The sequence below is a fragment of the Streptomyces sp. NPDC003284 genome (genome assembly GCF_053589675.1).
The window spans coordinates 1-55,985 of sequence record NZ_JBSFSI010000019.1 but is presented as its reverse complement, the minus strand read 5'-3'; the positions used below and the strand labels follow the sequence as shown (position 1 = coordinate 55,985).

The following is a 55,985-nucleotide window of genomic DNA, read 5'->3' as shown; positions in this document are numbered from 1 at the left end:
GCCAGCATGTTGTAGTCCATCGAGAGGACCTCGAACTTCCGGCCGGGGAACGGGACCTGCTGGAGCGGGAGGTCCCAGATGCCGAGCCGCTTGACCGGCCACACCTGGCGGCCGCCCGGCGAGGAGGCGTCGTAGCGCCAGCCGAGGTCCTTGGCGGTGGGCAGCAGGTGGTCCTGGCCGAGCAGGCAGGGGGTGCGGCCGCCGACCAGTTCCTTGTCGTAGTCGAAGGGCAGGGAGGGCAGGTCGGTCCAGCCGGTGTTGGTCCGCCACTGCTTCACGAACGCCTTGGCCTGGTCGATCTCGCTGCGCCACTGCTTGGGCGTCCAGTTGCCCACGGTGCCGTGGCCGGAGCAGAAGTGGCCGTTGAAGTGGGTGCCTATCTCGTGGCCCTCCAGCCAGGCACGGCGCACGTTGGTGAGCGTGGCCTTGATGTGCTCGTCGGTGAGGTAGCCGATGTCGGAGGCGCCGCGCGCGTTGTTCGGCGGGTCGTACATGCGCTTCTTGGACTCCGGGAGCAGATAGAGCCCGGAGAGGAAGAAGGTCATGCCCGCCTGGTGCTGCTTGGCGAGGTCGAGGAAGCGGGGGAAGAGGCCGTTGCCGACCTCACCGGCGCCGTCCCAGGAGAAGACGACGAACTGCGGCGGGGTCTGGCCCGGCTCCAGCGGGACCGGCTTGGCGGGCTGGTGCGGCTGCTTGCCGGTGAACGACGTGGAGCCGTCGCCGATCGGCCGGGCGGGCGGCGGCGTGTCCTTGCCCTGCGAACCCGCACCGGAACCGGAACCGCCGGCGTCGTCCGAGCTGTCCGAAGACGTGAGGCCGCCGCAGCCCGCGAGTCCTACGGCAGCCGCGGTGCCCGCGCCGACGCCGAGTATTCCCCTCCGGGAGAAGGTGCGCATGAGTCCCTCGATCCGTCACGTCCGCTGAATGGTGGTCACTCATTCAGAGGGCGTGACGGCCGCGAGGGTTGCGTGACGCGGTATGAATTTCACAACAAACGTAGCGAAATTGTCCGCATGTGACCGATGACTTACGGCCTACTTACGCTCTGTGTACTACGGGGGACCGCAGTTGATCGAGATCGGAGCGGAGTGCCGCACCATGGGCGATATGTCCCGCTAGGCGCATTACGCCCCGAAGGCCTTCCCCTGGCCCTTCACCGGCCGGGCGCCCGCCAGCAGATGCGCCGGCACCAGATCACGGGCCGGCTCGCTGTAGCCGACGGAGACGATCCGGTCGCCCTGGTACGTGAACGTCGTCAGCGAGGCCAGCGTGCACTGCCGCTTGCGCGGGTCGTGCCACAGCCGCCGCCGCTCCACGTAGGACCGCACGATCCAGATCGGCAACTGGTGGCTGACGACGACGGCCTCGTGCCCGCGCGCCCGGTCCTTCGCCGCGTTCAGCGCGCCCATCATGCGCACCACCTGGTCGATGTACGGCTCGCCCCAGGACGGCCGGAACGGGTTGACCACGTGCTTCCAGTTCGCCGGGCGGCGCAGCGCGCCGTCGCCGACGCCGAACGTCTTGCCCTGGAAGACGTTCTCCGCCTCGATCAGCCGCTCGTCGGTGGCGAGGTCGAGCCCGTGCGCCTTGGCGATCGGCGTGGCCGTCTCCTGCGCCCGCTCCAGGGGCGAGGCGACGACGTACGTCACATCGCGCGGGGCCAGGTGCTCGGCGACCCGCTCGGCCATCTGCCGCCCCAGCTCGGACAGGTGGTAGCCCGGCAGCCGCCCGTAGAGCACACCCGTCGGGTTCTCCACCTCGCCGTGCCGCATGAGGTGGACGACGGTGACATCGCCGCCCCCACCGCTCCCGGCGGCCTGGGCGCTCTCGGCGATCTCGGCGATCTCGGTGTTCCGCTGCTCGCTCATGCCGTGGCCTCCGCCGCCGCGCGGGCCGCCGCCGGAAGGGCGTCGGCGATCCGCTGGAGCGCCTGCTCGTCGTGGGCGGTGGACACGAACCACGACTCGAAGGACGAGGGCGGCAGATAGACGCCGTGCGCCAGCATCGCGTGGAAGAAGGCGGTGAAGCGGTACGACTCCTGCGCCCTGGCGTCGTCGTAGTCGCGCACCGGCCGGTCGGTGAAGAACACCGAGAACATGTTGGAGGCGTTCTGGAGGGTGTGCGCGACGCCCTCCTTGGTGAGCGCCTCGGAGACCATGGCCTGGATCTGCTGCGAGACGGCGTTCACCTTGGCGTAGGCCGCGTCGTCGAGCAGCCGCAGCTGGGCGAGGCCCGCGGCGGTGGCGACCGGGTTCCCGGAGAGCGTGCCGGCCTGGTAGACGGGACCGGCGGGGGCGAGGTGCGCCATCACGTCGGCGCGGCCGCCGAAGGCCGCGGCCGGGAAGCCGCCGCCCATCACCTTGCCGAAGGTCATCAGGTCGGGCTCGACGCCGTCGACGCCGTACCAGCCGGCCCGGCTGGTGCGGAAGCCGGTCATGACCTCGTCGGAGATGTAGAGCGCGCCGCTGTCCCGGCACAGGTCCCTGAGGCCCTGGTTGAACCCGGGCAGCGGCGGCACGACGCCCATGTTGCCGGGCGAGGCCTCGGTGATCACACAGGCGATCTCGTCCGGGTGCGCGGCGAAGGCGGCGCGCACCGCGTCGAGGTCGTTGTACGGCAGCACGATGGTGTCGCCCGCCTGGGCGCCGGTGACGCCGGGCGTGTCCGGCAGCGCGAAGGTGGCGACGCCCGAGCCGGCCGCGGCCAGCAGCGAGTCGACGTGCCCGTGGTAGCAGCCGGCGAACTTGACGACCTTGGCGCGCCGGGTGAAGCCGCGAGCCAGCCGGATCGCGGACATGGTGGCCTCGGTGCCGCTGGAGACCAGCCGGACCTGCTCCAGCGGCGCGATGCGCGCCACCATCTCCTCCGCGAGGGCGACCTCGCCCTCACCGGGCGTACCGAACGAGGTGCCGCGCGCGACCGCGTCCTGCACGGCCGCGATCACCTCGGGGTGGCTGTGCCCGAGGATCATCGGCCCCCAGGAGCACACCAGGTCGACGTACTCCCGGCCGTCGGCGTCCGTCAGGTACGGCCCGCTGCCGGACACCATGAACCGGGGCGTACCGCCCACGGCGCGGAAGGCGCGTACCGGCGAGTTCACGCCGCCGGGCGTGACGGTCGCCGCCCGGTCGAACAGCGCCTGCGAGGCGGGGGCTTCGTATGGGTATGGCAGTTCGCTCATGACCTGCGACTTCTCCGATTTCTCGGTTCTCCCGGCGCTGGGTCGGTCCCTCGGGCTGCCGGCCGTCCGGCGTCCGGGCTTCCGGCGCTCGGGCGGACGGCCGCGGTCCGATCAGCGGTCCGGCGGGCGTGTCCTGTCCGGCCACCGGCCCGGTGACCTGTTCGCCGACCTGTTCGGTGACCACTCCGGTGACCTGTTCAGGGTAGGCCAGGGGGCGCGGGGGGATCCCGTATCGGTATCGGTGGCCGTGGCCGTGGCCGAAGAAGCGGCTCAGGCCCGGCCCATCTGAGAAACTGGCCTCCTCGTACGTATGCACAGAGACAGGGACGGATGCGTGCGGGCGGACGGACAGGAGGAAGAGTCGTGGCAGGGTCGTGCCGACGGCCACGAAGATCCCGCGGCGAGATGGTTCGGCGTACGTTTCGGCGTGCGGCCGTGGGGGAGGTCACTGACACGATGATCGGGTTGCGCGGCGGGGGCCACGCGTCCTAGAAAAGCAGTCGGGTGGAGATATGCATCGCGGTGGCGGACTGGGCGAGGGGACTGACGACCTGGGTCCTCGGCGTGCCCGGCGGGGAAGGCACCGGCGCGAAGCGGAGGAGACCGCCGAAGCACGTCAGGCGCAGGGCGCGCCCGGCGAATCCGAGCGCTCCGACCGGCGGACCGACGACCGGGCGGGACGCCGGGCCGATCGCCTCCGGGCGGGGAGCAGGAATGGTGGTCGGGTGGGGGTGACGTACAAGTACTTCGGCGCCCCCGACGGCGCGACCGCGGCCCGGGTCCCGATCTCCATGCGCCCCGAGGAACTGGGCGGCGACGAGCTGGGCATGAACGGCATGTTCACCAAGATCAAGCCGGAGACCATGGCCGCGATGGTCCTCACCGGCATCGAGGGCGTCCCCCTGCACCGGGTCCCGCCCCTCGAACTGGTCGTCCTCCACCCCGACTACGCCGTCGTCAGACTCCCCATGACCGTCGTCGACCCCCTCCGCGACATCGGCGAGGAAGCGGTCGGCGCCGCCGCCTTCATCTGGTCCACGGTCCCGGACCGCGGCGGCCCGCGCGACGCGTTCAACGTGTACCAACTGCTGCACGAGTGGCAGGACTTCAGCCACCGGCTGCATGAGGCGGGGCATCAGGCGTATTGCCTGGTGTGGCCCTGATCCGCGCTGACGCCTTCCCGCTGACACCGGCACCCAGCAGCTCCAGCGCTTCCCCCCAGCGATAGCGGCCCGCCCCGCCGCCGGCCTTCGGCCTGCTGGACGGGGTACACGCATCCGGCGGCCAGGCGGTTTCGGTGGGGGCGGCGGGCAGGCCGGCGTCACAGGGCCAGGGTGATCGCCGCCCCCGCTCCTCCGAGTCCCGCCGCCAGGGCTGCTTCGGGCCAGCCGCCTGTGGACCAGGGGAAGGCGCGGTCGGCGGCGAGGCGGCCGGGGCCGGTGGCGGCGACGGTCAGGGCCACGACGGCGATGGCGATGTTGTATTCGATGCCGCCGTCGGTGTCCCAGAAGCCGTGGGCGCCGGTGACCGTGACCATGGCGTTGATCATGACGCCGATCAGTGCGGCGGCGGCGAGCGGGGTGAGGAGGCCGAGGGCCAGGCCGAGGCCGCCGAGGAGTTCGGAGAGGCCGCCGATCACGGCGTAGACGCGGCCGGGGCGGTAGCCGATCGCCTCGAAGCCGCGGCCGGTCGCCGCCAGGCCGCCGCCGCCGAAGAGGCCGAACAGCTTCTGGGAGCCGTGCCCGGCCATCAGCAGGCCGAAGGTCAGCCGCAGGAGCAGCAGACCCCAGTCGGCGGCCCATGAGCGGGGCCGGGCGGAGGCGATGCGGCGGGGGGTCGTCGGCTCCGTGGCGGACGACGAGCGGTTCAGGATGCGCTTCGCGGACATGGGAAGCTCCGGAGGGGCAGGGCAGGAAAGGGGTCGTCCTCCACGTTTCCGGACGGGCGGACATCGCGCATGTCGGGGCGGGCTCGGCGGGCGCTCGGCGGGCCTGCCGTCGTCGGCCGTGTACAGGATGGAACGGACCGTGTGATCATGACGGGTGCGGCCGCCGACCACGGCCGTTGCCGGGGGATGCCGTCCGTGGGCGGCACGAGGACGCATCGGGGGGTGCGCAGTGACACGGACGGCCTCGGTCGTCGCGCTCGTCGTGGCGCTCGCGGGTATCGCCGGGAGCGTCTTCGTCGGCGCCTCCGGACTGGACACGGTGATGGGCTGCGGCCCCGCCGACCACACCTACCCGGACCAGACCGCACGGGACTGGGTGACGCAGGCCGACCATGTCGTGGTGGCCGCGCCGGTCGCCGAGGAGGACACCGGACGGCGGGACTACAAGAGCGGCCCGGTCGGCTACGAGACCGACCGCAAGGTGACCTTCCGCACCGATCGCCGCCTGTGGTCCGCCGCCCGGCCCCGGCACGCGCTGGGCGGCGACTTCGCGCTGGTCGCTCCCGGCTGGCGGGTGCTGCGGGCGGGCGGCGCCCGGATCAAGCGCACCACCGGGGACGCGCCCCGCCTGGAGACCGGCCACACCTACCTCCTGGCCCTGCGCTGGTCGGAGGGCGCCTGGGTGGTGCTCGGCGAGGGGGCCTCCGTGCCGTTCGACGGGCACACGGCCGGGTCGGGCGAGTGGTGCGGGCGGGTCCTGGACAAGGATGACGTCGCCCGCGGCGAACTCTTCTCCCGCTCCGACGACCACAGCCTGGAGAAGGCCCTGCTCGGGAAGGACGAGCAGGCCGTCGTCCGCGCTCTCACCCGCGCCGCCCGCAAGAAGTGACGGAGAGTGACAATGCCTCCGGTTTTCCTCCGCGCCCGGCACTACGTACTGTAGGGTCCCGCTCGCCCTTCTCCATCGTCCACGGGGGATCCATGCAGGAAGCGCGTTGTCCGGCGCCCGGTGCTCCACCGCCCGGCGCGGAGCGGGACGGCGGGCTCGCGCCCACGGTCGCCGCCCTGGTCGTGAGCCTCACCGTCGCCGCCGTCGGGGTGTACGAGCTGAGCGGCTTCGGGCTGCACAGCCTCGACCACCGGCCCCATCTGTTCAGCGACGGCTTCGCCACGGCCGGGGTGATCGTCGCCACGGTGGCGGCCGGGGCGGCGGTCGGCAACCTGGCCTGGATCCTGACGGCACCCCGACGGCGCGCCGCCCTCACCCTCAGTGATCACTCTGATGAGAGTGGCGGCCGCGGTGCCAGGGACGACGAAGGGGACAGCGGCGACCGCAGTGACCGCAGTGACGGTGTCGGTCCGGGCTCCGCGGGTACCCCGCATGCTCCCTGCGTCTCCGCCGCGGTTCATCCTCCCGGCCCCGGCGAGTAAGCACACACCCGTCCCCTCCTTACCTTCTCCCGGAACACTGGGGCCAAGGCCCCTCAGCCACCGCCCCCGACCACCACCGCCAGCCACCCCAGCCACCGCCAGTCCCCGTCCGTCCCCATCGGCCCCCATCCGGCCCGTCCCCGAGGTGACCCGTCACCCATGCCCGCTCGGCAGTCCGTCCTCATCCCCCCGCAGCGCACCCCGCGTACGTCCGCGCGCCCCTCCCCCGGCCCCCGGCTGCGGGCGGGCGCCGCCGCGGCGACCGTCTGGTACCTGCGGGTGCTCGCGCTGCTCAACATCGTCGCGGTGCTCTCGCTGCCGTTCCGCGAGGAGGTGCACGAGCACAACGCCGGTGAGTTCTTCACCCCGTACCTGGCCACCGCGGGCCTCGTCTCGGCCGCCCTCGCGCTCTTCCTGGCCATGGTGATGCGGCGCCGCAAACGCGCGGCCTGGGTCTTCAACCTGCTGCTCGCCGGACCCCTGTTCGCGCTCTACGTGCTCGCGCTCACCCAGGAGCGCTTCCGCGAACACCCCTTCAACTGGCTCTCGGCGGCCCTGACCGGCCTCTTCGTGATCGCGCTGCTGGTCGGCCGCACCGAGTTCAACGCCATCGGCGACCGCTCCAACCCCCGGCTCGCCCTGGCCGTCGGAGCCGTCGGCATCCTGGTCAGCGGCGGCCTCGGCACCTGGCTGGTCGACGCCACCAACAAGGTGTCCGGCGCGCCCCTCACCGACAAGGTCGCCTACACCCTGCTGCGCAGCGTCAGCGTCGGCCCGCTCGCCGACCGCGTCCCCGCCGTGGAGTCGCCCCGCTGGGTGGACATCCTCATCAACGTGCTGATGGCGGGGACCTTCCTGCTGGTGCTGTACGTCTGCTTCCGCTCGCCGCGCGGCCTGGCGCTGCTCGGCGCCGAGGACGAGACCCGGCTGCGCGAACTGCTGGACCGGCACGGCGAACGCGACTCCCTCGGCTACTTCGCCCTCCGCCGCGACAAGGCCGCGATCTTCTCCCCCACCGGCAAGGCCGCCGTGGCCTACCGCGTCGTCGGCGGGGTCAGCCTCGCCTCCGGGGACCCGATCGGCGACCCGGAGGCCTGGCCCGGCGCCATCGACGCCTGGCTGACCGAGGCCCAGCGGCACGCCTGGACACCCGCCGTCATGGGCGCGAGCGAGGAGGCCGGGACGATCTACGCCCGGCACGGCCTCGACGCCCTCGAACTGGGCGACGAGGCCATCGTCGACGTCGCCGACTTCAGCCTCGACGGACGCGCCATGCGGGGCGTGCGGCAGGCGCACAAGCGGGTCCAGCGGGCCGGCTACACCGTCACCCTCCGCCGCCACGAGGACATCCCGGACGACGAGATGGCCCTGCTCGTGGAGCGCGCCGACCACTGGCGCGACGGCGCCACCGAGCGCGGCTTCTCCATGGCGCTGGGCCGCCTCGGCGACCCGGGCGACGGCCGCTGCGTGATGCTGGAGTGCCGGGACGCGGACGACGAGCCGCGCGCGCTGCTCAGCTTCGTGCCCTGGGGCGAGCACGGCCTCTCCCTCGACCTGATGCGCCGCGACCGCGAGGGCGAGAACGGCCTGATGGAGTTCATGGTCGTCGAACTGCTGCTGCGCGCCGGGGAGATCGGCGTACGGCGGGTCTCGCTGAACTTCGCGATGTTCCGCTCGGTCTTCGAGCGCGGGGCGCGGCTCGGGGCCGGTCCGGTGCTGCGGCTGTGGCGTTCGGTGCTCACCTTCTTCTCCCGCTGGTGGCAGATCGAGTCGCTGTACCGCGCCAACGCCAAGTACCGGCCGGTGTGGGAGCCGCGGTTCCTGCTGTTCGCCAAGAGCGCCGACATCCCGCGCATCGGCCTGGCCAGCGCCCGCGCCGAGGGCTTCCTCACCCCGCCCGCGCTGCCGTCCTTCGTCCGCCGCGGCCGACGCCACGGCGCACCCGGCGCACCCGGCACACCCGGCACACCGGAGGCGTCCTCCGCGCGGGCCGCCGACCAGGACCAGTCCTAGCGCTCTGGCCGGGGGAGTGACCTCCGGAGGTCACTCCCCCGCCTCCCGCTCCGCCCCCACCGTGAACCCGATCACCGCGCCCCCGCCCTCGCGCCGGTAGGCGAAGGGCGCGCCGCCGTGGGCGAGGGCGACCTCGCGCACGATGGACAGGCCGAGGCCCGAGCCGGGCAGGGAGCGGGCGTCGGCGGCCCGGTAGAAGCGGTCGAAGACGCGGAGCAGATCGGCCTCCGCGACCCCGGGGCCGCGGTCGAGGACCTCGACGCGCACGGTGCCCGGCCGGGCGGGTCCGAGCACCGCGATCTCGATGGGCGCCGTGCCGCCGCGGTCGAACTTGGTGGCGTTCTCCACGAGGTTGGACAGGGCCCGCTGGAGCATGCCCGGCCGTCCATGGGCCGTCGTGTCGCCGCTCGCCCGGATCACGATGTCGCGGCCGGTGCGGCGGCGGGCGAGGCCCGCCACGTCCTCGGCGATGTCGGCGAGGTCCACCCGCTGCGGCGGTTCGCTGTCGGACTGGCCCGCCGCGAGGTCCACCAGCTCGTTGACGAGGTCGGTCAGTTCGCGGGCCTCCTGGGTGAGGTCGGCGACCAGGTCCTCGCGGGTGGCGGGCGGCAGTTCGTCGATACGCCGCAGCAGCGAGATGTTGGTGCGCAGCGAGGTGAGCGGGGTGCGCAGTTCGTGGCCCGCGTCCTGGACCAGGCGCCGCTGGTCCTCCTCGGACTGGGCGAGACGGCCGAGCATGCGGTCGAAGGCGCGGCCCAGGCGCCCGACCTCGTCGTAACCGGTGACCGGGACCTGGACGCCGAGCCGCCGGGTGCGGGCGACGTCCTCGGCGGCGGCGGTGAGGACGACCAGGCGGCGGGTGATGCGGCGGGCCAGCCACCAGCCGAACAGACCGGCCGCGATGACCACGATCGCCATCAGCACCAGGGTGCGCTGCTGGAGCGCGCGCAGCAGGTCCTCGGTGTCGCTGAACTCCTGGGCGATCTGGACGGCGCCGCGGCCGTCGCCGAGCGCGACGGTGGCGATCCGGTACACGTCGTCGGCGACGGGCACGTCCTGGTACTCGATGGTCTTGCCCGCCACGGCGTCACCGGCCACCTCCCGGTCGTCGACGGTGACGGGCAGCGGCGGGCTGCCGCGGTCGACGACCTGACCCCCGGCGCCGAGCACCTGCACGTCGGTACGGCTGGGCCGGACGACCTCGTGGCCGGGGCGGGAGGAGGAGAAGTCCTCCGGGGTGCGGTCGTAGCGCCGCACCTCGTCCTGGACGTCCTGCACGACCTGGGTGAACACCGACTGCTGGTCCACCCGGACCAGCCGGGCGGCGGAGTTGTACGACAGGATGCCCACGAGGACGGTGACGGCGGCGGTCACCACGGCGAACGACACCGCGAACGTGGTCCGCAGCGACCAGAGCCGCGGTCGTGGCCGGGGCCGGGGCCGGTCCGTCAGCCGCGCGAGGCGGCCCACTCAGTCCTCCCGCAGCACGTAACCGACGCCGCGGACGGTGTGGATGAGCTGCGGCGCGCCCGGCGCGTCCAGCTTGCGGCGCAGATAGCCGACGTAGACGGCGAGGTTCTTGGAGCCGGGGCCGAAGTCGTAGCCCCAGATCCGGTCGTAGATGGTGGAGTGGTCCAGGACGATGCCGGCGTTGCGGACGAGGAGTTCGAGGAGTTCGAACTCGGTTCGGGTCAGCTCCAGTTCGCGGGTGCCTCGCCAGACGCGGCGGGCCTGGAGGTCCATCCGGATCCCGGCCGCCTCGACCTGCCGCTCGGGCAGGTGCGCCGCCCTGGCCGGGGCCGGGCCCGCGGCGGCGGCCGGTGCGGCGGGGGCGGGCGGGGCGGGGGCAGGCTCGGCGGCGGGCGGGGTGGTGCGGCGCAGCAGGGCGCGCAGCCGGGCGAAGACCTCTTCGACGTCGAAGGGCTTGACGACGTAGTCGTCGGCGCCCGCGTCCAGGCCCGCGATCCGGTCGGCGGTCTCCACCAGGGCGGTGAGCATGAGGATCGGGGTGCGGTCGCCCTCGGCGCGCAGCACCCGGCAGACCTGGAGCCCGTCGATGCCGGGCATCATCACGTCCAGCACGAGGACGTCCGGCGGGGTCCGGTGGGCCTGGGCGAGCGCCTCGACGCCGTCGGCGACCGCCGTCACCGCGTAGCCCTCCAGGGTCAGGGCCCGCTCCAGGGCGTGGCGGATGGCGCGGTCGTCTTCGGCGAGCAGCACAGTCTGGGGCACGCGACCAGTCTGCCAAGGCGGTGGCGGTACGAATGGGGCGAGCGGGCCGGTGATCACCCTTTTTACCCGGCTCTCACCGTCCCGGGCGCAACCGGCGGTACGGGCCCGCCGTCCTCGCGCCGCTCAGCCCCGCAGCCGGGCGAGCTGCTCCTCGAACGGCACCACGGCCAGACCGCCGTCCGCCGCCCCGCCCTGCTGCCCGGGAACGGCCGGCGGCCCGGATACGGCCTGCTCCCCGGGTACGGCCTGCTCCCCGGATACGGTCCGCCCCGCCGAGTCCGCGCCACCACCCACCGGTGCGGCCGGTGCCGCCGGTGCGGCCAGCGCCACCGGTGCCACCGGTGCCGCCAGCGCCGCGAGTTCCCCCGCCGCCCGCTCGATCCGCTCGGGCAGCCCCTCGGCGCCCCAGTCCTCGGAGGCGGCGTAGACGCCGGTGGGGACGACCACGGCCCGCAGGTGCGCGAAGAGGGGCCGCAGCGCGTGGTCGAGGACCATCGAGTGGCGGGCGGTGCCGCCGGTGGCCGCGATCAGCACCGGCTTGCCGGTCAGGGCGTCCTTCTCGCGCGCGCCGAGCACGTCGAAGAAGGACTTGAACAGTCCGCTGTAGGACGCGGAGAAGACGGGCGTGACGGCGATCAGCGCGTCCGCCTCCGTCACCGCGTCCAGCGCGGCGGCCAGCTCCGGGCCGGGGAAGCCGCTGGTCAGGTTGTGCGCGATGGCCACGGCGAGGTCGCGCACCTCGATCACCTGGACCCGGGCGTCCGTGCGGTCGGCGGTCGCGGCGGCCAGCCGGTCGGCGAGCAGCCGGGTGGAGGACGGGACGCTCAGCCCCGCCGAGACGACGACGAGCTTCATACGGTCACCTCCGGGGTGTCCTTCGCGGCGAGCAGCGAGGTGTGGGTGGGCGCGTCCGGCACACCGGCCGGGCGGTCCGCGGCGAACTCCTCGCGCAGCACCGGCACGACCTCCTCGCCGAGCATGTCGAGCTGTTCGAGGACGGTCTTGAGCGGCAGCCCCGCGTGGTCCATCAGGAACAGCTGGCGCTGGTAGTCGCCCGCGTACGAGCGGAACGCCAGCGTCTTCTCGATGACCTGCTGCGGGGAGCCCACGGTCAGCGGCGTCTGGTCGGTGAAGTCCTCCAGGGAGGGGCCGTGGCCGTAGACGGGGGCGTTGTCGAAGTAGGGGCGGAACTCGCGCACCGCGTCCTGGGAGTTCTTCCGCATGAACACCTGGCCGCCCAGGCCCACGATCGCCTGCTCGGGGGTGCCGTGCCCGTAGTGGGCGTAGCGCGAGCGGTACAGCTCGATCATGCGCTTGGTGTGGTCGGCGGGCCAGAAGATGTTGTTGTGGAAGAAGCCGTCGCCGTAGTACGCGGCCTGCTCGGCGATCTCCGGGGAGCGGATGGAGCCGTGCCAGACGAACGGCGGTACGCCGTCCAGCGGGCGCGGGGTGGCGGTGAAGCCCTGGAGCGGGCTGCGGAACTTCCCCTCCCAGTCCACGACGTCCTCGCGCCACAGCCGGTGCAGCAGGGCGTAGTTCTCGATGGCGAGGTTGATGCCCTGGCGGATGTCCTGCCCGAACCAGGGGTAGACCGGGCCGGTGTTGCCGCGGCCCATCATCAGGTCGACCCGGCCGTCCGCGAGGTGCTGGAGCATCGCGAAGTCCTCGGCGATCTTCACCGGGTCGTTGGTGGTGATCAGGGTCGTCGAGGTGGACAGGACGAGGCGCTCGGTGCGCGCGGCGATGTAGCCGAGCATGGTGGTCGGCGACGACGGCACGAACGGCGGGTTGTGGTGCTCGCCGGTCGCGAAGACGTCCAGGCCGACCTCCTCGGCCTTCAGCGCGATGGCGACCATGGCCTTGATGCGCTCGCGCTCGGTCGGCGTCCGGCCGGTGGTGGGGTCCGGCGTGACGTCGCCGACGCTGAAGATCCCGAACTGCATGGTCGCTCACCCTCCAGGTTGTTGACCGTTCAACTATACCTGGTGAACGGTCCCCCACCCGGAGGTATTCCGCACCCGCGCCGCACCCCTCCCTTCACGGCCCTCGACCCCACGGCCCCTCGACCCCTCGGCGGCTCGGCGGCTCGGCGGCTCAGGCCGCCCCGGTCCCGGCCGCCAGCGCCTCCCCCTCCGGCCCGCGCCCCCGCTCCTCCCCGCCCCCGGCGTCATCCCCGTCCCCGTCCCCTTCCTGGTCCCCGTCCCCGTCCTTCGTCCGCCACGGCAGCAGCACCGGCGTCACGAACAGCAGCAGCCCGGCCAGACCGATCGCGGCACGCGTCCCGGTGAACACCGCCAGCAGTCCCCACAGCGCGGTCACCGCCGCCGTGGTCAGCTTGCCGCTCGCCGACCAGGCCGCGAGCGTGCGGGCCACCCGGTCCGACGGGGTCAGCTCCAGCCGGTAGGCGCTGTACACCGGGTTGAACACCCCGCACAGGGTGATCAGCACCGCCTCGACCACCATCACCACCGCCAGTCCCGGCACCCCGGGCCGTACGAACACCAGGCCCACCGGCCAGCACACCCTGAGCGCCCCCGTGGCGAGCAGCACCCGGCGCCGCCCGTACCGCCTCACCAGCGGGCCCGCCAGCCGCGAGCCGAGCAGCCCGCCCAGACAGGGCACGGCGAAGGCGAGGCCGTACTGCCACGGCGCGAACCCCAGCGGGCCCAGCATCAGCACCGCCAGCAGCGGCGCCGCCGCCATGATCAGCGCGTTGGTCAGCAGCGTGTTGAGGAACAGCGGCCGCAGCACCGGATGCGTCAGCACGAACCGCCAGCCGTCGAGCAGGTCGGCCGCCCGCAGCCGCCCCGGCGCGCGCCCCTCCGCGCCTTCCGCGCCCTCCGTGCGCACGGGACGCGGACGCGGGGCCGCCTCCGTACCGCCGATCGCGCGCACCCCCAGCGCCGAGAGCAGATAGCTCGCCGCGTCGGCCACCACCGTCACCACCGGCCCGAACACCCCGACCAGGAACCCCCCGGCCGGCGGCCCCAGCACCGACGCCGTCCACATCGTCGACTCGAACCGGCTGCTCGCCGCCAGCAGGTCCGTCTTCGGCACCAGCGCCTTCAGATACGCCCCGCTCGCCGCGCCGAACGCGATGTCCGCCGCCGCGACCAGCACCGACACCACCAGCAGCTGGACGAACCCGAGCACGCCGCACGCGTAGGCGACCGGCACGGTCAGCAGCGCCGCGCAGCGCGCCAGATCGGTGGCGATCATCACCGGCCGCTTGCGCCGGAACTCCACCCACGGCCCGAACGGCACCGCCAGCACCGCGCCCACCGCCGGACCGGCCGCCGCCAGCACCGACACCTCGGCCGGCCCGGCGTGCAGCACCAGCACCGCGATCAGCGCGAACGCGTCGAACGCCAGCCACGTACCGAACGTGCTCGCCGCGTACGCCGCCCACAGCCACCCGAACCGCCGCCCCAGCCCCGGCCGCCGCCACCCCCGCGGCCCCCGCTGTCGCTCCCGTCGCTCCCGGTCACGCCCCACGCGCACTCTCCTCCCGCCGCCGACCGGCCGCCCATCCAAGCCCCCGCCCGTCCCGCCCGGCAAACAACCGCCGGGGCACTGCGGCCACAACCGGCGGTTGTGGCACCACGGTGGCAGTAGGGTCGGCCGACGTGGACCCGGACCTGGACCTCACCGCCGTACGCACCTTCGTCGCCGTCGCCGACGCGGGCCGCTTCCAGGACGCCGCCACCGATCTGGCCGTCACCCAGCAGGCCGTCTCCAAGCGGGTGGCCGCCCTGGAGAAGGCCCTCGGCACCCGGCTGTTCACCCGCACCGCGCGCGGCGCCCGGCTCACCGTCGACGGCCAGGCGTTCCTGCCGCACGCCCGCGAACTCCTGCGCGCCGCCGAACGCGCCGCCGCCTCCGTACGCCCCGGCCGGCGCGCGCTGCGCGTGGACGTCATCGGCCGCAAGCTCGCCCCCTCCGGGCTGCTGCGCGACTTCCTGCGCGCCCACCCGGACACCGCGCTCGACGTGGTCACCCTCTACGACGCCGACGCGGCGATGGCCGCGCTTCGCGCCGGGACCGTGGACGCCTCGTTCCGCGCCGTCCTCCAGCCCGGCCGGAACCTGCCCGACGACATCGCGGCCGTCCCCGTCCTGGACGAGCCCCTGCACCTGCTCACCGGCCCGGCCCACCCCTTCGCCGACGCCCGCGCCGTCCGCCCCGCCGACCTCGCCGGGCACCCGATCTGGATGCCCGAGCTGGGCAGCGGCACCGAGTGGGCCGCCTACTACACCGACCTCGCCGCCGCCTTCGGCCTCACCATCGACGTGATCGGACCCCACTTCGGCACCGAGCCGCTGCCCGACGTCCTGGCCGAGTCCCCCACCCTGACCACCTTCGTCGGCGAACTCACCCGCGTGCTCTGGCCCGCCGACTACGACCTGCGCCGCATCCCGCTGCGCCACCCGGTCCCGGCGTACCCGCACTGCCTCCTGCACCACCGCGACAACCCGCACCCCGCCCTCGCCGCCCTGCGCGACCACCTCCTGCGCGCCGCCCGCACCCGGCGCACCCCCGGCGAGATCTGGACCCCGCCCTGGGCCCGCCGCACCACCCCGGCCACCCCGGCCACCCCCTGACGGACCCGCCGCACCACCCGGCCGCCCTGCCTCTGCCCCTGACCGGCCCGGCCGCCCCGCGAAGCCCCCCGCGACCGCCGTGAAAAGCTGCCCCCATGCCGCTGATCCTCCGCTCCGCCGCCCTCTTCGTCGTCGCCGCGCTCTTCGAGATCGGCGGCGCCTGGCTGGTCTGGCAGGGCGTGCGCGAACACCGCGGCTGGCTCTGGGCGGCCGGCGGTGTGCTCGCGCTCGGCGCGTACGGCTTCGTCGCCACCTTCCAGCCCGACGCGCACTTCGGCCGCATCCTCGCCGCCTACGGCGGGATCTTCGTGGCCGGATCCATCCTGTGGGGCGTCGTCGCGGACGGCTACCGCCCCGACCGCTGGGACCTCGCGGGCGCCGCGGTCTGCCTGGCCGGAATGGCGCTGATCATGTGGGCCCCGAGGAACGGCGGCTGAGGTTCGCCTACGCTGGGCTGAGCCGAGCGCACGAACCGAGGAGCAGCCCATGGCCACCGCCGCACCGTCCGCCGCCTCCCGCATCGCCGTGGTCACCGGTGCGAGCAGCGGTATCGGCGCCGCCACGGCCCGGCAGCTCGCCGCCGCGGGCCACCGCGTGGTGCTGACCGCCCGCCGCAAGGACCGCATCGAGGCGCTGGCCGAGGAGATCACCGCGGCCGGCCACTCCGCCACCGCCTACCAGCTCGACGTCACCGACCGGGCCGCCGTCGACGAGTTCGCGAGCGCCTTCCGCACCATCGGCGTCCTGGTGAACAACGCGGGCGGCGCGCTCGGCGCCGACCCGGTCGCCACCGGCGACCCCGCCCAGTGGCGCGCGATGTACGAGACCAACGTCATCGGCACCCTCAACATCACCCAGGCCCTGCTGCCCAAGCTCGCCGCGAGCGGCGACGGCACGGTGGTCGTCGTCTCCTCCACGGCCGGCCTCGGCACCTACGAGGGCGGCGCCGGGTACGTCGCCGCCAAGCACGGCGAGCACGTCCTCGCCGAGACGCTGCGCCTGGAGATCGTCGGCGAGCCGGTCCGGGTCGTCGAGGTCGCGCCGGGCATGGTCCGCACCGAGGAGTTCGCGCTGACCCGCTTCGGCGGCGACACCGAGAAGGCCGCCAAGGTCTACGAGGGCGTCGCCGAGCCGCTGACCGCCGACGACGTCGCGGACACCATCACCTGGGCGGTGACCCGCCCCAGCCATGTCAACATCGACCTCCTGGTCGTGCGCCCGCGCGCCCAGGCGTCGAACACCAAGGTGCACCGGGAGCGGTGATGACGATGACGACGCCCCAGAACGCCTCCGGTCCGGACACCCCCGGACCGGGCCCCGCCCCCCAGGGCCTGCCCGCCCGGGAGCGGACCGCCGCCGAGCAGCGGCGTCTGGCGGAGGAGAAGAAGCGCGAGCGCTACGTCTGGTACTACCTCGGCTACTTCCTCTTCGGCATCCACGTGGTGGCGTTCGTCATGATCTACGCGGTCCGCCACGCCAAGTGAGGCCCCGCGCGGCCGTGTCGACCCCGCCGTAGGGTGACCGACCGTGGACAGACACATACGCTTCGACGCCCTGCGCAACGTCCGTGACCTCGGCGGGTACACCACCGAGGACGGCCTGCGGGTCCGCCCGCGCCTGCTCTACCGCGCCGACGGCCTCGGCAAGCTGGACCGCGCCGCCCCGGACTGGGACCGCTTCCTCGCCCTGGGGATCGGCACCGTGATCGACCTGCGCCACGGCTGGGAGGTCGAACGCCAGGGCCGGGTACCGGAGCACCCCTCCTTCACGTACCACAACCTCAGCATCGAGCACCGCCCCTACGACCAGCCCGCGCTGGGCCCCGAGGTGGACCCGGGCCCGTATCTGGCCGAGCGCTACCTGGAGGTGGCCGAGGACGGCGCCAAGGAGATCCGCGCCGCCCTGGAGCTGATCCGCGACGCGGCCGTCTCCGGCACCCCGCTGGTCTTCCACTGCGCCTCCGGCAAGGACCGCACGGGCGAACTGGCCGCGCTGGTGCTGACCCTGCTCGGCGTCCCCGAGCCCACCGTCGTCGAGGACTTCTCCCTCACCGAGCTGGCCACCCCGATGCTGCTGGCCGACTGGCGGGCCCGCAACGGCGGACGCACCCCGCGCTGGCCCGGCTACGGCCGCGCCCCCGCCGCGGTGATGCGCCTGTTCCTGGCCGCCCTGAGGCAGAAGTACGGCTCCGTCCAGGCGTACGTCACCGACGCCCTCGAACTCGACGCGTCCGCGCTCGCCGCCACCCTGCGCGCCCACCTCCTGGAGCCCGCCCCCGCCGCCCGGCCGCCGCTGGCCTTCCGCCGCGCCGTCCCCGCCGACGCGCCGCTGCTGGTCCGGCTGCGCGACAGCGCCGCCCTGTGGCAGCTGGCCCGCGGCATCGACCAGTGGAAGCCGGGCGAGAAGGACGAGGCCCACTTCCGCACCCGGATGCGGGAGGGCGAGGTCTGGCTCGCGTACGCGGGCGAGCACCTGGCCGGCGCCTGGGAACTGTGGTGGGACGACCCCGACGCCTGGGGCCCCCGCCCCGCCGACGCCGGTTACATCCACCGCCTGATGACCGCCCCGCACACCGCCCCGCCCGGCACCGGCCGCCGCCTCCTCGCCGAGGCCGAGTCCCGCATCACCGCCACCGGCCGCCCCTACGCCCGCCTCGACTGCCTCACCACCAACCCCCGTCTGCGCACCTACTACGAGACGGCCGGCTACACAGCCACCGGCGAACACCCCACCAAACCGAACACCACCGGCACCCCGTACGCGGTGACCCTGCTGGAGAAGCGGCTCATATAACCCACCAGGGCGGACCCCCGGCCCTGCTCAGCCCTTCACGCAGACCACCTGCTTGAGCCGCGCCACCACCTCGACGAGGTCCCGCTGCTGGTCGATGACCTGCTCGATGGGCTTGTAGGCACCCGGGATCTCGTCGACCACACCGGAGTCCTTGCGGCACTCCACGCCCCGCGTCTGCTCCTCCAGGTCCTTCGTGGAGAAGCGGCGCTTGGCGGCGTTGCGGCTCATCCGCCGCCCGGCGCCGTGCGAGGCGGAGTTGAAGGACTTCTCGTTGCCGAGGCCCTTCACGATGTACGAGCCGGTGCCCATCGAGCCGGGGATGATGCCGTAGTCGCCGGAGCCCGCGCGGATCGCGCCCTTGCGGGTGACCAGCAGGTCCATGCCGTCGTAGCGTTCCTCCGCCACGTAGTTGTGGTGGCAGGAGATCTCCTGCTCGAAGACCGGCTTCGCCTTCTTGAACTCCTTGCGGACGACGTCCTTCAGCAGCGCCATCATGAGCGTGCGGTTGTGCTTGGCGTACTCCTGCGCCCAGAACAGGTCGTTGCGGTAGGCGGCCATCTGCGGGGTGTCCGCGACGAACACCGCCAGGTCGCGGTCGACCAAGCCCTGGTTGTGCGGGAGCTTCTGCGCGATGCCGATGTGGTGCTCGGCCAGTTCCTTGCCGATGTTCCGCGAACCGGAGTGAAGCATCAGCCAGACAGAACCGGTCGTATCTGTGCAAACCTCCACAAAATGATTGCCGCTTCCGAGCGTTCCCATCTGCTTCGTCGCCCGTTCCTGACGGAATCTGACCGCTTCGGCCACGCCGTCGAACCGTCCCCAGAAGCGGCCCCAGCCCGCCGTGGCCAGGCCGTGGAAGGCGTGCGGGCCGACGGGGTCGTCGTGCATGCCGCGGCCGACCGGGATGGCCTGTTCGATCTTGGAGCGCAGGCGGGAGAGGTCGCCGGGCAGGTCGTTGGCGGTGAGGGACGTCTTCACCGCGGACATGCCGCAGCCGATGTCCACGCCGACCGCCGCCGGGCAGACCGCGCCGCGCATGGCGATGACGGAGCCGACGGTCGCGCCCTTGCCGTAGTGCACGTCGGGCATGACGGCCAGGCCCTTGATCCAGGGCAGGGTGGCGACGTTCTGGAGCTGGCGCAGCGCCACGTCCTCGACCGAGGCGGGGTCGGTCCACAGACGTATGGGTACCTTCGCGCCCGGTATTTCCACGTACGACATAGCGTCCTCATTCCCCCGGTATACGTACAGAAGTCTCAGAAGTGGCGAATCGCAATACCGGCGCCAAGGTCGACGAAACAGGACATCGGACCGGCGTCCACGGCAGTGCGTGCGATACACATTGTCTCCAGGAGACGCCCCCGCCCGGCAAGCGATTAACCACCGGGCGGCCCGGGTGACCGACCCCCGTCGAGAGGAGCCTGACCGTGCTGCGGAAGGCGTACGTATCCGGCGCCGCCGCGTTGTTCGCGGCGCTGTTGCTGGCCGGCTGCTCCGGCGGCTCGTCGGACGGCGGCCGGGCGGACAACGCCAACCCGGACGGTCCGGGACCCGCGACGGCGGCGGCCCAGCCGGGCAGGTACCGCACGCTCCCGGAGGCCTGCCGCGCGGTCGGCCACAGCACCCTCGACACGCTGCTGCCCGGCATCCAGCAGCTCACCGACCCGGAGCAGCGCGAGAAGGCGTACGACGGCGAGGCCACGCTCACCTACGACACGGACCGCAAGGTCGGCTGCCGCTGGAAGGTGGACTCCGCCGAGGCCACCGACCATCTGCACATCGACTTCGAGCGGGTCGTCTCCTACGACAACGCGGTGAGCGACGACAGCCAGGCCGAGGCGGTCTTCGCCACCCGGCAGAGCGCCGCGGACCTGCCCGCCCCGCTCACCCCGTCCGGCGGCTCGCCGTCGCAGTCCGGGTCCTCCGCGTCGCAGTCCGCCTCCCGGTCCCCCTCGCCGTCCGGCGGCACTACCGGCGGGGCGCCCTCCTCCCACGCCACCGGCGGCCCCTCCGCACCTTCGTCCACGGCCTCCGCCCCGGTGACCGACCCCGCCGAGATCCAGCCCCGCACCCTCGACGACCTCGGCGACGAGGCGTTCCTCGACGACGCGCTCAGCAGCTCCGGTTCGACGGTCAAACAGCGGACGGTGACTGTGGTGTTCCGCACGTCGAACGTGATCGTGACCATCGAGTACGAGGAGCAGCCGGCCGGTGTCGGCGCGGTCCCGGACAGCAAGGAAATGCAGGACAGGGCCCGGAATCTGGCGGCGCAGCTCGCGGATTCGCTGGGCGGCTGACGTCCGCGGCACGGCACTTGGCGCGGTGCCGGGATGCGCGGGAAGACGGACCACACCGCTGACCGATTGCGTACGGTGGCCCCCGGACCTGATCAGACCGTGATCCGAAACGCAGGGAACCACGAGCGTCATGAGTGAAGGAACCATGCAGCGAGCAGCTCAGCGAGAACAGCGTGACCGGCGTGACCAGCGGGAGGGGCGTGCCGCGGGGGCACCGCGGCTGCGCCGTGCCGTCGTGTGCGCGACCGCGCTGCCGGTGCTGCTGCTGACGGCGGCCGCCTGTTCGTCCTCCTCGGACTCCGGTTCGGACGACGCGTCCGGCACGGCGAAGGCGTCGGCCTCGGGCGGCGCGTCGGCGTCGGCGTCGGCGAGCCCGTCGCCGACCGTGCGGGCCGCGGTCTACGGGAAGCTGCCGGACGCGTGCAAGGTGCTCGCGAAGAAGACGCTGGGCGATCTGGTGCCCAAGGGCGAGAAGTCCGCGAAGGCGGGGGCCTCCAGCGATGTGGCCACGCGGGCGAGCTGCTCGTGGAACGGGCTGACGAACAACGGCGTGAAGGGCTCCCAGTACCGCTGGCTGAACGTCTCGCTGCTGCGTTTCGAGTCGGACACGGCGCGCGGTTCGGGCGAGGCGCAGGCGCGCGAGTACTACGGCAAGCAGGTGCGGGACGCGCAGAACGTGGCGGACGCGCAGAAGACGAAGTCGGAGCCGGTGTCCGGGGCGGGCGACGAGGCGACGGCGGTGCGCTACGACCTGAAGAAGAAGGAAGGCGCCTTCAAGCAGCAGACGGTCGTGGCCCGGGTGGAGAACGTGGTGGTCACGCTCGACTACAACGGCGCCGGTCTGGCCGGTGACAAGGCGCCGGACGCGGACGACCTGACGAAGGACGCGGTGCGGGCCGCCAAGGAGGCGGTGGCCTCGGTGAAGTCGGCGAACGGCGCCGGTGGCGGGGGTTCCGCGGACGGTTCGGGCGCGCCCTCGGCCTCCGGTGAGGCATCGGGGAAGGAGTCCGGGAAGGCGTCCGCCCCGGCCTCCGGTTCCGCCTCGGAGTCGGCGACGACGTCGCCCTCGGAGTCGGCGTCGAAGTCCGCCCGGTAACCGTCCGCGCGCGGCCGGGCGGAGCGGACCGCCGGATCCGGCCATCCGTTCCCCGCACGGATGTGCCACTCTGTTGCGCGCAACAGGAGGCAAGGGGAGGGGAGTACGAGTGGCCGCGCCATTGCAGCTGACTCGGATGCACCGGGTACTGATCGGCGTGGTCGTGGCCGGCGCCGTGATCATCGCCGGTATCGGTTTCGCGGGTTCGTACGCGGCCGTGCGCGAGCTGGCCATCAAGAAGGGCTTCGGGGACTTCAGTTATGTGTTCCCGATAGGCATCGACGCGGGCATCTGTGTGCTGCTCGCCCTGGATCTGCTGCTGACATGGATCCGGATTCCCTTCCCGCTGCTGCGTCAGACGGCGTGGGTGCTGACGGCGGCGACGATCGCGTTCAACGGCGCGGCGGCGTGGCCGGATCCGCTGGGTGTCGGGATGCACGCGGTGATCCCGGTGCTGTTCGTGGTGGCGGTGGAGGCGGCGCGGCACGCCGTGGGCCGGATCGCGGACATCACGGCCGACAAGCACATGGAGGGGGTCCGCCTCACCCGCTGGCTGCTGTCGCCGCTGCCGACGTTCCTGCTGTGGCGCCGGATGAAGCTGTGGGAGCTGCGCTCCTACGAGCAGGTGATCAAGCTGGAGCAGGAGCGGCTGGTCTACCAGGCGCGGCTGCGTTCGCGCTTCGGCCGGGCCTGGCGCCGCAAGGCTCCGGTGGAGTCGCTGATGCCGCTGCGGCTCGCCCGCTACGGCGTGCCGCTGGCGGAGACGGCCCCGGCGGGTCTGGCGGCGGCGGGCATCGAGCCCGCGCTGCTGCCGCCGGTGCCCGCGGCGCAGACGGCGGTGGCCGCCGAGGCGCAGCGGGCGGCGGTGCCGGGCGGCGGGCAGCCGCGCGCGCTGGTGGCCGAGCGCGGCCCGGAGCCGGAGCAGCAGGCGTATGTGCCGGACCCGGCGGAGAGCCCGTGGTTCCAGGCGCCGCGGCAGGTCGACTACCACGGCGGGTACGACCCGACGTACGAGCCGGAGCCGTCGTACGGCCCGGAGCCGCCGTACGACGAGTGGTACGAGGAGCAGCACCCCGACCAGCCGGACCAGCAGGCGCCCCGACAGTCCGCACCCCAGCAGCCCGCTCCCCGGCAGTCCGCACCTCAGCAGCCGTCCCCCGAGGACACGGGCGGCTTCCCCGTCCCCGCGGGCCCCAACCGCACCCGTGAGCTGGGCGACGGCGGCGCCGCGCCGGAGCAGGCGCCGGACGAGGAGGGCCTGTACCAGGTGTTCCGGTACTCGATCGAGGGCGAGGGCATGCCGACGCCCGGCACCTTCGCCGCGAACGTCGAGGCGGCGTACGGGGTGCGCCTCCAGTCCCGCGAGCTGAACCAGTACATGGACCGCTTCACGGCCCGTCTCAACGACGAGCTGATGGAGGAGCACATCGCGTAGCCGCGCACGCGCCGGACGAGCGGACAACGGGAAGGGGGCCCTCCAGGCGGAGGGCCCCCTTCCCGTGCGTTCCCTTACGGCGTCCCGCGGAGCGCCTACGCGCCGAGCAGCGTCCGCACCCGCTCCTGGCCCACCGCCAGCAGCAGCGTGGGCAGGCGCGGGCCGGTGTCGCGGCCGACGAGCAGGTGGTAGAGGAGCGCGAAGAACGTCCGCTGGGCGGTCTTGATCTCCGGCGGCAGCTCCTTGGGCGTGGCGTCGGCGGAGAACCCGGCCTGGACCTTGGGCACGCCGTAGACCAGGTGGGTGAGGCCGTCCAGCGACCAGTGCTCGGCGAGGCCGTCCAGCAGGAGCCGCACGGACTGCCGGGACGGCTCGTCCAGCGACTTCAGCAGGTCGGTGTCGGGCTCGGCGCGGACGATGGTGCGCTGGTCGGCGGGGACGTGGGTGTTGATCCACGCCTCGGCCTTGTCGTAGCGCGGGCGGGCCTCGTCCAGCGAGGACAGCGGGTCGGACGGGTCCAGCTCGCTGAGGATGCGCAGCGCCTGGTCCTGGTGGCCGGCGGTGATGTCGGCGACCGAGGCGAGGGTGCGGTACGGCAGCGGGCGGGCCGTCCTCGGCAGCTCGCCGGAGGCGGTGCCGACCGCGCGGCTGTACGCGGCGACGTCACCGGGCAGCGCGGAGCCGTCGGCGACCTTGCCCGCCAGCTTGTCCCACTCGTCGTACAGCCGCTGGATCTCCTGGTCGAAGGCGATCTTGAAGGACTGGTTGGGGCGGCGGCGGGCGTACAGCCAGCGCAGCAGCTGCGGCTCCATGATCTGGAGCGCGTCGCCGGGCGTGGGCACACCGCCCTTGGACGAGGACATCTTGGCCATGCCGGAGATGCCGACGAAGGCGTACATCGGGCCGATGGGCTGCTTGCCGTCGAAGATGCCGACGATCTGCCCGCCGACCTGGAAGGACGAGCCGGGCGAGGAGTGGTCGACGCCGGACGGCTCGAAGATCACGCCCTCGTACGCCCAGCGCATCGGCCAGTCGACCTTCCAGACCAGCTTGCCGCGGTTGAACTCGCTGAGCCGGACGGTCTCCGAGAAGGCGCACGCCGTGCAGGTGTACGTCAGCTCGGTGGAGTCGTCGTCGTAGGCGGTGACGGTGGTGAGGTCCTTCTCGCAGTTGCCGCAGTACGGCTTGTACGGGAAGTATCCGGCGGAGCCGGAGCTGCCGTCGTCCTCGGCGGCGGCGCCCGAGCCCTCGGCGGCCTCCAGCTCGGCCTCGTCGGCCGGCTTCTGCTGCTTCTTGCCGCCGGTCTTCGGCCTGGTGCGGTACTGGGCGAGGATCGCGTCGATGTCGGCGCGGTGCCGCATGGCGTGCAGGACCTGCTCGCGGTAGACCCCGGAGGTGTACTGCGCGGTCTGGCTGATCCCGTCGAACTCCACGCCCAGCTCGGCGAGCGAGGCGACCATGGCGGCCCTGAAGTGCTCGGCCCAGTTCGGGTGGGCGGAGCCCGCGGGCGCGGGGACGGAGGTCAGCGGCTTGCCGATGTGCTCGGCCCACGACTCGTCGACGCCGGGGACGCCCGCCGGGACCTTGCGGTAGCGGTCGTAGTCGTCCCAGGAGATCAGGTGCCGGACCTGGTGGCCGCGGCGGCGGATCTCGTCGGCGACCAGGTGCGGGGTCATGACCTCGCGCAGGTTGCCCAGGTGGATGGGGCCGGACGGGGACAGGCCGGAGGCGACGACCACGGGTTTGCCAGGGGCCCGGCGCTCCGACTCCTCGATGACCTCATCCGCGAAACGGGAGACCCAGTCGGTGGTCTCGGTGCTCTGAGCCACGATCGGCACGTCCTCTTTCCTGAAGTTTCCTGGAGTTTCCGGAAGCTCTCCGTGGGCCGCCCACGCGGTCGCACGGCTGACCGTCCCATTCTCCCAGGCCGGGCGGCATCCACGAAAACGCCTTTCCACGGCGTTGGACGGAGGGACGCGCCCCGGGGTTGACCGGGCGGACGGAAAATTCGGTTTACCCCCCGTGGGATACTGAGCGGGACTCATTATCCCCAGACGAGAACGGCACCCATTCCTATGGCCTCGGTCACGTCCCTCACCGCCTCCGTCCACCAGCGTCTCGCGAACGCGCTCTCGGCCGCCCTGCCGGAGGCCGCCGCCGCGGACCCGCTGCTGCGACGAAGCGACCGGGCCGACTTCCAGGCCAACGGGATCCTGGCGCTGGCCAAGAAGGCCAAGGCGAACCCGCGCGAGCTGGCGGCGCAGGTCGTGGAGCGGGTGGTCACCGGTGACGTGATCGGGGACATCGAGGTCTCCGGCCCCGGCTTCCTCAACATCACGGTCACCGACAAGGCGATCATCGAGAACCTGTCCGCGCGGGTCACCGACCCGGCGGCCCGGCTCGGCGTGCCGCACGCCGACCACCCGGGCACCACGGTCATCGACTACGCCCAGCCGAACGTCGCCAAGGAGATGCACGTCGGCCATCTGCGCTCGGCGGTCATCGGCGACGCGGTCGTCCAGCTCCTGGAGTTCACCGGGGAGACCGTGGTGCGCCGCCACCACATCGGTGACTGGGGCACCCAGTTCGGCATGCTCATCCAGTATCTGGACGAGCACCCGCACGAGCTGGACCACCGGGCCGGAGAGGTGAGCGGCGAGGAGGCGATGTCCAACCTCGACCGCCTCTACAAGGCCGCGCGCAGGAAGTTCGACTCCGACGAGGAGTTCAAGACGCGCGCCCGGCGCCGGGTGGTCGACCTCCAGGCCGGTGACCCGCACACGCTCGCCATGTGGCAGAAGTTCGTCGACGAGTCGAAGATCTACTTCTTCTCCGTCTTCGAGAAGCTGGACATGGAGATCCGGGACGCGGACATCGTCGGCGAGTCCGGGTACAACGACATGCTGGCCGAGACCTGCCGCCTCCTGGAGGAGTCGGGCGTCGCGGTCCGCTCCGAGGGCGCGCTGTGCGTCTTCTTCGACGACATCCTGGGCCCCGACGGCAACAAGGTCCCGCTGATCGTCCAGAAGTCGGACGGCGGCTACGGCTACGCGGCCACCGACCTGTCCGCGATCCGCGACCGCGTCTTCAGCCTGAAGGCCGACACCCTGCTGTACGTGGTGGACGCACGGCAGTCCCTGCACTTCAAGATGGTCTTCGAGACCGCGCGCCGGGCGGGCTGGCTGGGCGCGGACGTCAAGGCCCGGCAGCTCGCCTTCGGCACGGTCCTCGGCAAGGACGGCAAGCCGTTCAAGACCCGTGAGGGCGAGACGGTGCGCCTGGTCGACCTGCTGGACGAGGCGATCGACCGCGCCTCGGCGGTCGTGCGCGAGAAGGCGCGGGACCTGTCCGAGCAGGAGATCGCCGAGCGCGGTGCCCAGGTGGGCATCGGCGCGGTGAAGTACGCGGACCTGTCGACCTCGGCGAGCCGGGACTACAAGTTCGACCTGGACCAGATGGTCTCGCTCAACGGCGACACGTCGGTCTACCTCCAGTACGCGTACGCCCGGACCCAGTCCATCCAGCGCAAGGCGGGCGAGGTCCGTCCGGTGGCCCACCCCGAGCTGGAGCTGTCCCCGGCCGAGCGGGCGCTCGGGCTGCACGCGGACCAGTTCGCGGAGACGGTCGCGGAGGCCGCCGCCGAGTACGCCCCGCACAAGCTCACGGCGTACCTCTACCAGCTCGCGTCCCTGTTCACCACGTTCTACGACAAGTGCCCGGTCCTGAAGGCCGAGACGCCGGAGCAGGTGGAGAACCGCCTCTTCCTGACCGACGCCACCGGCCGCACGCTCCGGCAGGGCATGGCCCTGCTGGGCATCCAGGCGCCCGAACGGCTCTGAGTCACCGAGCGAACTCGGCCCACACCACCTTGCCCGGGTTCCGCTCCCCCACGCCCCACTTGTCACTGAGGGCGGACACGAGCAGCAGCCCGCGTCCGCCCTCGGCCGCGTCCGGGGGCCCCTCCGGGATGCGCGGCACCCCGTCACCGCTGTCGTGCACCTCGACGCGTACGACGGCGCCGTCGTAGCGCACCCGCAGGAGAAAGCCACGGCCCGGCGGTACGCCGTGCAGCAGCGCGTTGGTGGCCAGCTCGCTGGTGCACAGGGCCACGTCCTCGGCCCGCGTCCACTCGGCCAGCCCCCAGAACCGCAGCGCCCACTCGGCCAGCCGCCGGGCGGCCGGCACGGACCGGCGGTCACGACGGTAGAACTGGTCGCGCTGGTAGGGGAGTTCGGTTGACTGAATCACGGGACGAATGTCGCGCAGAGTCACTACGCTGGATCAGTGAGTGAACCCGTACGCGTAATCTGTACGGGTCGGCAAGGGTCACCACGAGCGGGGCGTGGGGAGTTGGACCGGCATGAGCACCAAGAAGCAGCCACGGAAGAAGAACTTCTCGACGCTGAAGATGCTGGGCGCGCAGGTGCAGGCCGCGAGGAAAGCGGCCGGTTTCACGCAGCGCGTGCTGGCGGAACGGCTGATGGTGGACGAGGAGACCGTCGCCTCGATCGAGCAGGGCAGACGACCGCTGATGCCGGATGTCGCGGAGGCGATGGACGTACTCCTCGACACCAAGGGGATGCTGGCGGCCGGGGTGGACAAGCTGCCGGAGATCGACCAGTTCCCGATGTACGCCGAGCAGTACATGGTCCATGAGCGGGAAGCGGTCTCGCTCTCCTGGTACGACAACGCGGTACTGCCCGGTCTGCTCCAGACGGAGCCGTACGCTCGTGCCGTACTGTGCGAGCGGGTGCCCGCGTACGACGAGGACGAACTGGCGACGAAGGTCGCGGGACGCATCGGCCGCCAGGAGATCCTCCAGCGCAAGTGTCCGCCGACGATGAGCTTCGTCATCTGGGAGCCGGTGCTGCACCTCCGCGTGGGAGGGGACCGCGTCCGCCGCGAGCAACTGCGCCGCCTGCGCGAGTACGCCGAACGGCCGGGTATGTCCTTGCAGTTCCTGCCCATGCGAACATCCGGGCACGCGGGAATGGCAGGCCCCTTCATCCTCTTGGAGACACCGGACCATCACCACCTGGCCTACACCGAAGGCCAACGCGGTAGCCAGTGGGTTGCCGCCCCCGACGAGGTGTCCATCCTGGCGCGCAAGTATGCGATGCTGCGGTCACAGGCCATGACTCCCGGGGAGTCGAAGGGTCTGCTCGACCGTCTGCTAGGAGATCAATGAGCGCCTCACTTGAGTGGTTCAAATCGAGCTACAGCAGCGACGAGGGCGGCGCGTGCCTTGAAGCCGCCTACACCTGGCGGAAGTCCAGCCACAGCGGCAGCGAAGGCGGGCAGTGCCTCGAAGTCGCCGCCTGCCCCCACACCATCCACATCCGTGACTCGAAGAACACGGACGACGCGCCCACCCTCCGTGTCTCACCGGCGACTTGGGAAGCGTTCACCGACTCGGTCAGGTGAGGGGATTGTCAGTGGCTGCGCTTACAGTCACTGGCATGGCGACTCTTCCGAATCCGCTGCCCAAGCTCGCCGCCGATCCGAGCGGGCGTTCTCTCGGGCTGCAACTGCCGCCCGGGAGCCTGATCGACGCGACGGACGACGGTCCGTGGCGCGAACCGCTGATGTGGTGCGCCGGGCGCGCCGTGGCGCCCGGCAACTGGGCGGCGCTGGGCGGGCCCGCCGCCCGGGTGGGCCTGCTGCCGGTGCTGCTGGATCTGAACGGCGGTCAGGGCGGCCCGGAGGACTGGGAGCTGATGCCCGGCGAGACGTCGTATCCGGGTGACCATGACGCCGAGGACGTGCTCGCGGAGTGCTGGCCGGAGTGGGCGGTGGAGCGGGCGGGCGAGTGGCCGGGGCTGGCCGAGCCGCTGTCGCTGACGGCGGCGCCGGACGTCCGGGCGGCGGAGCTGGCGGACGCGCTCGCGGAGGGGCGGCCCTGGCTGAAGGACCCGCATCTGGCGCTGGTGCCCGCGCGGCGCAGCGCGGACATACCGGCGGCGATCGGCTGGAGCGGCCCGGTGAACCACGAGGAGGACGTGGCCCGGCTGTGCGCGGTGCTCCGCTCGTGGGAGGACCGCTTCGGCATACGGGTCGTGGCGCTGGGCTTCGACCACCTCACCGTGTCCGTGGCCGCGCCGCCCGCCACCCCCGCCGAGGCGGAGGCGGTGGCGGCGGAGCACTTCGCGTTCTGCCCGGACAGCGTGGAGGAGGGGCTCGACGCGTACGCGCGGACGCTGACGGGCGGCCGGTCCTGGCACTTCTGGTGGGACTGAGCGCGACGGCGGCGCGGGCTACGGCTTGACGCCGAGTGCCGCGTACACGTTGATGTCGGCGTCGGTGACGTCACCGATGGCGCGGTAGCGGACCTTCTCGATGTCGTCGAGGGTGTCGAGGTAGGCCGCGTCGGGCTGTTCGGGGACGGGCGCGGCGTGGTCGGGGCGCCAGTGGTGGACGGGGACCACACCGGGCGCGGCCGTCTCCAGGCCGTTGTCCGTGAGGAAGCGGGCGACGTCCGCGCGGGAGCGCAGCACGAAGGTGAAGCCGCGCGCGGTGTAGGCGCGCTGCACCGCGCGGACGTTCTCCGGGTTGAGGTCGTCGGTGAGGTGGCTGAGGACCAGCCGGCTCCCGGCGGGCAGCGCGTCCAGCAGCTCGCGGACGATCGGGTACGCCTCCTCGTCCGCGACGAAGTGCAGGATCGCGACCAGGCAGAGGGCGATCGGCCGGCCGAAGTCGAGGGTCCGCGCGGCCTGTTCGAGGATGTGGGCGGGGTCGCGGAGGTCGGCGTCGATGTAGTCGGTGCGGCCCTCGGGCCCGGAGGTGAGCAGCGCGCGGGCGTGCGCGAGGACGACGGGGTCGTTGTCGACGTACACCACCCGTGCGCCGGGGTCGGTCCGCTGGGCGATCTGGTGGACGTTCTCGGCGGTCGGCAGGCCGGTGCCGATGTCGAGGAACTGGCGGATGCCGTCCTCGGCGGCGAGCGTGGTCACGGCCCGGCGCAGGAAGTCGCGGTTGTGCCGGACGTCGAGGTAGCCGCGCGGGTTGGCGGCGAGTCCGGCGGCGGCCGCGGCGAGATCGGCCGGGTAGTGGTCCTTGCCGCCCAGGAAGACGTCGTAGACGCGCGCCGGATGGGCCCTGGTGGTGTCGATCCGGCCCCGGATCTCGGCGGGGTCCTGGCTGAGGGCGTCACCGGGCACGTCGTTCCTCCTGGGATGCGAAGGGAGTGCGGAAAGGGGGCGGTGGTCAGGGCTTGCGGGCGATGGCCGCGTGGATGCTGGGGTCGCCCGCCGAGGGATCGTTGATGTCGGCGTACTTGATCCGGTCGATCAGCTCCAGGGACTCCAGGTACTCCGGGTCCGGCACGCGCAGCACGGGCGCCGCGCCGTCCGGCCGCCAGTGGTGCACGGGGACGATGCCCGGTGCGGCGGGGGTCAGCCCGTTGTCGTCGAAGAACCGCTCGACCTGCTCGCGGGTGCGCAGCACGAAGGTCATCCCGCTCTTCTTCAGGGAGCCGACCACCTTGGAGGTGCCCGCCGGGTTGAGGTCCTCGGCCAGATGGCTCAGGACCAGCCAGCTCCCCGGGGGCAGCGCCGCCAGCAGGTCGCGGACCAGGGCGTAGGCCGCCTCGTCCTCGATGAAGTGCAGCACCGCGAGCAGCACCAGCGCCACGGGCCGGCCGAGGTCGAGCGTGCGGGCGGCCTCTTCGAGGATCCGCGCCGGGTCGCGCAGATCGGCGTCGACGTAGTCGGTGCGGCCCTCGGGCCCGGAGGTGAGCAGCGCGCGGGCGTGGGTCAGCACGATCGGGTCGTTGTCGACGTAGACGACCCGGGTCTCGGGGGCCAGGCGCTGGGCGATCTGGTGGACGTTCTCGGCGGTCGGCAGGCCGGTGCCGATGTCCAGGAACTGGCGCACGCCCTCGTCCCGTACGAGCGTGGTGACCGCGCGGCGCAGGAAGTCCCGGTTGTACCGGGCGGTGAGGAAGCCCCGGGGGTGCTGGGCGATGGCCCGCGCCGCCGCCTCCCGGTCGACCGGGTAGTGGTCCTTGCCGCCCAGCAGGACGTCGTAGACCCGCGCCGGATGCGGCTTGGTCGAGTCGATCCGGCTCCGCAGTTCGGCGGAGTCGGGGCTGAGGGCATCACCGGGCATGGCGCGTCTCCCTGGAAAAGTCGTCCGATCGCGAACAACCTAGCCGCCCACGGCACTTGGCCGCGCCCGGGGCCCGGTGCACTCAGCTCCCCAGTTCCCGTTCCCAGCCGTGGCCGCCCAGCGGGCTGACGTAGCGCGGACGGCCCTGCGCCCCGCTGGTGCGGAACGGCTTGCCGTGGTCGTCGACGCGGACGGTGCCGTGCCGGTCGCCGCTGGACCAGTCCAGCTCCAGGTACCAGCTCACGTCGTGCCCGGCGGTGTGCCCGTTGACGTAGAACACCTCGGGGTCGGACTCGCTGACCTTGTACGGGAAGTTCCGCTGCCCGGCGATGGGCTGGGCGGGCGGGTTGCCCAGGTCGAGCGAGACGTCGAAGGACTTGGTGTCCACCCCGCCGCCGCAGCCGTTGCCCATCGCGTACGAGTTCCACGTCAGCGGCGCGTCACTGCGCACCACCCGCACGTGCAGCCCCTGGAGCACGACCGTCTCGGCGCCGCTGCCCTGCACGGTGAGCACGACCATCTGGCGGTCGGCGGCGACCGCGCCCAGCGGCGCGCCCCAGCCGACCACGTCCTGGAGTCCGGGCGGCGGCGGCACGTTCTTCGGGCTGCGGTCCACCAGGAAGCTCTGCTCGCAGGGCACGTCCCAGTAGTACGGGGTGACGCCGACCGTGATCGGCACGGCGTCCGGGCGGCCGTTCGTGAGGGGCGCGGTGGAGCGCGGGGCGGCCGGGGTGTGCCCGGGGGCCGGGGAGGACGGCGGGGCGGAGGCGGAGCGCGAGGGCGAGAGGGAGGGGGACGCGCTGTCCTCCGGGTCCGCCGGGGGCGTGGCGCCGGGGCCGCCGCCGGTGGCGGAGACCGCCGCGGCGGCGCCTTCGGCGGTGCCGGACGGATGGGAGCGGCCGCCCGGCACCAGGTGCACCACGAGCGCGGTCGCGGCGGCCACCGCCACGATCCCGGCGCCCGCGAGCAGGGCGGTGGGGCGGCGGCGGGTGCGCGGTCCGCCCGGGTCCTCGGAGCCGGGACCGGGGCCGTGACCGAGAAGCGCGGGGGCGGGGGCGGGGTCCGGCGCGGCCGGTGATCCGGTCCCGGCGGAACGGCCGGCCGGTGCCGTCCCGTCCGCCGCGTCCTCCGCCGTCGCCCCGGCCGCCGGGCCCGCCCCCTTCGTCCCGCGCAGCGCGTCCGCGCGGACCCAGCGGCGGTGCAGTTCGAGGAGTTCGTCCGGGGTGGCCCGGCAGAGGCGGGCCAGCCGCTCGACGGGCGCGTAGTCGGTCGGTACGACGTCACCGCTGACGTACCGGTGCACGGTCGACGCGCTCATGTGCAGGCGCTTGCCGAGGGCCCCGTAACTGAGTCCGGACCGCTCCTTCAGCTCCCGCAGCAGCCCGGCGAAATCGTCCCCGGTCACCCTCCAGCCCCCTCCTCGCATCCCCGGACGGCGTCCCAGACGGTTGCCGTTCCCGCAGGTCAGACCCGCTTTTGGCATTCCAGCATCCCGGTTGTCCCGGCAGCTGTGGCCGCCGGGACGGATCCTCCCACAAGCTGTGGATCAGCCGAACACGGCGCTCCCGGCCCACCGCCTCACGGCGACCGGTCGAGCGCCGCTCGCCCCAGCCCGTTTCTCACTCGTACCGAGGAGTTCCCATGTCCGCTCGCATCCGCCGTATCCGCCGCACCCGCCGCACCCGGCTGTTCACCGCCGCCGCGATCGCCGCCGCGGCCCTGTCCCTGACGGCCTGCCAGAGCGGCGGCGACGACAACGGCGCGGGCGCCGCGTCCTCCGCCGCCCCCGCGGGATCCGTGCGGAACGAGCAGCCGTCCGGCGCCGCCTCCGGCGACACGAAGGCCCCGGACGAGACCGGGACGGGGACGGGGACGGGCTCCGGTTCAGGCTCGGGCTCGAACTCCGGTTCGGGTTCCGTCGCCGGGAAGGGCTCCTCCGTGGGCGGCGGCACCGCCAAGGGCGGCGGCAGCGGCAGCGGTTCCGGCGCGGGCTCGCGGGACACCGGCGGCTCCGACGCGTCCTCCGGGAAGCTCGCGAAGTGCGGGGCCAAGAGCCTGCGCTTCAAGGCCGCCACGGTCTCCCGGCCCATCAACCACCTGCTGATCACCGCGACGAACACGGGTTCGAAGACCTGCATGCTGCCCATGTACCCGGCGGCCCGCTTCGGCGAGGCGCAGTCGGTGCCGCCGGTGGCCGAGGAGACCAAGCCGCAGGCGGTGACCACGCTGGAGCCGGGCCAGTCCGGCTACGCGGGCGTGCTGCTGTCCGGCGACGGCGGCCACGGGCACACCGTGAACACCCTGACGATCCCCTTCGACGACGGCTCCATCGGCACGGTCGCGCTGCCCGGCAGGAGCGTCTACGTCGACGACAAGCTGACGGTGACGTACTGGGAGAGCACCGTGGAACCGGCCGTGGACTTCTGATCCACGTCCCGTACCGCATCCCAGAGGGACGCCGTCTGCGCAGGTCACAGGGGGTTGTGACGTTCCGGCGTCCCGCATCGGCGGCCGGTTGTGGCGCGGGGTGGTGCCCACGGATCAAGCTGGGCAGCACCCGCCGCCGACCACGGCCTCCGTCTCACAAGAACCGCTCGTGCCCGCCCTCAGGGGGATCTTCCATGCCCGCACGCCCCACCCGCGCACGCCCCGCCCGCGTCCGGCTGCTCGCCGCGACGGTGCTCGTGCTCGCCGCCTTGGCCGCCCTGACGGGCTGCGACGACGGTGAGGGCGTACGCGACGAGGGGCCGTCCACGGACTCGGCGTCGCTGGGGCGGCCGTGTGCGACGGCCGCCGTCCAGCCCGGTCCTCAGCGCAGCTTCTGCGCGACCTCGACGGCCCAGTAGGTGAGGATGTTCCGCGCCCCGGCCCGCTTGATGCCGGTCAGCGTCTCCAGGATGGCCCGCTCCCGGTCCACCCAGCCCTTCTCGGCCGCGGCCTCGATCATCGCGTACTCACCGGAGATCTGGTACGCGGCCACCGGCACGTCCACCGCGTCCGCGACCTTGGCCAGGACGTCGAGGTAGGGACCGGCCGGCTTGACCATGACCATGTCGGCGCCCTCCTCCAGGTCGAGGGCCAGTTCGCGCAGCGACTCGCGCAGGTTCGCCGGGTCCTGCTGGTAGGTCTTGCGGTCCCCCTGGAGCGAGGAGCCGACCGCCTCGCGGAAGGGACCGTAGAAGGCGGAGGAGTACTTCGCGGTGTAGGCGAGGACGGCGACGTCCTCCCGGCCGATCTGGTCGAGCGCGTCGCGGATGACGCCGATCTGCCCGTCCATCATCCCGCTGGGGCCCACGACATGGGCGCCCGCGTCGGCCTGGACCTGGGCCATCTCGGCGTACCGCTCCAGCGTCGCGTCGTTGTCGACGCGGCCCTCGGCGTCCAGGACACCGCAGTGGCCGTGGTCGGTGAACTCGTCCAGGCACAGGTCGGACATGACGAGCAGGTCGTCGCCGACCTCGGCCCGCACATCGCGCAGCGCCATCTGGAGGATCCCGTCCGGGTCGGTGCCCGCCGTACCGGCGGCGTCCTTCCTGGCCTCCTCCGGCACGCCGAAGAGCATGATCCCGGAGATCCCGGCGGCGACCGCCTCGGCGGCGGCCTTCTTCAGGCTGTCGCGGGTGTGCTGCACGACCCCGGGCATCGCCGTGATCGGCACCGGCTCGGCGACACCCTCGCGCACGAAGGCGGGCAGGATCAGATCGGCCGGGTGCAGCCGGGTCTCGGCGACCATGCGCCGCATGGCGGGAGTGGTGCGCAGCCGACGAGGTCGCGTACCGGGAAAGGATCCGTACGTCGTCATGTCCCCTACGCTACGCCCGCCCCGGACACCCTCTTGCCGACGAGATGTCGACCCCGGCACTCCCACGGACGACACCCCGTCAGGGGCCGCCCGGGGCCCGGCCGCGCAGTCCGCACGGGACGGCCGACCGCCCGCGCGAGCCGACGGCAGCTCCCGGCCGCGGCACCCCGGGATCTCCCGTACGGACTCCGGGTACGGGCCCGGACACCGCTCGGAGGACAGCGCGACCACCGGCCTGCACACGGCCTCCGCCCCTCCCCGATCCGACACGGATCCGGCCCGGGACCGTCCCGCGCGGGACGGCCGCCTGCCGGGGCAAGCCGGTCGGACCTGCGGCCGATCGGCCGACCTGCGCGGGGACGGACGAGCCGCCGGGGCGGGCCGGGCGACCGTGGGGCCACCAGCGGCCCGGGTGTCGGCCTCACCGGCCCGCACGCGACCCCGGCCCGGGGCGCCCGACCGGGACCGCCCTGCCGTCCCACGCGGGGCGATCACCCGTCCACGCGCGGGACGGCAGCCGTCCGTACGGGGCGCGATCAGTCGCCCGCGTGCGCCGCGCCAGCGCCTCGCGTACCGGGCCCGGGGCCAGGGCCCGCAGCAGTACGGCCGCCCCGAGCAGGTACCCGGCGGGGTCACCCGGATCCGGGCCGGATGCCGCCCTCGGCGAACCCCGCGGCGGACGGCGGGACCACCGGCCCGCACGCGACCCCGGCCCGGGGTGGCCGACCGGGACCGCCCCGCGCCGACCCGCGCGGGGCGGTCCCGTACGGCCCCTCGGCGGGCACTGATCCGGGGCGGTCAGTCGTCCGACTGGGCGGCCAACAGCTCGCGGGTGCGGTGGGCCAGCGCCTCGCGTACGGCGGCCGGGTCCAGGACGCGCAGGGGTACGGCCAGTCCGAGCAGGTATCCGGCGAGGCCGTCCGGGTCCGGGCCGCCGATCTCGACGACGGTGGCGCCGGGGCCGTCCGGGCGGTGGGTGCCGACGCTCGCCGGGACCAGCCGCAGCGCCTGCTCCAGGGGCAGCGGGAGGCGGACGGTCGCGGTCAGCGGGTAGGGGCCGTTGGCGGTGGAGCGGGAGACGAGCTGGGCCGGGTCGGGCGGGTCGGTCAGCTCCACCGGCTGCCCGGTCGGCTGGACGCGCTCGACCCGGTCGGCGCGGAAGGTGCGCCACTCGTCCCGGTCCACGTCCCGGGCGACGAAGTACCAGCGGCGGCCGGTGTGCACGAGCCGGTGCGGATCGACGTCCCGGACGGTGGACCGCCCCTTGCCGTCCCGGTACGCCAGCCGGGCGCGCTCGGCCCGGCGGCACGCGGCGGCCAGCTCCAGCAGCATCCCGGAGGTGATCTGCGGCTCGGCGGTGCGCGGGGTGTGCACGAAGGCCGCGTCCATCTCCTCCAGCCGCTCCGCGATCCGGCGCGGCAGCACCTGGCGCAGCTTCAGCAGCGCCGACAGCGCGGCCTGGTCGCCGCCGAGCGCCCCGCTCAGCGCGGCCTCGCGCAGGCCCACGGCCACGGCGAGGGCCTCCTCGTCGTCCAGGATCAGCGGCGGCACCCGGGACCCGGCCCGCAGCCGGTAGCCGCCCCAGGGACCCGGTTCGGACTCGACGGCGTACCCGATCTCCCGCAGCCGGGCGATGTCGCGGCGCACCGTGCGCTCGGTGACCCCGGTGCGCTCGGCCAGCTCGGCGCAGGTCCACGACGGCCGGGCGGCCAGCACGGAGACCAGCCGCAGCAGCCGGGCGGACGCACTGATCACGCCGGAAGTCTTCCACAGCCGCCGCACGGCCGGACGGACGACCAGGACCGGAACTGTCCTGGTCCCGTCCTACGGTCCTCGTATGAGCACTGAGCACACCGAGAACCCCGAGAACACTGAGAACTCCGCATCCGCACCCGCGTTCCGCTACGCCGCCGTCACCTTCGACTGCGCCGACCCCGCCGAACTGGCCCGCTTCTACAGCGAGATGCTCGGCCTTCCCGTCACCTTCTCCACCGAGGACTTCTTCTTCCTCTCCCGCGAGGGCGCCCCCGGCCTCGGTTTCCACCGCCTCGCCGGCTACCGCCGCCCCACCTGGCCGGACGGCGATCAGGGCAAGCAGGCCCACCTCGAAGTGGGCGTCGACGACCTGGACGCGGCCGAGGCCCATCTGCTGGCGCGGGGCGCGGAGAAGCCCGGCCACCAGCCCTCCCCCGGCCGCTGGCGGGTCCTGCTGGACCCGGCGGGCCATCCGTTCTGCATCACGACCCTGGTCTGAGGCACCGGCCTGCGCGCCCCCTCGTGCGAAGGAGCCGGTCCCGCTCCCCCCGGGCGGGACCGGCTCCGGTTCACGCCCGGTCACGGGGTCAGGGGGTCACGACCCACTTCTGGTTGGCCGCGCCGTTGCAGTCCCAGATGCCCAGCTGGGTGCCGTTGGCGGTGTTGAAGCCCAGGTCGTCGAGGCACTTGCCGGAGTTCTCGTTCCGCAGGGAGCCGTCGTTCTGGAGCACCCACTTCTCGCTCTGGCTGTCCGCGATGCAGTCGTAGATCTCCACCTTGGTGCCGTTGGCGGTACCGGCCCAGACGACGTTCAGGCACTTGCCCAGCGCCCGGACCGTGTGGTCGTCGCCGATGGTCCACCACTGCGCGTTCGTGCCGTTGCAGTCGTAGATCTGGACCGGGGTGGCGACCGTGGTCTTGCCGCCCTTCACGTCCACGCACTTGCCGCCGTAGCCGACCAGGCGGCCCTGCTTGCCCGAGACGCCCACGACCACCGCGTCCAGCAGCTTGCCCACGTAGGAGCGCGGCAGCGAGCAGACGGCCGTCGAGGTGCCGTTGCCGGTGACCAGGCTGCCGTACACCTTGTAGTCGACCGGCGTCCCGCCGTCGACGTAGAAGCAGCCGGCCTCCGCCCGCCACACCGTGCTCGGTGCCACCCCGCTGCACGACACGGCACCGACCGGGCCGTTGCGCTGGGCCGAACAGCTCCCCGGGCTCGCGGCCTGTGCGGTGCCGGGGAGGACGACCACGGCGGTCAGCACTCCCAGCAGAGCCGTTCCCGAAGCCGACACGGTACGTCTGACGCTACGTCTCACAGTCATGCGCCTCTCTGTTCGTTCACGTCTGGTCACGTCTGTTCACGAAAGCGGTGCAAGTGCGTTTTTGGAGCATCGGAAGCCTGATGGGGCCAGAGAGGAATGTCAACTGACATGGACGATTATCGGACTTCATTCATCTCAGTTGATGCCCTGCCGGAACGGAACCGGACACGAAAACGGCGGAGCGCCCCCCGCACGGGGGGCGCTCCGCCGTAGCGCTCAGCGCGTACGTCCGCTCAGGCAGGACGCCCGCTCAGGTCGTCGACCGGCGCCTGCGCGCACCCGGCCGCCGCTCGCTCGGCCGGGTCACCGGGTCACCGGCCTCCAGGGCCGCGGCCCGGCGCTTGAGGCCGAAATCGGCCAGCGCCTCGGCCAGCCTGAGGACGGACGGCTCGGGAGCCATCACGTCCACGCGCAGACCGTGCTCCTCGGCGGTCTTGGCCGTGGCCGGGCCGATGCAGGCGATCACCGTCACGTTGTGCGGCTTGCCCGCGATGCCGACCAGGTTGCGGACCGTGGAGGACGAGGTGAAGAGCACCGCGTCGAAACCGCCGCCCTTGATCGCCTCCCGCGTCTCCGCCGGGGGCGGCGAGGCGCGCACGGTGCGGTAGGCGGTGACGTCGTCGACCTCCCAGCCCAGCTCGATCAGCCCGGCGACCAGGGTCTCCGTGGCGATGTCGGCGCGCGGCAGGAAGACGCGGTCGATCGGGTCGAACACCGGGTCGTAGGGCGGCCAGTCCTCCAGGAGACCGGCGGCCGACTGCTCGCCGCTGGGCACCAGGTCCGGCTTCACACCGAAGGCGATCAGCGCCCTGGCGGTCTGCTCGCCCACCGCCGCGACCTTGATGCCCGCGAAGGCGCGGGCGTCCAGGCCGTACTCCTCGAACTTCTCGCGGACCGCCTTGACCGCGTTGACCGAGGTGAACGCGATCCACTCGTAGCGGCCGGTCACCAGGCCCTTGACCGCGCGCTCCATCTGCTGCGGGGTGCGCGGGGGCTCCACGGCGATGGTCGGCACCTCGTGCGGCACCGCGCCGTAGGAGCGCAACTGGTCGGAGAGCGAAGCGGCCTGCTCCTTGGTGCGCGGCACCAGGACCTTCCAGCCGAACAGCGGCTTGGACTCGAACCACGACAGCTGGTCGCGCCGCGCCGCCGCGGCACTGCGCTCGCCGACCACGGCTATCACCGGCCGGCCGCCGTCCGGGGACGGCAGCACCTTGGCCTGCTTCAGGGTCTGCGCGACCGTGCCGAGCGTGGCGGTCCAGGTGCGCTGGCGGGTGGTCGTGCCGCCGACGGTCACCGTCATCGGGGTGTCCGGCTTGCGGCCGGCCGTGACGAGTTCCCCGGCCGTGGCCGCCACCGAGTCCAGCGTGGTGGACACGACGACCGTGCCGTCCGAGGCGCCGACCTCCGTCCAGCAGCGGTCGGAGGCGGTACGGGCGTCGACGAACCGCACGTCGGTGCCCTCGGCGTCGCGCAGCGGCACACCGGCGTACGCGGGCACGCCGACGGCGCTCGCGATACCGGGGACGACCTCGAAGGGCACGCCCGCGGCGGCGCAGGCGAGCATCTCGGCGGCGGCGTCCGTGTCGAGCCCGGGATCCCCGGACACCGCACGGACGACCCGCCTGCCGCCCCGCGCGGCCTCCATGACAAGATGTGCGGCATCCCGCACCGCGGGGGCCCCGACGGCCGCTGACGTACCGTCAACGACCTTCAGCTGCGGCGTGCCCGTGCCCTGGACGGCGTCCGACGAGGGACCGGCGTCCGTGTGCACGACCGACACGCCCTGGCGGGCATGCGTGCGTACGACGTCGAGCACCTCGTGCTCGGCGACCAGGACGTCCGCGCTCGCCAGCGCCTCCACGGCGCGCAGAGTGAGCAGTCCCGGATCTCCGGGTCCGGCACCGAGGAAGGTGACGTGCCCGTGTTCCGGACCGGCGGGAAGGGTGGTGGGGCTCAATGTGCTCGCTCCCCCATCAGACCGGCCGCGCCCTGGGCGAGCATGTCGGTGGCGAGTTCGCGACCGAACGCCATCGCAGCGTCGTGCGTCGGGGGCACGGGACCGGTGGTGGACAGCTGCACCTGCGCGCTGCCGTCGGTCGTGCCGACGACGGCCCGCAGGCGCATTTCCTTGACAGTCTGCCCGTCGGCCAGGATGTCGGCCAAAGCACCCACCGGGGCGCTGCAGCCGGCCTCCAGGGCGGCGAGCAGTGAGCGCTCGGCCGTCACGGCGGCCCGCGTGAGCGGGTCGTCGAGTCCGGCGAGCGCGGCGGTCAGTTCCGCGTCGTCCGCGGAGCATTCGACCGCCAGTGCCCCCTGGCCGGGGGCGGGCAGAACGGTGTCGACCGACAGGAAGTCGGTCACCTCGTCGGCGCGGCCGATCCGGTTGAGTCCGGCCGCGGCCAGGACCACCGCGTCCAGACCGCCGTCGCGGACGAACCCGATGCGGGTGTCGACGTTGCCGCGGATCGCGACGGTCTCGATGTCCAGGCCGTGGGCGCGGGCGTACGCGTTGAGCTGGGCCATCCGGCGCGGCGCGCCGGTGCCTATGCGGGCGCCGCGCGGCAGGTCGGTGAACTTCAGCGCGTCCCGTGCGACCAGCACGTCCCGCGGGTCCTCGCGCTCGGGCACGGCGGCCAGGACCAGGTCGTCGGGCTGCGCGGTCGGCAGGTCCTTGAGCGAATGAACCGCGAAGTCCACCTCGCCCCGCAGCAGCGCCTCGCGCAGCGCCGCGACGAACACGCCCGTGCCGCCGATCTGCGCCAGGTGCTCGCGCGAGACGTCGCCGTACGTGGTGATCTCGACGAGCTCGACAGGCCGCCCGGTCACCTGGCTCACGGCATCCGCCACCTGCCCGGACTGGGCCATGGCGAGTCTGCTGCGCCTCGTCCCCAGTCTCAGTGCCTTGTTCCTCATGCTGGCCCTCGGTTCTTGCCGTTCTTCACGTGGTCGTCGATGGCGACGGGGTCGCTCACGGCCCGGGAGACGGCGGCCACCGTCTCCTGGTCCAGGTCGAACAGGGTGCGCAGCGCGTCCGCGTACCCGGCGCCGCCGGGCTCGGCCGCGAGCTGCTTGACCCGCACGGTCGGCGCGTGCAGCAGCTTGTCCACCACCCGCCGCACGGTCTGGGTGATCTCCGCGCGGTGCTTGTCGTCCAGGCCCGGCAGCCGCCCTTCGAGGCGGGCGATCTCGCTGGACACGACGTCGGCGGCCATGGTGCGCAGGGCGACCACGGTGGGCGTGATGTGCGCCGCCCGCTGGGCCGCCCCGAAGGCCGCGACCTCGTCGGAGACGATCCGGCGGACCTGGTCGACGTCGGCCGCCATCGGCGCGTCGGCGGAGGCGTCGGCGAGCGACTCGATGTCCACCAGGCGCGCCCCGGCCAGCCGGTGCACGGCGGCGTCGACGTCGCGGGGCATGGCCAGGTCGAGGACGGAGAGGACCGGCTCGGGGCGCGGCAGCACGGCGACCGGTTCGGGCCTGCGGCGCTCGGGGACCCGGCCGACGGTGGCGGCGGTCGCGGCGAGCGCGGTGATCAGCTCGGCGTCCGCGCCGGCCTCCGCCTGCGCGTCGCGCGTACGGTCCCGCTCCAGCAGCGAGGTGCCGCCGTCCACCCACGCGCCGTGCTGCTCCAGGGTGGCCGCGTCGATGCCCGCCACGGCGGACTCGCCGAGCAGGGAGAAGGCGGGCTCCACGGCGGCCAGGTCCAGCGGGCAGTTCTCCTCACCGGCACCGGCGGGCGGCAGCGGCGTCGTGGCCGTCTCGCGCGCGTCCGGCCTCGCCGCCGGGGCGGTGCGGCTGCGGGCGGATCCGGTGTACGGGGCGGCCGGGTCCGTGGGACCGTCGTGCGGGGCCGCGACGGGTGCTCCGGTACGGCCCTCGATCGCGGCGGCGATCGCCTCGGCCGTCAGGACGAGTCCCGTCGCGCCGGTACAGGAGACGGCGACGTCTGCACGTGTCAGCTCGGCCGGCACCGCGTCCATCGGTACCGCGCGGGCCGGCACGTGCGTGTCGTCGCCCTCGGTGAGGATCCGGGCGAGCCGCTCGGCGCGCTCCTGGGTGCGGTTGGCGATCACGACCTCGGCGACCCCGGCACGCGCCAGCGTGGCGGCGGCCAGCGACGACATCGAACCGGCGCCGATGACCAGGGCCTTCTTGCCGCGCGCCCAGTCGGCGACGGGCGCGCCCGCGGACAGCTGCTCCAGGCCGAAGGTGACCAGGGACTGCCCGGCGCGGTCGATGCCGGTCTCCGAGTGCGCCCGCTTGCCCACCCGCAGGGCCTGCTGGAACAGATCGTTCAGCAGCCGCCCGGCGGTGTGCAGCTCCTGGGCGCGGGCCAGCGAGTCCTTGATCTGGCCGAGGATCTGGCCCTCGCCGACGACCATCGAGTCCAGGCCGCAGGCCACCGAGAACAGGTGGTGGACGGCCCGGTCCTCGTAGTGCACATAGAGATAGGGAGTGAGTTCCTCCAGGCCGACCCCGCTGTGCTGGGCGAGCAGCGTGGACAGCTCGGCGACACCGGCGTGGAACTTGTCCACGTCGGCGTACAGCTCGATGCGGTTGCAGGTGGCCAGGACCGCGGCCTCGGTGGCGGGCTCCGCGGCGACGGTGTCCTGGAGGAGCTTGACCCGGTCGTCCGCGTTCAGCGAGGCGCGCTCCAGGAGGCTGACCGGGGCGCTGCGGTGACTCAGTCCGACGACGAGCAGGCTCATGCCGGCATCACGGCGGGGACGTCCCCGTCGGGCCCCTGGTCGGCGGAGCGCTTGCGGGCGGCTCCGGCGGCGGGCAGCGGACCCTCGGCGGCGGCCTCCTCACCGGCCTTGCGCTGCTCGTGGAAGGCGAGGATCTGGAGTTCGATGGAGAGGTCGACCTTGCGCACGTCGACCCCTTCGGGGACGTTCAGCACGGTCGGCGCGAAGTTCAGGATGGAGGTCACCCCGGCGGCGACGAGCCGGTCGCAGACCTGCTGGGCGGCGCCCGCGGGGGTCGCGATCACGCCGATCGAGACGCCGTTGTCCCGGATGATCGCCTCCAGCTCGTCGGTGTGCTGGACGGGGATCCCGGCGACCGGCTTCCCGGCCATCGCGGGGTCGGCGTCGATGAGCGCGGCCACCCGGAAGCCGCGCGAGGCGAAGCCGCCGTAGTTGGCGAGCGCGGCGCCGAGGTTGCCGATACCGACGATCACAACCGGCCAGTCCTGGGTCAGGCCCAGTTCGCGGGAGATCTGGTAGACGAGATACTCGACGTCGTAGCCCACACCGCGGGTCCCGTAGGAGCCGAGGTAGGAGAAGTCCTTGCGCAGCTTGGCGGAGTTGACTCCCGCCGCCGCCGCCAGCTCCTCGGAGGAGACGGTGGGCACCGAGCGCTCCGACAGCGCGGTCAGGGCTCGGAGGTACAGCGGAAGCCGGGCGACGGTGGCCTCGGGAATCCCTCGGCTACGGGTCGCCGGTCGGTGAGTTCGGCCAGTTGCCACGGTGCTCCTGCGGGTAGAGCGGGGCTCTGGGCGGCCATACGTCCCCGGACCGCCCCGTCGACAGCAGGCTATGTCTTTGTGAACGCGTGCACAAAGATGGTGTCCGATTTGCCCGGCCAACGTGACCGGGGTCACGCGCCCCCGGCGCACACATCTGGAACCGGCGCACTCGCCGCCGCGTTCCTTACTTGTTGGGGGCAAAACCGCACACGCTCCTCTGTGATCGCCGCCCCCGAGACCAAGCCGCCGTCGATCCTAAGCGACTTTCGGCCACTTTGTACCCGCCGGTCAGTCACGTTCGCCCCCTCGGCCGGTCCCGGGCGGGACCCCGCCGGGCCCGCTGCGGCGCTCCCGCCCCGCTCAGCCGGCCAGGGCCCGCCGCAGCCGCTCCTCGTTCACCCGCCAGAAGGTGTGCTGCTCCCCGTCGATCAGCACCACCGGGATCTGCTCCCAGTACGCGTCGTACAGCGCCGCGTCCTCGGTGATGTCCCTGCCCTCCCACCGCACGCCCAGGTCCGCGCACACCTTCTCGACGACCGCCTGCGCGTCGTCGCACAGATGGCAGCCGGGCTTGCGGACGAGCGTGACCAGCCGGTCCCGGGGGGCGGGCGCGGCGGCGGACGGCACGGACGCCTTGCGGCGGAAGAGGGCGCTCATACCGGCATTGTCGCCCCGCCGCCCGGCCCCCGGGTGCCGCTCGTCACCTCCCGCCGCCCCGTGCGCCGCCCCCGTACGCCCCTTGCACTCCCTTTCGGTGATCCCTGCCACTCCACGGCCGGGCGGAGTTCACGGGCTTCCCACCTCGCGGCTCCGGAAGTCCCGAACAGACTGGCTATGCTCACGCCATGGCCGCTCTCGGATGGCTCACCCCCCGTAGGCGCTCCGCCACCGCGCGGAGCGTGCTGGCAGGCGAGGCCTCGGCGGAGGCAGCGCGCAAGTCCACGCAGGAGGCGGACACCCCGCCGCCCGCGCCCGAGGAGCCTCAGTTCCCCGTGCCCGGGGACGACCGCGCCGCCGCCTTCTTCGACCTCGACAACACCGTGATGCAGGGCGCCGCGCTGTTCCACTTCGGCCGCGGCCTGTACAAGCGGAAGTTCTTCGAGACCCGCGACCTCGCCCGGTTCGCCTGGCAGCAGGCGTGGTTCCGGCTGGCCGGGGTCGAGGACCCCGAGCACATGCAGGACGCCCGCGACTCCGCGCTCTCCATCGTCAAGGGCCACCGCGTCGCCGAGCTGGAGTCCATCGGCGAGGAGATCTACGACGAGTACATGGCCGAGCGCATCTGGCCGGGCACCCGGGCGCTCGCCCAGGCCCACCTCGACGCCGGCCAGAAGGTGTGGCTGGTCACCGCGGCCCCGGTCGAGATCGCCCAGGTCATCGCGCGGCGCCTCGGCCTGACCGGCGCGCTGGGCACGGTGGCCGAGTCGGTCGCCGGTGTCTACACCGGCCGCCTGGTCGGCGAACCGCTGCACGGCCCGGCCAAGGCGGAGGCGGTACGCGCCCTCGCGGCGGCCGAGCACCTGGACCTGTCCCGCTGCGCCGCCTACAGCGACTCGCACAACGACATCCCCATGCTGTCCCTGGTCGGCCACCCCTACGCCATCAACCCGGACGCCAAGCTCCGCCGCCACGCCCGCGAGAAGGACTGGCGGCTGCGCGACTACCGCACCGGCCGCAAGGCCGCGAAGGTCGGCATCCCCGCGGCGGCGGGCGTCGGCGCGGTCGCAGGCGGCACCGCGGCGGCCATCGCCCTGCACCGCCGCAGGCGCTAGCCGTACCGATCACGAGCGCCGTCCGCCGCCCACCAGACGCCACCGGATGCCACAGAACAGCACAGGACGTCACAGGAACATCACCGGTCACAGTCGCACTCCGCACCCGGATTCCGGTCAGACGACCGAACACGCCCACGCACCGCGCCGGCCAGTCCCGTTGGCGGTACACCGCCACGACATGCCCCGCTCCGGCACCGAATCCGAACCGGACCGATCAGCAAACGGTCAGTCTGTGGCACTCGATCGGGCGTCAACTGGCTACGGAAGCGACGTAATCGATGATTTGAGCAACTCGGTGTAGCAGGGCCTACACGAAGCGTTATTCTCCTCAGACGCAATCCGGCACCCCTCCGTCGCTACGACGGGTGAATGGTTCCGCACTGCACGTGATGCAAGCTCTGCCTCTGGGAGTCCCGTGTACCCACACGTCGGGGTTGACGCCTCGGGCCTGGCTACGCTCCGCGCAACGGTCCTCGACCTGCTGCGCGCCCTCGTCCCCACCGCGTACGCCGGCCCCGCCTTCGCCACCGCAGCGCCGGTCGGCCCGTGCTACGCGCTGGCCGACGGCATGGAGCAGGGCCCCGCGCGCAGCGCCGTCGTCGAGGGCCGGCGCTCCGCCGAGGGGAGGGCGGCCAGACGAGGCCGCTCCGCCCCGGCGGCCGCTGTCCGCCGCCCGGCGGCGGACAGCGACAGCGCCCGGATGATGGATCTGGTCGAGCGCGCCCAGGCGGGCGAGGCCGACGCCTTCGGGCGCCTCTACGACCAGTACAGCGACACCGTGTACCGGTACATCTACTACCGGGTGGGCGGCAAGGCGACCGCCGAGGACCTCACCAGCGAGACCTTCCTGCGGGCCCTGCGCCGCATCGGCACCTTCACCTGGCAGGGCCGCGACTTCGGCGCCTGGCTGGTCACCATCGCCCGCAACCTGGTCGCCGACCACTTCAAGTCCAGCCGCTTCCGGCTGGAGGTCACCACCGGCGAGATGCTCGACGCCAACGAGGTCGAGCGCTCCCCCGAGGACTCCGTCCTGGAGTCCCTGTCCAGCGCCGCCCTGCTGGACGCCGTACGGCGGCTCAACCCGCAGCAGCAGGAGTGCGTCACGCTCCGCTTCCTCCAGGGCCTGTCCGTCGCGGAGACCGCCCGGGTGATGGGCAAGAACGAGGGCGCGATCAAGACCCTCCAGTACCGGGCCGTACGCACCCTCGCCCGGCTGCTGCCGGACGACGCCCGCTGAGCCCGCCGGGCCCCCGACCGAGCGCCACGGCCAACTCACCCTGTGTTGCCGTGCGTTGACTTCTCCACCCGATCCCCGGTCGTCCGTAACCGAAGTGCCGAGCCGCTCGTTGTGCGGGATACAGGCTCCCTGTGGTCACGCCTTGGCCCACGCTGATCACTCGATCGTGTGGCACGGTCGTGGGCGTGCAACCCTCAGGACCCCTGGGGAGTCGACCGTCATGACGAGAGGAGGTGCCGCCAGTGATCGCGAACGTATCGGCGCACCGGCGGGCGAACGCCTTCGCCCAGGCCCTGGAGGAGCTGTCCGACCGGGGCGCGGCGGCCGAGCAGTCCGAGGGACCGCCACCGGCCCCGGCAGCGGCGGAGCAGACCGAGCAGGGCCGGTTCCTGGCCCTGGCGAGCGGTCTGTCCGCGCTGCCGAAGCCGGAGCTGGACCCCAAGGTCAAGGCCGTCCAGCGGGCCCGGCTGGTGGCCGCCATGGAGGCCATGCTGCAAGAGGGCACCGCGGCGGGCGAGGCGAACGAGCTGTCGGTGCCCGGCCGGCGCAGCCCCGGCGGCCGGGGCGCGCACCGGGCGACCGGCCTGGGCAGACTGCGACCGCGTACGCGGCTGGCCAAGGGCCTGACCGCGGGCGGGCTCAGTGTCGGGGTGGTCGCGAGCGCCTTCGGCGGCGTGGCCGCCGCCAGCTCCGACGCCCTCCCCGGTGACTCGCTGTACGGGCTCAAGCGCGGCATCGAGGACTTCAAGCTGCACTATCTGACCGACGGAGCGGACGGCCGGGGCGAGGCGTACCTCGACCTCGCCTCGACCCGGCTGAGCGAGGCCAGACGGCTGCTGGAGCGCGGCCGCGGCGGCCACCTCGACCACGAGTCCCTCGGCGAGATCCGCCGCACCCTGTCCGGGATGCAGCACGACGCCACCGAGGGCCACCGCCTGCTCCACGAGGCGTACGAGCGCGACCCGGAGTCCCTGGGCCCCATCCAGGCCCTGTCCAGCTTCTCCCGGTCGCACCGCGAGGCGTGGGGCGCGCTGCGCCAGAAGCTGCCCGTGCAGCTCGGCGACGTCAGCGACCGGGTGTCGTCGGTGTTCGACGCCATAGACGAAGAGGTCGCCCCGCTCCAGTCGCTGCTGCCGCAGCCCACCGCCCCGGCCGGCGGCGACAGCGGGCGGCACGGGAGCGCACCGGCCTCGCCGTCCGGCACCGCCGGTGCCACCGACCGGTCCGCCCCGCCCAGCACCGGCGGCGGCGCGCCCGAGAGCGGCCACCGGTCCGGCAGCGGCAGCCCCAGCGCCTCCTCGGGCAGTGGCGGCGACAGCGGCGAGGGCCTGCTCGGCGGCACCACCGGCGGTCTCCTCGACCCGCCGAAGGCCAGCGGCAGCGCCTCCCCGCCCGCGGGCAGGACACCGCCGCCCGGCGACCCCGACGTCACCATCCCCCCGCTCCTCCCGGGCCTCCTGCCCGGTCTGGGCATCGACGGCGAGGACGCGAAGTAACCGCGGCGCACCGGCCGTACGACAGCGGTGGGGCGCCCTCGCACAAAGAGCGAGGACGCCCCACCGGTGCGCGCCCCGAAGGAACCGCGAGCGTCAGAAGAACACCGACCGCCGCTGCACCAGCAGCTTGTAGAGCGTGTGCTGGATCTGCTCGCGCACCTGGTCGGTCAGGTTGAACATGAGCATCGGGTCCTCGGCCGCCTCCGGCGGATAGCCGTCCGTGGGGATCGGCTCGCCGAACTGGATCGTCCACTTCGTCGGCAGCGGCACCGCGCCCAGCGGCCCCAGCCAGGGGAAGGTCGGCGTCAGCGGGAAGTACGGGAAGCCGAGCAGCCGCGCGAGGGTCTTGGCGTTGCCGATCATCGGATAGATCTCCTCCGCCCCGACGATCGAGCACGGCACGATGGGCGCGCCCTGCCGCAGCGCCGTCGAGACGAACCCGCCCCGCCCGAACCGCTGGAGCTTGTAGCGCTCGCTGAACGGCTTGCCGATGCCCTTGAAGCCCTCCGGCATCACCCCGACCAGCTCCCCCTGGGCCAGCAGCCGTTCGGCGTCCTCGGCGCAGGCCAGGGTGTGACCCAGCTTGCGGGCCAGCTCGTTGACCACCGGCAGCACGAACACCAGGTCGGCCGCGAGCAGCCGCAGATGCCGGTCGGCCGGATGGTGGTCGTGCACGGCGACCTGCATCATCAGCCCGTCCAGCGGCAGCGTCCCCGAGTGGTTGGCGACGATCAGCGCGCCGCCCTCCGCGGGGATGTTCTCGATGCCCTTCACCTCGACCCGGAAGTACTTCTCGTACACCGGCCGCAGCAGGGACATCAGCACCTGGTCGGTCAGCTCGGCGTCGTACCCGAAGTCGTCGACGTCGTACTCGCCGGTCAGCCGCCGCCGCAGGAACGCCAGGCCGCTCGCCACCCGCCGCTCCAGGCCGCCGCCGTCCCCGGCACCGCCCGCCTCCGCCTCCGGCTCCGGCTGCCCGGCCGACTGCCCGGACGCGGGCCCGTCCGCCCCGGTGTCCTCCTCGCGCGCCGCCGTCCGCCCCGGCAGCGGCTGGACCTCGCCGGCCGCCGCGGGCTCGGCACCACCGCGCCGGTGCGTGGTACGGCGCCGCGGCGACCGCGATCCGGAGCCCCCGCGGGAGCGGTCGTCGTCGAACGGGATGACCTTGGCGTCCGCCATCGTTGCTGCGCTCCTCAGTTGGCGCTCGGCGTCGGGAGGTGAGCGCCGCCCCGGCGGGACAGCGCGGCGATCCGGTCGACGGCCCGCGCGAGGGCTTCGGGCGGCAGCAGCCCGGGGCCGCGGCTGCGGACGAAGTCCTCGAAGGTCTCGGCGGTCGTGTACCGGGGGGCGAATCCCAGCGTGCGGCGCATCTCGTCCGTGGCCACGACCCGGCCGTGGGTGAGCAGCCGGATCTGCTCGGGTGAGAAGTCCGTCATACCCAGCGTACGCACCAGCGAGCCCGCCCAGGTGACCGCGGGCAGCAGCAGCGGCACGGTGGGCCGGCCCAGCCGCCGCGCGCACTGCGAGAGCAGCAGCACCCCGTCACCGGCGATGTTGAACGTGCCGCTGTTGAGCGTGCCCCGCCGGGCCTCCCGCGCGGCCAGCCGCAGCACCTCGACGACGTCGTCCTCGTGCGCGAACTGGAGCCGCGGGTCGTAGCCGAAGACGGTCGGCAGCACCGGCAGCGCGAAGTACGAGGCGAGCGGGGTGTCCACGGTCGGCCCGAGGATGTTGGCGAACCGCAGCACGCACACCGCGACGTCCGGCCGCCGCCGCGCGAAGCCCCGGACATAGCCCTCGACCTCGACGGCGTCCTTGGCGAAGCCGCCGCTGGGCAGGGACTTGGCCGGGGTGGTCTCGGTGAACACCGCCGGATCGCGGGGCGCGGAGCCGTAGACGTTGGTGCTGGACTTCACCACGAGGCGCCGCACGCTGGGGGACTTCTGGCAGGCGCCCAGCAGCTGCATGGTGCCGATGACGTTGGTCTCCTTGACCGTGGCCCGGCTGCCGCCGCCCAGCGCGGTGCCGGTCACGTCCAGGTGGACGACCGTGTCGGCGGACGCCTCGGCGAGCACCCGCGCGATGGTCGGCTGGCGGATGTCGGCCTGGACGAAGTCGGCACCGCCCAGCGAGTGCTCGGGCGGCACCGCGTCCACGGCCACCACCCGGTCCACCTCCGGGTCCCGCAGGATCCGCCGGACGAACCGCCCGGCGAGCCGGCGGGCCACCCCGGTCACGAGCACGGTCTGTCCCAAGATCAGCGCCTTCCTTCACGTCGCGTCCCGCGTACCCCGTGTGCGGCCAACCTAGTGTGGCCCCCCACCGCACGGGTGGGGGGCCACAGACACGCTCTCGCGTTGTCGCGCACTAACCAGTGGCGACCGGCGTCACTACTTCTTGTTGCGACGCTGGACGCGGGTGCGCTTCAGCAGCTTGCGGTGCTTCTTCTTGGCCATCCGCTTGCGCCGCTTCTTGATAACAGAGCCCACGACTACCCTCGCTCACTTCTCATCACTCGGTGTTTGGGCGCCATGGGCCCACACGACCTACGAGGGGCTAGCCTACCCGCCCGAGTGCTGAGGCCGTTAATCGAGGTGTCCGGGGGTCCCGGCCGGGCCGGTTCGGGCCCCCGGCCGGTCGTCAGGCGGGTTCCACCCCCACATAGCTCTCGCGAAGATACTCGTGAACCGCTTGCTCCGGGACGCGGAAGGACCGCCCCACCCGGATCGCGGGCAGATGACCGCTGTGCACCAGGCGGTACACGGTCATCTTCGACACTCGCATCACCGAGGCGACCTCCGCCACGGTAAGGAACTGGACCTCGTTGAGAGGCCTCTGGTCAGCTGCAGCCATGACACACCTGCACCTTCCGCACTCGACGGTCGCCGGCTTCCCCTTCCGGTGACTCTTCGTCGCTGCGTGCTCACTCCCCAGACTAGGGGCGGGTGATGCGAGTGGGGAAGAGGTGCACGCATCGGCAACCTAGGACGAAAGGCCCGCCCGGTCGAGTACGTAGCGGATGAGCGGACGGTAGTACACGGATCGCGCTCCGTCATCCAGCGGCACCACGACGGCCACGCGCCCCTCCGCCTGCCCGACGAACGGAGCGGGATCGTCCGTGTCCGCCAGACCCATGGCCTCGAACCCCAGTTGCCCTGCTCCGCACACCCAGCCGTGGTCCCCGATCACCAGGTCGGGCAGCGGTCCTCCGGCCGCCGCGGCCGCGTCGAGGGCCACCCGGACCGGGAGCGGGGAATGCGTGTGTGCGCCGGGCTCACAACCGGGGCGCGCGGGGCCCGGGAGCCGCACGAGGGCCACTTGTCGTACGTAGTCCAGGTGGTGCGTACGTAGACCGAACCGGGTCGTTATGTCGACACAGCGACCCTGCGCCGGGGTGAGGACGGCACATCCCGCCGCCGACAGGGCGTCCGCGAGAGCGGCGTAGAAACCCAGGAGCCGGTGCGGGTGCCCGGTACCGATCAGCACCGCCGCGCCCCGCCGGGCCGCCGCGCCGAGCCGGTCGGCGAAGGCGCCGAGCGCGCTCAGGGTCAGCTCCGGGTCAATCACATCATGGCCGAAGGTGCACAGCGGATCGGCCGAAACGCCGCACTTCTCAGCCATCAGTTCGATCAGCTCCCGCTGCCCCCAGGGGAGTTCCGGGTCCAGGCCGATCAGCGCCCGGGGATCCCCCGCGGCGAACAGCCGGTACCTGCGCAGGCTCACCTCACGCGTGGTGGCCACGACACCGGCCAGACGGGCACGGACCAGATGCGCGCGCAGCGCGGTGGTGCTCGACACGAGGCGATGGTGGCGGACGGCCCCCGCCCGCGTCCCGGGAACGGCACAACACCCCACGCCCGGCCTAACGCCACCCGCCCGGCCGCACACAGGCCCTAGGGCAGCAGCCCGCGCAGCGGGAACGCCGCCCGCCGGGTCGCCAGGATCGCCTGGTCGAGCCGGTCCGCCGGGTCGTACCCGGCCTCCCAGGCCGCCCACGGCACCGGCCACCGGCCGTCCGTCATCCGCAGCGGCCCCAGCTGCCGCGTCCGCGCGTACACCTCCTGGCGCCAGCTCTCCGGGATCACCGTCTCCGGGTCCACCGGGCGCCCCGCCGCGATCCCCACCAGATGCGTCCACGAACGCGGGACGACCTCGACCACCGCGTAACCGCCGCCGCCCAGGGCGACCCAGCGGCCCTCGGCGTGCTCGTGCGCCAGGTCGTGGCAGGCGGCCTGCACGGCCCGCTGCGCGTCCAGCGACACCGCGAGATGCGCGAGCGGGTCCTCGAAGTGCGTGTCGGCGCCGTGCTGGGTCACCAGCACCTGCGGCCGGAAGTCCGCGAGCAGTTCGGGCACGATCGCGTGGAACGCCCGCAGCCAGCCCGCGTCCCCGGTCCCGGCCGGCAGCGCCACGTTCACCGCCGAGCCCTCCGCGCTGTCCGCACCGGTCTCCTGCGGCCACCCGGTCTGCGGGAACAGCGTCCGGGGATGCTCGTGCAGCGAGACCGTCAGCACCCGCGGGTCCTCCCAGAACGCGGCCTGCACCCCGTCGCCGTGGTGCACGTCGACATCGACGTACGCGACCCGCTCGGCGCCGAGTTCGAGGAGCCGGGCGACGGCCAGCGCCGCGTCGTTGTAGACGCAGAAGCCGGACGCCGCGCCCGGCATCGCGTGGTGCAGCCCGCCCGTGAAGTTCACCGCGTGCAGCGCGTCCCCGCCCCACACCACCTCCGCCGCGCCCACCGACTGGCCCGCGATCAGCGCCGAGACCTCGTGCATCCCGGCGAAGGCCGGATCGTCCACCGTGCCGAGGCCGTACGCCGGGTCGGCCGCCGCCGGATCCGCCGACGCCGTCCTCACCGCCTCGATGTAGTCCAGCCGGTGCACCAGCCGCAGCGTCGACTCCCCGGCCGGCTCGGCGGACACCAGGCGCACCCGGCGGTCGAGCCCGAGGGCGCCGACCAGGCTCCGGGTCAGGGCGAGCCGGACCGGGTCCATCGGATGGCCGCGGCCGAAGTCATACCCCGTTACCGCCTCGTCCCACATCAGCTGTGCGCAGCCGCTCATGACCGCCACCGTATCGGTCGCCCGGCGGCGCGAACGACCTGGCGTACACCAGCGTCACCAGCACCAGGACCATCGGCACCAGCATCGCGCCGCGGTAGCTCCAGGCATCGCCCAGCGCGCCCACCAGCGGCGAGCCGACCAGGAATCCGACGTAGTTGAAGATGTTGAGGCGCGCGATCGCCGCGTCCGAGGCGCCCGGGAACAGCCGCCCGGCCGCCGCGAAGGTCTGCGGCACCAGCACGCACAGCCCGAGCCCCAGCAGCGTGAACCCGAGCATGCCCACCCAGGCCCCCGGCGCCCCGGCCACCACCGCGAAACCGGCCGCCGCCACCAGCGTGCCCAGGCGTACCACCGCCGCCGCCCCGAACCGCCGCACCCCGGCGTCCCCGAGGGTCCGGCCCAGCAGCGTGGTGACCATGTAGACGTTGTACGGGACCGTCGCGAGCTGCTCCGAACTGCCCAGCGTGTCCTGGAGGTACTTGGCGCTCCAGTTGGAGACGGTCGAGTCGCCGATGTACGCGAAGGTCATGACCAGGCAGAGCGGCAGCAGCAGCCGGAACACGACGGTCCCGCCCGCGCCCGCGCCGCCCGGGGCCCCGGCGGCGGCCGGATCACCGGAGCTGGCGGGAGCGTCGGCGTCGACGTACCAGCGGCTCGCGACGAACGCCGCCGGGAGCAGCACCGCCACCACCGGCAGATACGACGCCCACAGCGCCAGATGCCAGTGCGCGCCCGCCCAGGCCAGCGAGGCGCCGACGATCCCGCCCAGGCTGTAGGCGGCGTGGAAGCCGAGCATGATGCTGCGGCCGTACGTCCGCTGGAGACTCACCCCGAGCATGTTCATCGAGGCGTCCAGCATGCCCACGGCCAGCCCGAACACAGCCAGCGTCAGGGCCATTTCGGCTATCCGGTCACCGGATCCGGCCCCGAGCAGCGCCAGCAGCACGACCGGCTGCGACCAGCGCAGCAGACGGCTGGGCCGGAACCGCTTGACCAGGTGCTCGGTGGTGACACTGCCGACCCCCGCGAGGATGGGCACGGCCGCCAGGAAGACCGGCAGCAGGCCGTCCGAGACGCCGTAGCGGTCCTGGATAGCCGGAATGCGCGTCACGAGGAGGGCGAAGGCGGCACCCTGGGCGAAGAAGCTGAACGCCAGCGAGGCCCTGCCGCGCCGCAGCACATCTGTCATGGCGGCGAGCGTAGGGCCCGTGGCTACCTGTGGGTAGATCCAGTCAAAGATGAATTTTCTTCAGCTTCGGCGGGACCGCCCGCTCAGGCGGTGACGGCGGTCCCCGGAGCGGCGGCGCGGGCTGCCACGACGGCCCCGGCCTCGACGGTCGCCGCCCCAGCGGTCCCTGTCTCGGTCTCGGTCTCGGCCCCGGCGGTCTCGGCCCCGGCTTCGGCCTCGGCGGCCACCAGCTCCTCCATCGGCCCGGCGGCCAGCCCGCCGCCGACCAGGAAGGCGGCCCCCAGCGCGCCGACCATGAAGACCGTGCCGAGCCAGACCATCGTGTCCACGGGCACGGTGTACGCGCCCACGACCCGCGCCACGCACTCGGCCAGCAGCGCCACGCCCCAGACGACCGAGAACAGCCGCTCCTTGCGCCGGAAGACCGCCGAGCCGGCCGCCGCACCGGACACCAGCCGCTCCCACGCGGCCTCCTTGGCGGCGTCCCCCTTCACCATGAAGGGCTTCAGCCCCGCCGTCATCATCGGCCGGCCGAGGAACACCGAGACCAGAATGCCGATCGCGACCGTGCTGCTGACCCCGCTGTCCTTGGCCAGCATCAGCCGCGGGTCCCCGGAGACGAAGCTCAGCAGCAGCGAGACGACGTTCACGAAGAGGATCAGCGCCGCCAGGGAGTTGGCCCGCCGCTCCTTCACCAGGCTCCACACGGTCCGCAGCGCCGGGACCGCGCTGCTCCAGGCCAGCGCCGCGAAGGTGCTCGTCCCGAAGGCGTCCTTGAACACGTAGTACGAGCCGAGCGGCACCGCGATGTCCAGGATGAGCGGCCGGAAGTTGTCCAGCACGCTCGGGTTCCGGACGGCGTCGTCGTGGGCGGTGCTCCGGCTGTGGTTCCCCGTGGTCTTCGTCATGCCCTCAGCTTCGCCCGCGCAGGGGGTCCGGCGGCAGAACCGATCGTCCGGAGCTCCGCATGACAAATGTCAGCACCGCGCCGGTGGCCCGGGTCATGCCTCCGGGCGAACCAGCAGGTCAGTCAAGTCGGCCATGGAGGAGAAGAGTTGGGCGGCCCCGGCGAGCCGGTCGGCCGGGGTCATCGCCGTGAACCCGTACACGTCCATCCCGGCCGCCACGGCCGCCCGCACGCCCAGGGGGGAGTCCTCGACGACCACGCACCGGCCGGGCGCCACCCCCATCCGCTCGGCCGCGTACAGGAAGAGGTCCGGCGCCGGCTTGCCCCGGCCGACGTCCTGCGCGCTGAAGACCCGGCCCTCCTCGAACCACCGGTCGAGCCCCGTGGCGCGGTGCCCCACCCGTATGCGCTCATGGCTCCCCGAGGACGCCACGCAGTACGGCGTCCCGTCCGCCGCCAGCTTCTCCAGTACGCCGACGGCGCCGGGCACGGGCTTCAGCTCCCGCTCGAAGGCGGCGAAGACCCGGGCGTGGAAGACGTCGTCGAAGTCGTCCGGCAGCCGCTTCCCGGTGCGCTCCAGCACCAGGTCGTGCACCCGGTGCATCGCCGCGCCCATGTAGTCGCGGAGCGAGTCCTCGTACGAGGTCGGGTGGCCCAGCTCGGTGAGGTAACCGGCGAGCAGGCGGTTCGAGAGGGGCTCGCTGTCGACGAGCACACCGTCGTTGTCGAAGATGACGAGGTCATAGCGCATGGAAAAGAGCCTAGACGCAGAAAAACCCCGCACCGTGAGGTGCAGGGTTTTCCCTAAAATTTGTTCGGCGGTGTCCTACTCTCCCACAGGGTCCCCCCTGCAGTACCATCGGCGCTGTGAGGCTTAGCTTCCGGGTTCG

General features: G+C 73.0%; 54 protein-coding genes and 1 rRNA gene (1 of these 55 running past the window's edge). 22 read left to right on the top strand and 33 right to left on the bottom strand.

Translation table 11 applies throughout. From position 1 onward, the window contains the following. The 3 genes from ACWDYF_RS30310 to hemL form a co-directional block, all read right to left on the bottom strand. A protein-coding gene (locus ACWDYF_RS30310) for a hypothetical protein (protein WP_389470867.1) crosses the window boundary here: on the bottom strand, positions 1–896 show its 5' portion. It extends 403 nt beyond the left edge of the window; only the first 896 of its 1,299 coding nucleotides appear in the window; the start codon lies at positions 894–896; its stop codon lies off the left edge, out of view. 228 nt (positions 897–1,124) lie between these two features. Further along, a complete protein-coding gene (locus ACWDYF_RS30305) occupies positions 1,125–1,772 on the bottom strand; it encodes a histidine phosphatase family protein (RefSeq protein WP_051115876.1) in 648 nt (215 codons plus the stop codon). A gap of 92 nt (positions 1,773–1,864) precedes the next feature. After that, complete coding sequence (gene hemL / locus ACWDYF_RS30300; RefSeq protein ID WP_389470870.1) at positions 1,865–3,181, bottom strand: glutamate-1-semialdehyde 2,1-aminomutase; 1,317 nt, start codon at positions 3,179–3,181, stop codon at positions 1,865–1,867. Positions 3,182–3,906: 725 nt separating this feature from the next. On the opposite strand from hemL, the gene ACWDYF_RS30295 reads away from it, so the two are divergent. Then, entirely contained in the window at positions 3,907–4,344 is a 438-nt protein-coding gene (locus ACWDYF_RS30295) for a hypothetical protein (RefSeq protein WP_018568226.1), read from the top strand. Positions 4,345–4,502: 158 nt separating this feature from the next. Here the strand turns inward: ACWDYF_RS30295 and ACWDYF_RS30290 are convergent, their stop codons facing one another. After that, the gene (locus tag ACWDYF_RS30290) at positions 4,503–5,069 is read right to left on the bottom strand and encodes a DoxX family protein (RefSeq protein WP_389470873.1); all 567 of its coding nucleotides are present in this window, start codon (positions 5,067–5,069) and stop codon (positions 4,503–4,505) included. Positions 5,070–5,298: 229 nt separating this feature from the next. Between ACWDYF_RS30290 and ACWDYF_RS30285 the strand changes: the two genes are divergently transcribed. The 3 genes from ACWDYF_RS30285 to ACWDYF_RS30275 all read left to right on the top strand — a co-directional run bounded on the left by ACWDYF_RS30285 (position 5,299) and on the right by ACWDYF_RS30275 (position 8,513). Beyond that, a complete protein-coding gene (locus ACWDYF_RS30285) occupies positions 5,299–5,958 on the top strand; it encodes a hypothetical protein (RefSeq protein ID WP_389470875.1) in 660 nt (219 codons plus the stop codon). A 92-nt stretch (positions 5,959–6,050) separates the two neighbouring features. After that, positions 6,051–6,500 (top strand): hypothetical protein, encoded by a 450-nt coding sequence (locus ACWDYF_RS30280; RefSeq protein WP_389470877.1) that lies wholly within the window; start codon positions 6,051–6,053, stop codon positions 6,498–6,500. A 159-nt stretch (positions 6,501–6,659) separates the two neighbouring features. Continuing rightward, positions 6,660–8,513 carry a phosphatidylglycerol lysyltransferase domain-containing protein gene (locus ACWDYF_RS30275; protein WP_389470880.1) on the top strand — a complete coding sequence of 618 codons (1,854 nt, stop codon included), beginning with the start codon at positions 6,660–6,662 and terminating at the stop codon, positions 8,511–8,513. A gap of 30 nt (positions 8,514–8,543) precedes the next feature. Here ACWDYF_RS30275 and ACWDYF_RS30270 read toward each other — a convergent pair whose 3' ends face one another. From ACWDYF_RS30270 to ACWDYF_RS30250, 5 genes are all read right to left on the bottom strand, one after another. Further along, a complete protein-coding gene (locus tag ACWDYF_RS30270) occupies positions 8,544–9,983 on the bottom strand; it encodes a sensor histidine kinase (RefSeq protein ID WP_389470883.1) in 1,440 nt (479 codons plus the stop codon). Beyond that, positions 9,984–10,733 carry a response regulator transcription factor gene (locus tag ACWDYF_RS30265; RefSeq protein WP_381736858.1) on the bottom strand — a complete coding sequence of 250 codons (750 nt, stop codon included), beginning with the start codon at positions 10,731–10,733 and terminating at the stop codon, positions 9,984–9,986. 135 nt (positions 10,734–10,868) lie between these two features. Next, positions 10,869–11,600, bottom strand: a complete 732-nt coding sequence (locus ACWDYF_RS30260) for a CE1759 family FMN reductase (protein WP_389470885.1) — start codon at positions 11,598–11,600, stop codon at positions 10,869–10,871. Continuing rightward, positions 11,597–12,688 carry an LLM class flavin-dependent oxidoreductase gene (locus ACWDYF_RS30255; protein ID WP_381736812.1) on the bottom strand — a complete coding sequence of 364 codons (1,092 nt, stop codon included), beginning with the start codon at positions 12,686–12,688 and terminating at the stop codon, positions 11,597–11,599. Before ACWDYF_RS30255 ends, ACWDYF_RS30260 begins: the two co-directional genes overlap by 4 nt. A 151-nt stretch (positions 12,689–12,839) precedes the next feature. After that, entirely contained in the window at positions 12,840–14,240 is a 1,401-nt protein-coding gene (locus ACWDYF_RS30250; protein ID WP_389470889.1) for an MFS transporter, read from the bottom strand. Positions 14,241–14,383: 143 nt separating this feature from the next. On the opposite strand from ACWDYF_RS30250, the gene ACWDYF_RS30245 reads away from it, so the two are divergent. The 5 genes from ACWDYF_RS30245 (at position 14,384) to ACWDYF_RS30225 (ending at position 18,139) form a co-directional block, all read left to right on the top strand. Beyond that, entirely contained in the window at positions 14,384–15,346 is a 963-nt protein-coding gene (locus ACWDYF_RS30245) for a LysR family transcriptional regulator (RefSeq protein ID WP_389470995.1), read from the top strand. Positions 15,347–15,441: 95 nt separating this feature from the next. Further along, on the top strand, positions 15,442–15,783 hold the full coding sequence (locus ACWDYF_RS30240) for a YnfA family protein (protein WP_037887565.1): 342 nt from the start codon (positions 15,442–15,444) through the stop codon (positions 15,781–15,783). 49 nt (positions 15,784–15,832) lie between these two features. Next, positions 15,833–16,609: an SDR family NAD(P)-dependent oxidoreductase gene (locus ACWDYF_RS30235; protein WP_381736815.1), complete on the top strand. Its 777-nt coding sequence runs from the start codon at positions 15,833–15,835 to the stop codon at positions 16,607–16,609. Continuing rightward, complete coding sequence (locus ACWDYF_RS30230) at positions 16,609–16,830, top strand: hypothetical protein (protein ID WP_389470893.1); 222 nt, start codon at positions 16,609–16,611, stop codon at positions 16,828–16,830. Before ACWDYF_RS30235 ends, ACWDYF_RS30230 begins: the two co-directional genes overlap by 1 nt. 43 nt (positions 16,831–16,873) lie before the next feature. Then, complete coding sequence (locus ACWDYF_RS30225) at positions 16,874–18,139, top strand: GNAT family N-acetyltransferase (protein ID WP_389470896.1); 1,266 nt, start codon at positions 16,874–16,876, stop codon at positions 18,137–18,139. Between the two features lie 27 nt (positions 18,140–18,166). Here ACWDYF_RS30225 and ACWDYF_RS30220 read toward each other — a convergent pair whose 3' ends face one another. Next, the gene (locus ACWDYF_RS30220; protein ID WP_389470899.1) at positions 18,167–19,360 is read right to left on the bottom strand and encodes an RtcB family protein; all 1,194 of its coding nucleotides are present in this window, start codon (positions 19,358–19,360) and stop codon (positions 18,167–18,169) included. Between the two features lie 206 nt (positions 19,361–19,566). Here ACWDYF_RS30220 and ACWDYF_RS30215 point away from each other — a divergent pair, with 206 nt between their 5' ends. The 3 genes from ACWDYF_RS30215 to ACWDYF_RS30205 all read left to right on the top strand — a co-directional run bounded on the left by ACWDYF_RS30215 (position 19,567) and on the right by ACWDYF_RS30205 (position 22,967). Next, positions 19,567–20,436: a DUF3558 domain-containing protein gene (locus ACWDYF_RS30215; RefSeq protein ID WP_381736820.1), complete on the top strand. Its 870-nt coding sequence runs from the start codon at positions 19,567–19,569 to the stop codon at positions 20,434–20,436. A 145-nt stretch (positions 20,437–20,581) separates the two neighbouring features. After that, on the top strand, positions 20,582–21,532 hold the full coding sequence (locus ACWDYF_RS30210; RefSeq protein ID WP_389470903.1) for a DUF3558 domain-containing protein: 951 nt from the start codon (positions 20,582–20,584) through the stop codon (positions 21,530–21,532). Positions 21,533–21,668: 136 nt separating this feature from the next. Next, positions 21,669–22,967, top strand: coding sequence for a DUF2637 domain-containing protein (locus tag ACWDYF_RS30205; RefSeq protein WP_389470906.1), 1,299 nt, complete (start codon positions 21,669–21,671; stop codon positions 22,965–22,967). A gap of 95 nt (positions 22,968–23,062) precedes the next feature. On the opposite strand, the gene lysS is transcribed toward ACWDYF_RS30205, so the two are convergent. After that, positions 23,063–24,805 (bottom strand): lysine--tRNA ligase, encoded by a 1,743-nt coding sequence (gene lysS / locus ACWDYF_RS30200; RefSeq protein WP_381736821.1) that lies wholly within the window; start codon positions 24,803–24,805, stop codon positions 23,063–23,065. Between the two features lie 237 nt (positions 24,806–25,042). On the opposite strand from lysS, the gene argS reads away from it, so the two are divergent. Next, positions 25,043–26,806: an arginine--tRNA ligase gene (argS, locus tag ACWDYF_RS30195; protein WP_389470910.1), complete on the top strand. Its 1,764-nt coding sequence runs from the start codon at positions 25,043–25,045 to the stop codon at positions 26,804–26,806. 1 nt (position 26,807) lies between these two features. On the opposite strand, the gene ACWDYF_RS30190 is transcribed toward argS, so the two are convergent. Beyond that, positions 26,808–27,215: an ATP-binding protein gene (locus tag ACWDYF_RS30190; RefSeq protein WP_018568204.1), complete on the bottom strand. Its 408-nt coding sequence runs from the start codon at positions 27,213–27,215 to the stop codon at positions 26,808–26,810. 112 nt (positions 27,216–27,327) lie between these two features. On the opposite strand from ACWDYF_RS30190, the gene ACWDYF_RS30185 reads away from it, so the two are divergent. From ACWDYF_RS30185 to ACWDYF_RS30175, 3 genes are read left to right on the top strand one after another with little or no spacing between them, the layout of a single operon-like run. Further along, positions 27,328–28,155 (top strand): helix-turn-helix domain-containing protein, encoded by an 828-nt coding sequence (locus tag ACWDYF_RS30185; protein ID WP_389470914.1) that lies wholly within the window; start codon positions 27,328–27,330, stop codon positions 28,153–28,155. Next, positions 28,152–28,391: a DUF397 domain-containing protein gene (locus tag ACWDYF_RS30180; RefSeq protein WP_389470917.1), complete on the top strand. Its 240-nt coding sequence runs from the start codon at positions 28,152–28,154 to the stop codon at positions 28,389–28,391. The genes ACWDYF_RS30185 and ACWDYF_RS30180 overlap by 4 nt, the downstream gene beginning before the upstream one ends. A gap of 35 nt (positions 28,392–28,426) precedes the next feature. Continuing rightward, a complete protein-coding gene (locus tag ACWDYF_RS30175; RefSeq protein ID WP_381736825.1) occupies positions 28,427–29,203 on the top strand; it encodes a DUF4253 domain-containing protein in 777 nt (258 codons plus the stop codon). 18 nt (positions 29,204–29,221) lie between these two features. Here ACWDYF_RS30175 and ACWDYF_RS30170 read toward each other — a convergent pair whose 3' ends face one another. The 3 genes from ACWDYF_RS30170 to ACWDYF_RS30160 all read right to left on the bottom strand — a co-directional run bounded on the left by ACWDYF_RS30170 (position 29,222) and on the right by ACWDYF_RS30160 (position 32,478). Beyond that, positions 29,222–30,124, bottom strand: coding sequence for an SAM-dependent methyltransferase (locus ACWDYF_RS30170; RefSeq protein WP_389470920.1), 903 nt, complete (start codon positions 30,122–30,124; stop codon positions 29,222–29,224). Positions 30,125–30,170: 46 nt separating this feature from the next. Beyond that, positions 30,171–31,073: an SAM-dependent methyltransferase gene (locus tag ACWDYF_RS30165; protein WP_389470923.1), complete on the bottom strand. Its 903-nt coding sequence runs from the start codon at positions 31,071–31,073 to the stop codon at positions 30,171–30,173. Between the two features lie 82 nt (positions 31,074–31,155). Beyond that, a complete protein-coding gene (locus tag ACWDYF_RS30160; RefSeq protein ID WP_389470926.1) occupies positions 31,156–32,478 on the bottom strand; it encodes a helix-turn-helix domain-containing protein in 1,323 nt (440 codons plus the stop codon). Positions 32,479–32,714: 236 nt separating this feature from the next. Here ACWDYF_RS30160 and ACWDYF_RS30155 point away from each other — a divergent pair, with 236 nt between their 5' ends. Together ACWDYF_RS30155 and ACWDYF_RS30150 are read left to right on the top strand one after the other, a co-directional pair. Beyond that, complete coding sequence (locus ACWDYF_RS30155) at positions 32,715–33,500, top strand: DUF4232 domain-containing protein (protein ID WP_389470929.1); 786 nt, start codon at positions 32,715–32,717, stop codon at positions 33,498–33,500. 194 nt (positions 33,501–33,694) lie between these two features. Beyond that, complete coding sequence (locus ACWDYF_RS30150) at positions 33,695–33,919, top strand: hypothetical protein (protein WP_381736830.1); 225 nt, start codon at positions 33,695–33,697, stop codon at positions 33,917–33,919. Here ACWDYF_RS30150 and hemB read toward each other — a convergent pair. Both hemB and ACWDYF_RS30140 read right to left on the bottom strand, forming a co-directional pair. Continuing rightward, positions 33,883–34,875, bottom strand: coding sequence for a porphobilinogen synthase (hemB, locus tag ACWDYF_RS30145; RefSeq protein ID WP_389470932.1), 993 nt, complete (start codon positions 34,873–34,875; stop codon positions 33,883–33,885). The genes ACWDYF_RS30150 and hemB overlap by 37 nt on opposite strands. 798 nt (positions 34,876–35,673) lie before the next feature. Next, entirely contained in the window at positions 35,674–36,630 is a 957-nt protein-coding gene (locus ACWDYF_RS30140; RefSeq protein WP_389470935.1) for a helix-turn-helix transcriptional regulator, read from the bottom strand. An 82-nt stretch (positions 36,631–36,712) separates the two neighbouring features. On the opposite strand from ACWDYF_RS30140, the gene ACWDYF_RS30135 reads away from it, so the two are divergent. Next, positions 36,713–37,129 (top strand): VOC family protein, encoded by a 417-nt coding sequence (locus ACWDYF_RS30135; protein ID WP_389470938.1) that lies wholly within the window; start codon positions 36,713–36,715, stop codon positions 37,127–37,129. 88 nt (positions 37,130–37,217) lie between these two features. Here ACWDYF_RS30135 and ACWDYF_RS30130 read toward each other — a convergent pair whose 3' ends face one another. The 6 genes from ACWDYF_RS30130 to ACWDYF_RS30105 all read right to left on the bottom strand — a co-directional run bounded on the left by ACWDYF_RS30130 (position 37,218) and on the right by ACWDYF_RS30105 (position 44,082). Next, positions 37,218–37,922, bottom strand: a complete 705-nt coding sequence (locus ACWDYF_RS30130) for a ricin-type beta-trefoil lectin domain protein (RefSeq protein WP_389470941.1) — start codon at positions 37,920–37,922, stop codon at positions 37,218–37,220. A 280-nt stretch (positions 37,923–38,202) separates the two neighbouring features. After that, complete coding sequence (locus ACWDYF_RS30125; RefSeq protein ID WP_381736834.1) at positions 38,203–39,912, bottom strand: bifunctional uroporphyrinogen-III C-methyltransferase/uroporphyrinogen-III synthase; 1,710 nt, start codon at positions 39,910–39,912, stop codon at positions 38,203–38,205. Continuing rightward, a complete protein-coding gene (gene hemC / locus ACWDYF_RS30120; protein WP_389470949.1) occupies positions 39,909–40,868 on the bottom strand; it encodes a hydroxymethylbilane synthase in 960 nt (319 codons plus the stop codon). The genes ACWDYF_RS30125 and hemC overlap by 4 nt, the downstream gene beginning before the upstream one ends. Beyond that, complete coding sequence (locus ACWDYF_RS30115) at positions 40,865–42,664, bottom strand: glutamyl-tRNA reductase (RefSeq protein ID WP_389470951.1); 1,800 nt, start codon at positions 42,662–42,664, stop codon at positions 40,865–40,867. Before ACWDYF_RS30115 ends, hemC begins: the two co-directional genes overlap by 4 nt. Then, the gene (locus tag ACWDYF_RS30110; protein ID WP_064534457.1) at positions 42,661–43,425 is read right to left on the bottom strand and encodes a redox-sensing transcriptional repressor Rex; all 765 of its coding nucleotides are present in this window, start codon (positions 43,423–43,425) and stop codon (positions 42,661–42,663) included. The genes ACWDYF_RS30115 and ACWDYF_RS30110 overlap by 4 nt, the downstream gene beginning before the upstream one ends. Before the next feature lie 360 nt (positions 43,426–43,785). Beyond that, positions 43,786–44,082, bottom strand: a complete 297-nt coding sequence (locus ACWDYF_RS30105; protein WP_389470955.1) for a glutaredoxin family protein — start codon at positions 44,080–44,082, stop codon at positions 43,786–43,788. A 188-nt stretch (positions 44,083–44,270) separates the two neighbouring features. Between ACWDYF_RS30105 and ACWDYF_RS30100 the strand changes: the two genes are divergently transcribed. The 3 genes from ACWDYF_RS30100 (at position 44,271) to ACWDYF_RS30090 (ending at position 47,933) form a co-directional block, all read left to right on the top strand. After that, a complete protein-coding gene (locus ACWDYF_RS30100) occupies positions 44,271–45,197 on the top strand; it encodes an HAD family hydrolase (RefSeq protein WP_078509655.1) in 927 nt (308 codons plus the stop codon). A 418-nt stretch (positions 45,198–45,615) separates the two neighbouring features. Continuing rightward, entirely contained in the window at positions 45,616–46,437 is an 822-nt protein-coding gene (locus tag ACWDYF_RS30095) for an ECF subfamily RNA polymerase sigma factor, BldN family (protein ID WP_389470958.1), read from the top strand. A gap of 242 nt (positions 46,438–46,679) precedes the next feature. Continuing rightward, the gene (locus tag ACWDYF_RS30090) at positions 46,680–47,933 is read left to right on the top strand and encodes a DUF5667 domain-containing protein (RefSeq protein WP_389470962.1); all 1,254 of its coding nucleotides are present in this window, start codon (positions 46,680–46,682) and stop codon (positions 47,931–47,933) included. Between the two features lie 93 nt (positions 47,934–48,026). Here ACWDYF_RS30090 and ACWDYF_RS30085 read toward each other — a convergent pair whose 3' ends face one another. The 10 genes from ACWDYF_RS30085 to rrf form a co-directional block, all read right to left on the bottom strand. Then, complete coding sequence (locus ACWDYF_RS30085) at positions 48,027–49,112, bottom strand: lysophospholipid acyltransferase family protein (protein WP_389470965.1); 1,086 nt, start codon at positions 49,110–49,112, stop codon at positions 48,027–48,029. 14 nt (positions 49,113–49,126) lie between these two features. Then, a complete protein-coding gene (locus tag ACWDYF_RS30080; RefSeq protein ID WP_389470967.1) occupies positions 49,127–50,188 on the bottom strand; it encodes an NAD-dependent epimerase/dehydratase family protein in 1,062 nt (353 codons plus the stop codon). Positions 50,189–50,323: 135 nt separating this feature from the next. Then, on the bottom strand, positions 50,324–50,422 hold the full coding sequence (locus tag ACWDYF_RS30075; RefSeq protein ID WP_003948845.1) for a 30S ribosomal protein bS22: 99 nt from the start codon (positions 50,420–50,422) through the stop codon (positions 50,324–50,326). A 151-nt stretch (positions 50,423–50,573) separates the two neighbouring features. After that, positions 50,574–50,786 (bottom strand): helix-turn-helix domain-containing protein, encoded by a 213-nt coding sequence (locus tag ACWDYF_RS30070; protein ID WP_018568181.1) that lies wholly within the window; start codon positions 50,784–50,786, stop codon positions 50,574–50,576. A 129-nt stretch (positions 50,787–50,915) separates the two neighbouring features. Further along, entirely contained in the window at positions 50,916–51,731 is an 816-nt protein-coding gene (locus ACWDYF_RS30065) for a phosphatase (RefSeq protein ID WP_389470970.1), read from the bottom strand. A 95-nt stretch (positions 51,732–51,826) separates the two neighbouring features. Next, positions 51,827–52,999 (bottom strand): acetoin utilization protein AcuC, encoded by a 1,173-nt coding sequence (locus tag ACWDYF_RS30060; RefSeq protein WP_389470972.1) that lies wholly within the window; start codon positions 52,997–52,999, stop codon positions 51,827–51,829. Further along, positions 52,950–54,188: an MFS transporter gene (locus ACWDYF_RS30055; protein WP_389470975.1), complete on the bottom strand. Its 1,239-nt coding sequence runs from the start codon at positions 54,186–54,188 to the stop codon at positions 52,950–52,952. The genes ACWDYF_RS30060 and ACWDYF_RS30055 overlap by 50 nt, the downstream gene beginning before the upstream one ends. Before the next feature lie 83 nt (positions 54,189–54,271). Next, positions 54,272–55,096: a VC0807 family protein gene (locus ACWDYF_RS30050; RefSeq protein ID WP_389470978.1), complete on the bottom strand. Its 825-nt coding sequence runs from the start codon at positions 55,094–55,096 to the stop codon at positions 54,272–54,274. Between the two features lie 93 nt (positions 55,097–55,189). Next, complete coding sequence (locus ACWDYF_RS30045; protein ID WP_037887527.1) at positions 55,190–55,846, bottom strand: HAD family hydrolase; 657 nt, start codon at positions 55,844–55,846, stop codon at positions 55,190–55,192. Positions 55,847–55,908: 62 nt separating this feature from the next. Then, a 5S ribosomal RNA gene (gene rrf, locus ACWDYF_RS30040) occupies positions 55,909–55,985 on the bottom strand; the annotation flags it as partial.

What these genes read in the sequence shown, in the direction of transcription:
- ACWDYF_RS30305 (WP_051115876.1), bottom strand. Translation starts at nt 1,772, where the DNA reads ATGCGGCACGGCGAGGTGGAGAACCCGACGGGTGTGCTCTACGGGCGG.
- hemL (WP_389470870.1), bottom strand. Translation starts at nt 3,181, where the DNA reads ATGAGCGAACTGCCATACCCATACGAAGCCCCCGCCTCGCAGGCGCTG.
- ACWDYF_RS30290 (WP_389470873.1), bottom strand. Translation starts at nt 5,069, where the DNA reads ATGTCCGCGAAGCGCATCCTGAACCGCTCGTCGTCCGCCACGGAGCCG.
- ACWDYF_RS30280 (WP_389470877.1), top strand. Translation starts at nt 6,051, where the DNA reads ATGCAGGAAGCGCGTTGTCCGGCGCCCGGTGCTCCACCGCCCGGCGCG.
- ACWDYF_RS30275 (WP_389470880.1), top strand. Translation starts at nt 6,660, where the DNA reads ATGCCCGCTCGGCAGTCCGTCCTCATCCCCCCGCAGCGCACCCCGCGT.
- ACWDYF_RS30260 (WP_389470885.1), bottom strand. Translation starts at nt 11,600, where the DNA reads ATGAAGCTCGTCGTCGTCTCGGCGGGGCTGAGCGTCCCGTCCTCCACC.
- ACWDYF_RS30255 (WP_381736812.1), bottom strand. Translation starts at nt 12,688, where the DNA reads ATGCAGTTCGGGATCTTCAGCGTCGGCGACGTCACGCCGGACCCCACC.
- ACWDYF_RS30240 (WP_037887565.1), top strand. Translation starts at nt 15,442, where the DNA reads ATGCCGCTGATCCTCCGCTCCGCCGCCCTCTTCGTCGTCGCCGCGCTC.
- ACWDYF_RS30235 (WP_381736815.1), top strand. Translation starts at nt 15,833, where the DNA reads ATGGCCACCGCCGCACCGTCCGCCGCCTCCCGCATCGCCGTGGTCACC.
- ACWDYF_RS30230 (WP_389470893.1), top strand. Translation starts at nt 16,609, where the DNA reads ATGACGATGACGACGCCCCAGAACGCCTCCGGTCCGGACACCCCCGGA.
- ACWDYF_RS30220 (WP_389470899.1), bottom strand. Translation starts at nt 19,360, where the DNA reads ATGTCGTACGTGGAAATACCGGGCGCGAAGGTACCCATACGTCTGTGG.
- ACWDYF_RS30210 (WP_389470903.1), top strand. Translation starts at nt 20,582, where the DNA reads ATGCAGCGAGCAGCTCAGCGAGAACAGCGTGACCGGCGTGACCAGCGG.
- ACWDYF_RS30205 (WP_389470906.1), top strand. Translation starts at nt 21,669, where the DNA reads ATGCACCGGGTACTGATCGGCGTGGTCGTGGCCGGCGCCGTGATCATC.
- argS (WP_389470910.1), top strand. Translation starts at nt 25,043, where the DNA reads ATGGCCTCGGTCACGTCCCTCACCGCCTCCGTCCACCAGCGTCTCGCG.
- ACWDYF_RS30185 (WP_389470914.1), top strand. Translation starts at nt 27,328, where the DNA reads ATGAGCACCAAGAAGCAGCCACGGAAGAAGAACTTCTCGACGCTGAAG.
- ACWDYF_RS30180 (WP_389470917.1), top strand. Translation starts at nt 28,152, where the DNA reads ATGAGCGCCTCACTTGAGTGGTTCAAATCGAGCTACAGCAGCGACGAG.
- ACWDYF_RS30175 (WP_381736825.1), top strand. Translation starts at nt 28,427, where the DNA reads ATGGCGACTCTTCCGAATCCGCTGCCCAAGCTCGCCGCCGATCCGAGC.
- ACWDYF_RS30165 (WP_389470923.1), bottom strand. Translation starts at nt 31,073, where the DNA reads ATGCCCGGTGATGCCCTCAGCCCCGACTCCGCCGAACTGCGGAGCCGG.
- ACWDYF_RS30155 (WP_389470929.1), top strand. Translation starts at nt 32,715, where the DNA reads ATGTCCGCTCGCATCCGCCGTATCCGCCGCACCCGCCGCACCCGGCTG.
- ACWDYF_RS30150 (WP_381736830.1), top strand. Translation starts at nt 33,695, where the DNA reads ATGCCCGCACGCCCCACCCGCGCACGCCCCGCCCGCGTCCGGCTGCTC.
- hemB (WP_389470932.1), bottom strand. Translation starts at nt 34,875, where the DNA reads ATGACGACGTACGGATCCTTTCCCGGTACGCGACCTCGTCGGCTGCGC.
- ACWDYF_RS30135 (WP_389470938.1), top strand. Translation starts at nt 36,713, where the DNA reads ATGAGCACTGAGCACACCGAGAACCCCGAGAACACTGAGAACTCCGCA.
- hemC (WP_389470949.1), bottom strand. Translation starts at nt 40,868, where the DNA reads ATGAGGAACAAGGCACTGAGACTGGGGACGAGGCGCAGCAGACTCGCC.
- ACWDYF_RS30115 (WP_389470951.1), bottom strand. Translation starts at nt 42,664, where the DNA reads ATGAGCCTGCTCGTCGTCGGACTGAGTCACCGCAGCGCCCCGGTCAGC.
- ACWDYF_RS30105 (WP_389470955.1), bottom strand. Translation starts at nt 44,082, where the DNA reads ATGAGCGCCCTCTTCCGCCGCAAGGCGTCCGTGCCGTCCGCCGCCGCG.
- ACWDYF_RS30100 (WP_078509655.1), top strand. Translation starts at nt 44,271, where the DNA reads ATGGCCGCTCTCGGATGGCTCACCCCCCGTAGGCGCTCCGCCACCGCG.
- ACWDYF_RS30085 (WP_389470965.1), bottom strand. Translation starts at nt 49,112, where the DNA reads ATGGCGGACGCCAAGGTCATCCCGTTCGACGACGACCGCTCCCGCGGG.
- ACWDYF_RS30070 (WP_018568181.1), bottom strand. Translation starts at nt 50,786, where the DNA reads ATGGCTGCAGCTGACCAGAGGCCTCTCAACGAGGTCCAGTTCCTTACC.
- ACWDYF_RS30060 (WP_389470972.1), bottom strand. Translation starts at nt 52,999, where the DNA reads ATGAGCGGCTGCGCACAGCTGATGTGGGACGAGGCGGTAACGGGGTAT.
- ACWDYF_RS30055 (WP_389470975.1), bottom strand. Translation starts at nt 54,188, where the DNA reads ATGACAGATGTGCTGCGGCGCGGCAGGGCCTCGCTGGCGTTCAGCTTC.
- ACWDYF_RS30050 (WP_389470978.1), bottom strand. Translation starts at nt 55,096, where the DNA reads ATGACGAAGACCACGGGGAACCACAGCCGGAGCACCGCCCACGACGAC.
- ACWDYF_RS30045 (WP_037887527.1), bottom strand. Translation starts at nt 55,846, where the DNA reads ATGCGCTATGACCTCGTCATCTTCGACAACGACGGTGTGCTCGTCGAC.